Here is a 57,671-nt window from a genome sequence, read left to right as displayed (position 1 = left end):
AATATCATCCACAACGATCCTTCCCTGCCGCATGAGCTGGCCTGCCTCCAGGATCCGCTCGGCAACGCGGTCCACACCGTCATGGCCGGAGATATCGTCGGCAAGTCCGTCGCCGTCATCGGCTGCGGCCCGATCGGCCTCATGGCGATCCAGGTCGCCAAAGCCGTCGGCGCGGGCAAGATCATCGCCGTCGACCTGCATGATTACCGGCTCGGCATGGCCGCCAAGCTCGGCGCGGACGCCTGCATCAAGTCGGAGCCCGGCAAGGATGTCGCGGCGGAGCTGCGCGGCCTGACGGACGGCGCTGGCGTCGAGGTCGGCCTCGAGATGTCCGGCAACGGCCACGCGATCAACAGCCTGCTCGAGGCAATGGCGAACGCCGGACGCGTCTCGCTGCTCGGCATTCCGTCCAAGGCGGTGCCGATTGATTTGGCCCGCCACATCATTTTCAAAGGCTTGCAGGTATACGGAATCACGGGCCGAAGAATGTACCAAACCTGGCATCAGATCAAGGGCCTGCTCGACGCCGGCCGGATCGACCTGCGGCCGCTCGTGGACCATACGTTCACGCTGGACCGCTTCGAGGAAGCCTTCGAGCTGATGGGCTCCGGGCAATGCGCCAAGATCGTGTTCAAGCACGAGTAGAGTCATACTAAAGGGCCGACGCGGCCCCGTTCAAAAAGGAGAGATCCGCCAATGGCCGGACTAGACGGATTGAAGGACGAACTGGAGGAGCTGAAGCGGCAGGGGCGCTATCGCCTGCCCGCCGTTTGGGAGAGCGGCTCCGGCCCGTGGATGGAGATGGGCGGCCGCCGCATCCTGCAGATGGCCTCCAACAACTACCTGGGCCTGACCGACCATCCCCGGATGAAGCAGGCCGCGATCGAGGCGATCGAGAAGTACGGCGTCGGCAGCGGCTCCGTCCGCACGATTTCGGGCACGCTCGACATCCATGACCAGCTGGAGCGCGAGCTCGCCGAATTCAAGGGAACGGAGGCCGCGCTGGTGTTCCAGTCCGGTTTCACGACCAACCAGGGCGTGTTCGGCACGCTGCTGCAGCCTGAGGACGTCGTCATCAGCGACGAGCTCAACCATGCCAGCATCATCGACGGCATCCGCCTGACCAAGGCAGCCCGCCGCATCTTCAAGCACAAGGATATGAACCAGCTGGAGGAAATTCTGAAGGAATCCGGTTCGTTCAACCGCCGCTATATCGTCACGGACGGCGTCTTCAGCATGGACGGCGACATCGCCCCGCTGCCGGACATCGTCGAGCTGGCCGAGCGTTACGACGCGATCGTCTGCGTCGACGACGCCCATGCGAGCGGCGTGCTGGGCAAGAACGGCAAGGGCACGACCGACCATTTCGGCCTGAACGGCCGCGTGCATATCCAGATCGGCACGCTGTCCAAAGCCGTCGGCGTTGTCGGCGGCTACGCGGCAGGCAGCCTCGCGCTCAAGGAGTACCTCATCCACAAGGCGCGTCCGTTCCTGTTCAGCACATCGCAGACTCCGGCCGTCGCAGCAAGCTGCCTGGAGGCGATTCGCGTGCTGCGCAGCAGCCCCGAGCTCGGCGAGCGCATGTGGGCGTCGGCGAACTCCTTCCGCTCGCAGCTCCAGGGTGACGGCTTCGACACCGGCGCCAGCGAGACGCCGATCATCCCCATCGTCGTCGGCGAAGCCGCACGCACGATGGAGTTCTCGGCTCGGCTGCTTGAAGAGGGCGTATTCGCTCCGGCCATCGTCTATCCGACCGTCGCCGCCGACAAGGGCCGCGTCCGTTTCATCATCACCGCCTCCCACACGGCGGAGGATCTCGAGTTCGCGCGCCAGGCGCTGCTCAAGGTCGGACGCGAGTTCGGCCTGCTGGGCTGACCGTTTGGATATTGAAAAAGCTGTCCCCCGTCCTTCGACGGCAGGGACAGCTTTTTTGGTTGGCCGGGACGGCCTTTTTGATGTCTGATCCGCCCTATTGTTCCGTGCTTGCTTCGTGCTTGTTCCGTGCTTGTTCCGTGCATGTAATGGCCTTGTTCCGTGCTTGTTTCGTGCCTGTTCTGGGCTTGTAATGGCCTTGTTCCGTGCCTGTTTCGTGCCTGTTCTGGGCTTTGCGACCTCTCGGAGGCTTATCGATCCCTGTTTCAACTACTGGTCAATTCTATCGGACATAGGATCCGCTATTTCCCCATTTTCAGGCATTAAAAAAAATTTAACGGACATCAGATCCGCTATTTGAGACTTTAAGTCACCAAAAAGCCTATTTTGATAAAAATAACGGATCTGATGTCCGATAGAAGGCCCTTTTCCAGCAAAACAGACGAAATAACGGATCTGATGTCCGTAGCAGTCAGGAGCCCAAAGAAAAGTTGGTTGGTGCGGTCCGAAATGATGTTCGATGGTGGATAGCCGATTGAATACGGTCGGGCTGGTTTTTCGCAGTTCATTAAATTGCTCAGCTGCCTCACTTCATCATGGCTGGCTATTTCCGCTTCCGAGATTTTGTTTCTCAAAGCTACGGCTGGCTTTATTTGTTTCGGGCTGTGACCACAGCATTACGCCATGGCCGCTTATGTCTGTTCCTGCCCGTCGCACTAAGAAATGGCTGGTTGGTTCCATGCATATAGGTTTAGCGAAGGCTGGCTCCAGCTCTCTGACGTGAACGCCGATCACTCTTCCTTATCGACTTCACGACGTTAACACACTCATTCTTCCTTATCGACTTCCCGACGTTAACACACTCATTCTTCCTTATCGACTTCACGACGTTAACACACTCATTCTTCCTTATCGACTTCCCGACGTTAACACACTCATTCTTCCTTATCGACTTCCCGACGTTAACACACTCATTCTTCCTTATCGACTTCACGACGATAACACACTCATTCTCCCTTATCGACTTCCCGACGTTAACACACTCATTCTTCCTTATCGACTTCCCGCCGCGGGCCTCCAACTCTTTCCTACCCGCTCTCCGGCGTAAAAACCTCCGACTCATAGACCGGCGAGTAAGCCCCTGCCCGTCCATCCGGCGCATGAGCCTTGACGCGGTACCACGCCTTGGCGGAATGAGCCCGCAGCGGATCGCGCCAAGGCATGTCATAATCGGCCTCCCGGGCAGCGAATACTGTCTGCCATGGCCCATCCGCTCCGCGGCTGGAGCGCTCGAGCGTGTACATCGCCGCCCCGGCTACGCCGCGGAACATGATCTTCTCCTTTGCCGCCGTGATGACAGGGGCTTCCGGAAGCGGGAATTCCGGCACCACCCTGCCGCTCATCCGGAAGGCATGCTCACGCAATCGCAGCACCCGCCTGCCGATCTCTTCGTTGACGCCCGTGCCGGGATAATGAAGCGAGAACCCGTCGTAATGCGGCACGTACCCGCCCCCGTCGCCATGTCCGAAGAGCGACCAGAACAGCGTTCCCGCCACTCTTTCATCCTCCTCGGCATGGCGGACAAAACCTTCCAGATCGCCTTCAGGCCATCCGAACTCTCCGGCGATATACACCTTGCCTGCAGCGGCCGTGTCGGCAGCGTCTGCAGCCAGCTTCACCGCGTCGGCAGGATAATAATGCACGTCGAGAATATCGAGCTCCTCGATGCCCAGCTTGTCCCGATCCAGCTCGAACTGCTTGCCGTGCGAGATCAGGTGGCGGCCGTCCTCGGACTTGATATGACAGGCGATCTCCCGCACCCATTCGGCCGGAGCGCCATTGAGCTCATTTCCCAGTTCCCAGGCCATGATCGTCGGATCATCCTTGTAGGCCGTCTCCGTCAGGCTGTTGACCCTGTTCAGCACAACGCTTATGTACGACTTGAAGTCCTCGATGACGGCCCGATCCGTATAGAACAGACCTGGGTCGTCGAGCCCGCGCCAGGAGGCAAAGGTTTCCCTGCCCCCATGGTAATAAGCCCAATTGCACACAAAAGGAACCAGCAGCCTGAGTTCTCGGCGGCCGGCTTCTGCGATGGCAAAGTCCACTCGGCGAAACGCCTCTTCATTGTACTCCCCGCGCTTTGGCGACAGAGCCTTAGGACAGCCCTGGGACGCGGCCAGCGTATGCGAACGAACGACGGCGGCACCCATCTGAACGGCGGCATCCAGCGCGTCGAGCACCCGGAATTCGGTCGGCCAGTCCACTCCGCCTACATTTTCGTCGAGCCCAAGCCAGTAAATATTGGGGCCTCCGAACCGGAACGGCTTGCCGCCAAGCATCAACCGGCTGCCTTCGCGGCTTATGAATTCCCTGCTCGTCATGGATGCATCCCTGCCTTTTCTTGGATAAATGAGAACGATTTCAAGAAAAAGCATACCACGGCCTTTATTTTCGTTCAACATAAATAAACATTTTATTATGTGTTTAAAATTGTTAAAGATCGAGATTTCTCTCTTCCTTTTTCAATCCTTTCCTTTTGCAATCCAACGATGGATTCCATCCCTATATCTTCTATAATGAAAGTCAATCCAACTATGATAGGGTTGCTACTATGCAGCTGAAAATCGTTCATGCTGATCATTCCCGGCGCGAGACGCTGAGCCGGTTGATCCAGCGGCTAGATCCCCTTTGTCGAAGCTGGCCAGCGGAGCAAGAGCCTTCGAGGTAACGACAAAGAAACCGCCCTTCAGCTCGTAGAAAGACACCACTTCATTAAAAATGGAATGGAGCGGCCTGCCTCTCCTTCCAGGAACAGAAAGGTATTTCTGAATCCCTCAAACTGATTCGTGGTAACCAGCGGATTCCGGACATACTGCGCCTGCAGGCCCGCTCGGCGGATGCCGAAGCTCCAGCTTGATGCAGATCGAGCCGAGATGCCGCCCGTCTGACTCCAGAATCCAGATCCTTTCGCGCGAATCGCTGCGCTCCACGATTCCTCTCACTCTCTCGTCGACGATCTCCCGAAACGACTCGTCATATCCGTGCTCCCGCCCGTATAGCTCGGCATGGGCATCGACTATCGCCCGGGCATCCTCTTCCTTATATGCTCTCAGGTTCACATTTTCGCCTCTCTCCAACTTCAGCTTTCCTTCAAATACATCCCGACCGCGGAAACGATCTCCTGAAGAACATCCAGCGACCGCCCGGCATCCGGCAGCTCCAGTCCATGGTCGCCTCCGTCGATCGTCAGCAGCCGGACCCCATTGCCCGCCGCTGTGCGCTGCATATGCTCCGGGCCGAACACCGGGTCGGCTGTTCCGACTGCAACCAGCCCTCCATTCCGCAGGATAGAGGAAATCGCCGGAGCGATCGGGGTCAGGAAGATCTGGCGGATTTCCTTGCCTCTCGATTGTTCCGCAAGAGACTCCCGAGCAAGGCTGGAGACGACCGTTCCCACGCTCTTGCCGATGTAGGCAAGGCGGTCATATCGCTCCAGCAGCGGCCTGAGGACGGCCGCGCTGTCGGCGCTTGCCGCAGCTGCCGCTTCCTCGAAGGGACCAGGATCCCGGCGCGCCGCCTGATAGCCGTATTCCAGCAGCAGAAGGTCGTAGCCTTCCTGCATCGCCGACTTCCCGGCATAGTGCAGCAGCGGCATTTCGCAGGAATAGCCTTGTCCTGGAAACAAAGCGGCCAAGGAGCGGCTGCCGTCCCTCCGAATCCAGCGGCAGCGGATGTCCGTTCCCCAGGCGGATGGAGATTGAATCCAGCTCATATGCATACCGAAGCCCTCCTTATCCTTCCATATCTTCCTTGTTATTCTAGCATATGTATTCTTAAAAACGCCTCCGCATCTTCGGCAGCAGCAGGCTGCCAGCATCAAAAAAAGACAGGGCTGAATGTACCATCCCTGTCTTTCTGTCTTTCTGTCTTTCTGTCTTTCTGTCTTTCTGTCTTTCTGTCTTTCTGTCTAGCCCGACCCGTCCCGAGCTTCTTCCCATCCGGCCCGCTACGCCTCGGCTGTCTCCGTCTCGCCAGCAGCGGCAACGACCGCTCCGGCCGGCGGAGCTGTCGACTCTCTCTTGATCAGCGACGTCGACAGCATCACGAGCTCCGGCAGCCGCTCGGGCTCTCCGATTCTCCCCAGCACGAGCTGGGCCGCCCTCGCTCCGATCTCTTCCTTGGGCACGCTGACGGTCGTCAGCTTGGGCTGATTCAGCTCGGCGAGCGTGAGATCGTCGAAGCCGACGACGGACAGATCGCGCGGACAGGAAAGCCCCATCTTGCCGATCAGGTTGAGCGCGTCGAAGGCGATGAGATCGTTGGCGCAGAAAAGCGCCGTAAGCCTGCGCTCCGCGTGCAGCTCCGCGCCCAGCTCGGCCGCGAACGCCGGCTGGGTATACATGCCGCTGCCGCTGACGCCCATGCCCTCGATCATGACGGCCTCGGCCTGGTCGGCCGGCTGGCGGCGGTTGTGCACGGCAATTGCTTCCGCAAAGCCCCGCTGGCGCTCCGAAAAGCTCCAGGTCGTAAAGGCGTCTCCGGCAAAGCCAAGCCTGCGGTGGCCTTCCGCCAGCAGCGCCTGCACCGCCTGGTAAGCGCCGAGGTAATTGTTCGCAAGCACCTGGTCCATGTCGGGATGCTGCGCGTCCGGATCGACCAGCACGAACGGAAGCTTGCGCCTGGTCAGCTGATCGGTGTAGGCTTCCGGCAGCTGCCCCAGCACGATGACTCCGTCGACCTTGCGCTCGGTGATGGCGGCTGGCATGCCGTCCTTCACCCGCATCGTCACGTCGATGCTGGAGAGTACCATGCTGTACGTCTGCTTGGCGAGCTCCGCGTCGATGCCCTTGATGATTTTGCCCCAATATTCAGGGTCGTCCAGATAGGCGCGGGGCATGAGCACCGCGAGATTGCCCGTCAGGGAGGAGCTGCCGAGCCGCTTGCTCCCCTTGATCCGGTAGCCCTCCTCCTCGGCCGTTTTCCAGATGATTTCGCGCGTCACCTCGTTGACGGCGCTGTCTCCGGAGAGCGCCTTGGAGACCAAGGCTTTGGAGACGCTCAATTTATCGGCAATCATTTGCAGCGTAACCTTTTTCATGATGCTCACCCCTTAGGTTTACGACCCTTTCCGGTTCGTCTTCATTCCTTCTAAGTGTAAGGGTTCCTTCAACTTTTTTCAAATTATTTCAGCCTTTCTCAGCGCCCTTTATCTTAGGAATGAAAAGTTTGTTTGCAAGAAATGGCAACCATTCCTATTCGGGGGTCGTAAAAAGATGGAAGGCCATGGAAGAATTTCTCGGGAAAGAACAATCGGAACCGCAATCCTTCGTTGCGTTCAGATCAAATGGGGAGGACATCCAATGAAAACGACACGCATCCTGCTAACCCTCGGCCTGATTGCAGCTCTATTGACCGCCTGCTCCGGAGCCGGGTCGGATGAAGCGGAAGCCATATCCGTTCTGGATAAGGCCATTCACATTCAATACGACGTCAAGCATCGCGATATTCCGGAAGATCATTATTCCATGATCAAAGAACGCGGCAGCTTGCTTAAGCCTCTCGTAACCGGAGAGCTGCTCGACAAGCTGGAAGCCAACATGGATACGGCTATGCCTGTCCGGATTGCAGCCTATAACAAAGCCGATCTGGAGGCAACAGTAACAGAGATGAAGATTGAAGCGGTCAAGGATGCAAAAGACTCCTACGACCTTAAATATACCGTTGTTGTAAAGGTGACCGAAGACAGCGGTAAGGTTCAGCCCTACAGCGTCCCCGGAGAAGCGACCGCCGTCCGGACAGCGGAGGGCTGGGTTCTGAGCCGTCTCTGGTCCGATTACCGCTGGATGGCTAAGCTGTATCCTTGACCAACAACCGGAGCAGATGGCTTCACCGTCTGCCGCGCAACGCCGCCCAAGGAGCTTCAGACAAAAAAAGCCCGCCCGGCTGGATGCCGGTGCGGGCTGAAGCCGTTCTATTCGAACTTCACGAGGTAGTAATTCTTCTTGCCGCGGCGCAGCACGACGTAGCGTCCATGCAGGCGCTGCTCGGACGTCAGCATCGTGTCGATGCCGGTCTGCTTGACGCCGTTCACGTAGACGGCGCCGCTCTCGATATCCTGCTTGGCCTGGCGGCGGGAAGGAGCGGCCTTCGCCTCGACGAGCAGGTCGATCAGCCCCGTTTCGGCCGCCTCTCCCATAACCGTCGTCGGCATGTCCTGCAGCGCCTCGACCAGCTCGTCCTCGCTGAGCTGCGTGACGTCGCCGGAGAACAGCGCAGCCGTAATCTTCTCGGCGCTCTCGACGGCATCGGCTCCGTGCACGAGCCTGGTCACCTGGCGGGCGAGCTCGCGCTGGGCCTCGCGCTTCTCCGGCTGCGACGCGACAGCCTGCTCCAGAGCCGCGATCTCCTCGCGGGAGAGGAACGTGAAGTACTTCAGGAAGCGGATGACGTCGCTGTCATCCGTGTTGATCCAGAACTGGTAGAACTGGTACGCGCTCGTCTTGCTCCGGTCCAGCCATACGGCTCCGGATTCGGACTTGCCGAATTTTTTGCCGTCGCTCTTCGTGACGAGCGGCATCGTGATGCCGTAAGCGTCGCTTCCGCCCATTTTGCCGATCAGGTCCAGGCCTGCGGTAATGTTGCCCCACTGGTCGCTGCCGCCCAGCTGCAGATTGACGCCATGGTCGCGGTTCAGCTTGAAGAAGTCGTACGCCTGCAGAATCATGTAGCTGAACTCCGTGAAGGAAATGCCGTTCGCGAGGCGCGAGTCGACGGAGTCCTTGGCCAGCATGTAGTTGACGGTGAAATTTTTGCCGATGTCGCGCAGGAACGTGATGATGTCGAGCGGCGCGAGCCAGTCGTAGTTGCTGACGAGCTTCGCCGGATTGCCCGCCGCCTCGAAGTCGAGGAAGCGCGACAGCTGGTTTTTCAGGCTCTCGGTCCAGTTCGCGACCGTGTCGTCCGTGTTGAGCGAGCGCTCGGTGGAGCGGCCGCTCGGATCGCCGATGAGGCCGGTGCCGCCGCCGACGAGGGCGATGGAGTTGTGGCCCGCCAGTTGGAAGCGGCGCAGCGTCAGGATCGGAAGCAGGCTGCCGATATGCAGGCTGTCTGCCGTCGGGTCGAAGCCGCAGTACAGCGTGACGCGGCCTTCGCTCATCTTTTTGCTCAGTTCCTCGCGGTTCGTCACCTGGTACACCAGGCCCCGGTACTCCAGATCCTCCAGCAATTCCGAATTGACGGCCGCAGCTTGTTCTTGTGCCATGTCTGTTCCCTCCACTTGATTGAATGTTTGTTGCAGCCGAGCCTGTTGATTGAAAGCCGCCTGACTGTATCGCTCCATGTCTAAGGAAAAAAAAAGAAAGACCCCTCCCTGTCCAAAGACAGGGACGAGTCATCGCGGTACCACCCTATGTTGAGCTTCCCGTACAGTACGAGAATGCTCCGCTCTGCCGGGTAACGGCCGGCTGCCGTCCAGGCCCTTCTGCCTCAGGCAGTTGCGGACACGGATGCTCCAGGATGTAATTCGCAGCCCGACCCCGCACCGGCTTGCACCAACCGCCGGCTCTCTAGAGCGATGTCGCTCGGGCGCTACTGATTCCCTTCAACGCACTTTATCGCTATCACTTTAGCGAATCCCGGCGGATCTGTCAACCGCCCTACAGAAGACCGCTGTACACTTCCGTCTCGTAATCGAAGCTGACGGTTCCGTCCTGCTGCGTCTCGTCGAAGATCTGCCGCAGCTCATCCAGCATCTCCTCATGCCCGGGCTGTCCCTCAGCGGGAGCGTACGAGGAAGACAGCAGGCGGCCCTTCACGCCTTCGTAATCGAAGATCTGCCTGTTAGGGAAAGTCTGCCATTCCAACGTTCCCTCGCGGAAGAAAGCCTGCAGCGCTTCCGGAGAGACGTTGCGGTGATTTACGCTCGCATAGTCCGTCCCGTACTTATGCAGCAGCGCCTCGTACCTCTCCAGGAAGGGCGTGCCCGTAAGCACGCGCGAGTTCCAGATCAGGAACGCGCGTCCTTCCGGCTTCAGGATGCGGCGGAACTCCGCCTGCGCGGCAGCCTGGTCGAACCAGTGGAAAGCCTGCGCGCTTACGATCGCGTCGACGGAGGCCTCGGCCATCCCCGTATCCTCCGCAGGCGACAGCATCAGGCCGAACCGCTCGTCGGGGCCGAGCTTGGCCCAGGCCGCCTTGGCCATATCCGGATTCGGCTCCACGGCCATGACCCGGAGCTGCCTCTCCAGCAGCAGCCCGGAGAAGATGCCCGTTCCGGCACCGATATCGGCTACCGGAGAATCCTCCTTGAGCCCGCCGCGGCTGATGATGTAGTCTACCGCTTGCGCCGGGTAGCTCGGCCGGTATTTCTCATAGTTCTCCACACGGCTGGAAAACCGCTCCTTGCTGTCCATCGATCATCCCTCCAGATCTCGTCCATGAGGCCAGGGTTGCCGTTCGAACCAGCCGATGCCGGCGCGCACCCTGGCTTGTCTGCATGCTTAACCGTACCAGACAAGGATCGCTCAGGCAACCGGAGGCTTGCAATAAATGATCTCGGGATCGCCTTCGTCCAGGTTGTCGACGACCCCGCTGCGGACGTAGCCCATCGCTTCGCACAGCTGCTGCATCGGCTTGTTGGATTCGTTGGTCGAGGTGAACAGCTTATGTCCCGGAAGCTCGGCCTCCCAAGCCTCCATAAGACTGCGGCCGACTCCGCTCCTGCGGTCGTCCGGATCGACAATGATCAGCTGCAGGAACCGCTGCCCGAAAAAAGACCGGTCATGCGCGGCGAAGCCCGCGAGGCGGCCCTCTCGAAGAGAAACGAGGCAGCAGCCGCTGCGCACATGCTTCTCGAGCTCGGCAAGCCGCCCGCCATGTCCGACTGCCTTGGCATCCAGAGCGGCTATGGCCGGCAAGTCGGCCATCGATGCCTTGCGGACGTCGCTGGAGCAGGCAATGCCTTTGCCGGACGTTTCCGTTCCTTCAGACACTCCCCCGGAAGTTTCCGCCGCCGATGAGAAGAGAAACAGCTTGCTGCAGCCAAAGTGCTCCAGCTCCAGATCCTCCTCCGTATATCCGTCTTCCCCCGCATGGCGGGCCAGCGACTTCCGCCAGAAGGAGATGGAGCCGCGATTGCGCTCTCCCGGCGTCGTGAACAGCGACCAGCTTCCGGGATGACGCCGGAACAGCTCGCCGGCCGCTGCTTCACCGACGCCTTTGCCTCGGTAGGGTCTGAGGATGAAGAATTCGTTCACCATATAATCGCTGCCGGACTCGGTGTACGGCCCGGAAGCGATGAGCGCGAAGCCGGCCGGAATTCCGTCCGCGAGGATCAGATAGGGGAACAATAGGCCTTCCTTTTCCCACCAGATTTCGAATTCGCCTTGCTGCTCCTGCAGTGTCTGGATTCCGTCATCCTCTTCAAACACACCGCAGCGGTTCGGCAAAACTTCGCGGATTCCGGCCAGATCATGCAGATACAGCGGATACAGATTCATGAGAATAAATTTGCGGTCCAAGCCGCACGGTTCTACGGATATGTTCATGTTTATGGCTCTCTCCCACGTTTTGTCCTGCACTTACTATACTTGCAGGCTGAGGCGGGAGGATATGGAAAGAACGGTTATAGCCGAAGAAACAGGAGGATTCGGTCTGCGGGCTTGATAGGACAACTCTGTTCTTCAGATGTTTCCGCCTCCCTTGACCGCAAGCAGCTCAATTCGCTTCAGTCCATAGTCCGAAGAACCGCCAGGGAATCGCATCCATCCTTTTCAGACCCCGTCCTCTTCATAAAAGGTAATCCGGTTCCCGAACGGGTCCATCACGGTCGCTTCGCAGCCGCCCCAGGGGGGCTTTTCCAATCCCGGCCTGGCATACCGGTAGCCGCTGTCCAGAAGAGCCTTATGATAGTCAGCCAGACCTGCCGTCTCGATCCGAATGTTGGCGCCGGGACTTCCATCGCCGTGATGCTCCGAGAGATGCAGCTCGCAGCCTCCCAGCTTTATGGCCATATAGAGAGGCAGCGCCTCCTCGAATCGATGCTCCCAGAGCAGTTCAGCCCCCAGAAAATCCAGGTAGAATTCCTTTGCCTTGCCGACGTCGAACATGCGCATAATGGGGACGACTCGATTGAATTCAGGCATTCTTATATCCCTCCTATAGATAGGTTTACCGCCATTTCCAAAAACTTCTGCGGCACACTCGACAAACCGCAGCGCCGCCGGAGGAAGACAACCCTCTTTTCTTGTCATCATGCCTATTCGGCAGATGGAGCCCTCATCCTCCAGCGGAATCAAAGTTAGTCCTTCCAGCATTGATTCCGGCAGGATCGAGACACCGAGCCCGGCTGCGGCGGATGCAGCCGCTGTCATGAGAGCCTCGCCCCGCCTGAAAGGATGGCTGCGGCTTGAAATCCAGCCCAAAGCAGTCGTCGATAGCTTCCTCGAGGCTGTGTGTGCCAGATTCCAGCCCATTCGGGAATGTTTGGACATCGTCAACTCTGCTGCCTATGTATTGGCGGTTGGCGGCCATTTCGGAGTTCTTTTGGACATCATCAAACCTGCTGCCCATGGCTCGCGACCATTTCGGAGTTCTATCGGACATCATCAAACCTGCCGCCCATGGCTCGCGACCATTTCGGAGTTCTTTTGCACATCATCAAACCTGCTAACCATGGTTCCCAACCATTTCGGAGTTCTTTTACACATCATCAAACCTGCCGCCCATGGCTCGCGACCATTTCGGAGTTCTTTTGGACATCATCAAACCTGCTGCCCATGGCTCGCGACCATTTCGGAGTTCTATCGGACATCATCAAACCTGCCGCCCATGGCTCGCGACCATTTCGGAGTTCTTTTGGACATCATCAAACCTGCTGCCCATGGCTCGCGACCATTTCGGAGTTCTATCGGACATCAAATCCGTTATTTGGGCATTTCAACCCCATTTTGGACTTTATCGGACATCAGATCCGTTATTTTCTCAAAAACCTGACATCTGAGGCGATTTTCGCATAAATAACGGATCGTATGTCCGCTAAAAAGTGAAATCGTCCCAAACTGGCAAAATAACGGATCGTATGTCCGATAGGTTTGCTGCGCTGTCTTCGCCACGATCCGTTGGGACTGAAATGTACATTCAAACCATGAGGCTGCATTCGTCAGAGAAAGCATGATATCGCTCGGTAAATCAGAATGTTGGGCTCGGTAAAGTAGATTGGACTACACAAAGAAGACCGCTCCCTCATCTCCAGATGAAGGGTAGCGGCCTTTCCTCTATCGTTCTTTATTCAAACAGCTTCAGCATCCGCTGCAGCATAACCGCTGCCTGAGCGCGGGTAGCCTTTCCCTTCGGCGCAAATCCGTCTCCTCCGGCGCCGTTCATGACTCCGAGGGCAGCAAGCTGCGCAACCGACGAGCGGGCATAACCCGCTATTTGGCTGCGGTCCTTGAAGCCCGCGAGCTTCGCATTCACGTCTGTGGACTTGAGACTGCCGAGATAGTTAAGAACATTTGCGGCCATGACCGCCATTTCCTCACGTGTAATCACTCGGTTCGGCTCGAAGTTGCCGGCACCGGTGCCGCCTGTTATGCCCAGCCTGGCAGCAGCCGCCACCGCCTCGGCATACCAAGAATCGGGTTTCACGTCGCTGAAGGCTCTCATCGGTTTCACATCGCTGAGTCCTCCCACCGTTTCGGCGGCATCCAACCGGAACGCCCGGAACAAGGCTGTAATGAATTCGGCGCGCGTAAGAGGTTTGTTCGGAGCGAACTTGTCGCCCCCTACTCCCAACATGATTCCTTTGGCCGCCATCTCTTCGATGGCGGAACGCGCCCAATCGGTCCCGTCCAAATCGCCAAAGGAAGGAACGGGATTCGAGCTTGGCGGCGGCTTCAGACTTGGCGCTGGCGTGGCGCTGGGCGAAGGTGCGGCGCCAGGCGAAGGAGCCTCGCTAGGCGCTGGTGTCCAAGCTCCCCCAGGCGTCGGCGTTGCTCCTCCTCCAGGCGTCGGTGTCGCCCCTCCTCCAGGCGTCGGCGTCGCCCCTCCTCCAGGCGTCGGCGTTGCCCCTCCTCCAGGCGTCGGCGTTGCCCCTCCTCCAGGCGTCGGCGTTGCCCCTCCTCCAGGCGTCGGCGTTGCCTCTCCTCCAGGCGTCGGCGTTGCCCCTCCCCCAGGCGTCGGCGTCGCCCCTCCTCCAGGCGTCGGTGTCGCTCCTCCCCCGGGCGTCGGCGTCGCTCCTCCCCCAGGCGTCGGCGTCGCTCCTCCCCCAGGCGTCGGCGTCGCTCCTCCCCCAGGCGTCGGCGTCGGCTCTCCGCCCGGCAGGTCCGCCGTTTTGATCAGCGACACGTCGTCCACCTTGATCCAGTTGCCCCCGCTGTCCTTGGAATGGAAGCCGACGGTGAGCTTGCCTTCCCGAACCTCAAGCCCGGACAGCTTCACCGATGCCCATGAGCTCTCTCCTTGCGGAATCGCCGCCTTCCGTACGGCTCCCTGATCGCCCGTCGCCGTCAATTCGGCGGCAATCTGGCCGCCCTTGGACTTCGTCCAGGCTCTCAGCTCGTAGATGCCGGGCTCGAGGCCGTCGACTTCCTGCGAAGTCGTGGCTTCATAGGCTTTGTCGTTCCAATGGACGAGCGCATACTGATCCGTACGCGCCCCGCCCTCCAGCTTGACAATGCCGTCCGTAACCTCGGCGCCGGAGGCGTCCTTGCTGGACCAGTGCTTCGGCAGCACAGGCCATGCGCCCGCATCGACGGCTTCCTCGAAGCCCGGATTGAGCAGCCGGTTGTTCGCCGCAGGCGCCGTGCCGTCATCATAAGGGTTGCCCGGCACGTTCACGTTCAATGCCGCCATGCTGCTGTGAAGGACGGTCCCGTCAAACAGCTCGATGGCAGCCGTCGCCTCCTTCATGCCGTTGGCGATTTTGGAAGTGGTGTACGACCAGGTTCCGTCCGGCTTCACCGGGGCATGGAACGTCTGCTTGCCGACCTGGATGCGGACGAATTCCGCTCCGACGGCCGTGCCGCTGAAGGTGTAAGGCAGCGTTCCGATGACGGCTCCGCTATCCCGGATGGCTACGGACGCCGCGTTCAGCCTGTCGGTAAAGTCCGCTCCCTGGATGTCGTCGACATACAGCGTCCCGGAAGAGGACAGCGAATCCGGCGATCCGCCGAGATAAAGGGAGAACGTCTTGATCTGCCGGGTCGGATCCGGACGGTCGCCGGGATCGCCGCCATACCAGCTCGGATAGCGGAAGGAACTGAACGGCACGTACATCAAGCGCGGATCGCTGCCGCGGAAGACCGCCTTCGTCTCCCAGAACTTCCCGGCGTCGTCGGAAAACTGGATCGCCAGCTCATTGTTCGACCCGTCCGGCTGCAGCCAGAAGCTAAAGCCGTCATAGCCGTCCAGCTTCAGGTAATCGGGGCTGAAGCTGCCGCCCGCATATCCCGGACCGCTGAAGTCGTAGTCCATCCGCAAGCCGTAATCGCCTTCGGATTTGCGGGAGCCGTCCAGCGATACATCAAGAGCTCCGCCGCCGGTGTTGCGCGCGAATGCTTTTTGCACCAGGGCGTTGTAGCCGCCGTACCCTTCAAAATTGTCCAGCTTGGAGGCATTGGCCATCCGCACGTCGTCCACGACGATGCTGCCCGCTGCGGCGGATGTCCCCTCCGTTTTGCCCACATACAGGCCGAATCGAGTCACGTCGGACAGATCGATCGGCCCCCGGCCCGCATCCCCCGCCGCAAGCGCAAAATCCGCAAGCTTGACCTCCAGCGTGCGCGCTGCCGTGCCGCTCAGCGAAGCGGCTGCTTCCCATATCCGTCCGTCTCCCGTGGAGAGCCTGAAGCCGAGCTTATTGCCGCTGCCGTCCGGCTTCACCCAAGCATGCAGGGCATCAAAGGAAGACAGGTCGGCATGGCCGATCGGCCTGTTCAGTCCCGCAAACGAAGCGGAGCCGAATTCGTAGCTGATTTTCGCTCCGTAGCTGCCCCGGTTCTTCGAGCCGCCGTCCAAGGCGATCGAGGCATGGCCCCCATCCTCGTCCCGCTCATAACGGGCAGCGATGCTCTCATCCTTGCCGTAATCGTATTCGCCATCCTCGAGGACGTTGGCGGGCGGAGCTTCCGTGAGCGGAATCAGCGCCGACCCGAAGCCGATATCGGCTTTGGCGAGAGCCGGAGATTCCGGGTTTCCGCCTGCCGGGTAATCCGCTTTGATGTAACGGGTGCCCGCCGGCAGCTCGAATCCGGCATACACCTTGCGGCTCCATCCGCCGGCTGTCTCCTTGCTGGTCACGGCCGGCTGCAGCGGCTGGTAATTCAGGCCGTCGATAGAACCCGACAGCTGCAGCTCCTCTCCGCCGTTCGCATACGAGGTGAACCGGTAGGAATTCATGTCGCCTGCGGCTGCGTACACAAGCTCCGCATGCTCTCCGTCCAGGCGGCTGAGGACCGGCAGCCCTTCCGTGCCGGCGGAAGCGCCGCGAACGGCCAGATTGCCCGATGCCGAGTCCGGCTGTCCGTCGAAGCTGCGGTCTACGATCAGCCCGCTGCGCACCGGCGCCGGAACAGGCCGATAGCCTTGACCGGAATAGGCGTATTCCAGCTCGACACGGTCGATCAGAACGGAGCTGCCGCCGTCGATGACCAGCTTCACGTATCGTGTATCCGCCGGAAGCGCGTCCGCCGTCCAAAGCCCGTCCTTGAGCTGCGGCTGGATTTCCGCATACTTGCCGTTGACCGAGGAGACGAACAGCCGCATCTTTCCGCCGCCCTCGCTCTTTATCCGCACCGCCTCCAGCGGAACAGGCGCCGCATAGGTAAGCGTGCCCGGCAACGCGCCGGCGGCATAGGCTTTGAAGCCTTGGCCGAGCTCATTCCAGTTGTCCGCCTTGTTCAAGACATTGGAGGACTGGTCGTAGGCATAGGTCCGGCGATTCTCCTTCGGACTCTGCATAAGGCTCATTTCATCCGTGATGAGATGTCTCGCCGTCGTACTCACGACGTTGGACCACGCCGATGCGCCGGACTCGTTGACTCCGCGCACCCTGTACTGGTACGACGCGCCGGTGATGGCCTGCTCGTCGTGGAAAGCCTTCGTTCCGGCGCGTCCGCCGTCGGAGACGCCGGTCCCGACCGTCTCCCAGTTCATTCCGTCTGCGGAGCGCTGCACCTCGTAGCCGGATGCTCCGACAACGCCCTGCCACTTGATGTCCGCGACCGAATCGATCGGGAACAGGCTCGGAGCGCCTTCCGGCGCCTCGATCGCGGGAACCGCGGACGTCTTGCCTTTATCCAGCGCATTCATGTAATGGGCGTAGTTGTATACCGTCCGGATAATATCCGTCTCGCCGTAGTAATCGCCCGAGGCGAAGCCCGGCCAGTGATACGAGGCCCAGTTGCCCGGATCCTCGTCATGCCAGTAGAATCCGCCGTCCTCCTTATGCGGTCTCAGCGACCAGATCATGATGCCGGAGGTGCCGTTTTGCAGCGCGGCGTTGTACAGGGCCTCCACCGGCTCCTTGGTCGTATAAAGGCCGAACTCGCCCAGTATATAAGGCTTCTTGCCTGCAGCCATAGCCGCATCGGCATTGATCTTGTCGATAAAATTGCCGGTATAGAAATGATTGCCGACGATGTCGATATGATCGTCCGTCAGCGAAGCGGCGTTGATCGAGAAGCGCCCGTCGAGCAGCAGCTGCTTGGGCTGCTCCTCCTCCTTGATGTAGCGGGCTATTTCCGCCGTCCATGACTGCGGGAACTTGTCCTGGTTGTAGCCGCCCAGCTCGTTGCCCGTCTCCCAGGCCAGAATCGCCTTATCGTCCTTGTATTTCACTCCCGTAATCGTGTTGGTGCGGTTCATCATGTAATGGACGACCTGCTTGAACAGGCCGATGACCTGAGGGTCGGTGTAGAACTTCCAGCCGTCCGGATCCGTCGCCGCATCACCCGTTATCGTACCGGGATAGACGAAGTTGACATAGCTTTCAATGCCGCCGACCCACTGCCATTGATCGACGAACGGGATGATGATCCGGACGCCGGTCTCATTGGCAAGCGCGAGCATGCGGTCCATCTTGGCGAAGCCTTCCTCGCTGAACTGCATCCTGCCGCTGGAATCCGGTCCGAGGATAAAGGCCGAGCCTTTGTTGGATCCGTCGTAACGGAGAACGGACGGCACATAGGAGCGGGTCACTTTCCCGCCCATCGCCTTGATCGTGCGCAGGGCGTCGTCCTGGGAAAATGCCGAGTCCCCCAGCGCACCGGGATAGTTGAGGCTGGCAAAGCGATATTCCCTGCCGTCCTCCATCAGCTTGTCTCCTTCTGCCGTAATGTAAGAGGAGAACATGGTATTTTCTCCGTATACCTGATCCGGAACGCCGCCGTATACGGATTCCGGCACGCTCCCTTTTTCCGACGCCCCCGCTGGAGAAGCTCCGGCCGCCGGCCCAAAGGCAGGCGTCATCAGACCGAATGCTAGCACCCACGATAAAAGCGCTTTCAATATAGGTTGTCTCGAACTTCCAGAACTGGACAATTCCATTCCTCCCGTCATGAACATGATTGACGCTTCCTTGCCGCCCTGAGCCCTCTCTTCCTCTCCCCGATTTGCAGTCCTGCTTCAGCCTCCCTTCCTGTTTTGTTTGGTAAAACAAGGTACGAAGACATAATTTCAACGAAATTATAGGTATCACATAAATTTATGTCAACTATTTTCAAATTATTTATACCTTCTTATTCTTGAATTCAAAAAAAAAGACCCTTCAGCTAACGGCTGAAAAGTCTTATCTCGCGTTGCGGAACCGGATGATGGAAAACCGGCGCAGCGACGATCCCAGAATGACATCCCTGGCGGGAAAGAGGCTTGGCGTCACGCGGAGCTCGGCGCCGCTTCGCTCGATTTCTCCCAGAAGATCAGTCATGCGCTCGACCGATCGCGGGACGACCGTCTCCTTCGAAACATAGTATCCCGCGTTTGCGTCCTCCACCCGGAATGCGGCGGCAGGCATCTCATACCGGTACAAAACCGCGGCCCGAATGCGCTCCAGCCATCGGCTCTCGACCATAACGATCCGAGCGGCGCCGGACATCCCGAACAACAGCTGCTCCTCCCGCTCATCAAGCCCGGGCTGGCGATCGTAGATGATCCGCGGGCATTCCCGCGGGAAGAAATAATTCACGCTGTGCTCTTCGTCGACAGCCCATACCGCGGCAGGCAGACCGTCACGTCCCGGCCTTGGCCGGGGGACAAAGCGGCTGATGAAGGACTCCTCGCTGAAGTGGTAAAGAAGAGGCTCCAAGGCGTCGTTCTCCTTTCGGCTGCTGCATAAGATAGCTGGGAAGACAGAATACAAAGCGGAAGAAGGCATCCCATGACTTGCGCATCCTCCGCCGGCCGTTCCGGCGGGAACGACGGCATCATCCGATTCACCGGCTGCAGGCGATGTTCGGCCGATGCGCCGCAGCCCGGGCTCGCGTTCAGCAAAAGCTGCCCGGCCCGGCATCCAGCCGTCTCTCTGAGCTCATCCGGCGCCATCCGGATCAAGGCCGGCGGAATCTACCTGGCCGGCATCGCCATAACAGGCGGCAGCTCCATTCTTCCCGCGCTTGCGGTCAACGGAACTCCCCTGACAGGCGCCCTGCACGGTCCGAACGGCAAAGAAGCGCGAACCGCTTATCAGCTGGTCGCGCTCCAGCGCAGCGACCTGCTCGAGCTGCTGGATCTGTCCGCTCCGCTGAACAGGCTTCTCCGGCCGCCCGGCGATCATGCCGGACCGGATGACGCCGCTTGGACTTTGACGCTCCGCCGTCTTGAGGATCAGGAAGACGCCGGATTCGGCGCCATCGGCAAATGAATCTCGCAAATCGTCCCCTGATTCGGCTTGCTGCGGTAATACGTCCGGCCGCCCATCGCCTTGATCAGGTTCGTCACGACCATGAGTCCGAGTCCGGTTCCCTTGTCCTTGGTCGTATAGAACGGCATCCCGATGCGCTTTAGCTGCTGCTCGTTCATCCCCACTCCCGTATCCCGGATGAAGATCAGAGCCTTGTCGTTCTCCTGCCTCGTGCTGACGGTAAGGACGCCGCCTTCCGGCATCGACTCGATCCCGTTTTTTATGATATTCAGCAGGCATTGCTGGAATTTCTTCGAGTCCCCGACAATGATGAGCGGCTCTTCCGTCGAATGACTCGTCACGAACTCGATGCCAGACATGACGCATAGAGGCTTGACCCACTGCTCGACGCTGCTGAGCTCCTGCCGGATATCGAGCGGCTTCGGCTCTTCGACGGAGGGCTTGGAATAATTGAGATAATCGGTAATGATGGCATTGGCTCCGTCGATGCCTTCAAGGGCATGGTTGCGGTATCGATCCATCGCCTGCTGGTCCAGTCCCGGCTTGCCCATCAGCTGGAGGAAGCCTCTGGCCGTCGTCAGCGGGTTGCGCACCTCATGCGAGATGGAGGCGGTCAGCTGCCCGATGAGATGGTATTTCTCCGCGTTGAACAGCTCCTCGGTCATCCTCTCCTGATGCTTCACCAAATAATAGGTGTAGGATACAAGCGGAGCGGAGAGAAGGGAGCCCACTGTAATCAACAGCACTTCCGTCTGGCTGAAAGTGATCCCCTGTTCGGCCATGAAGCCGTAACTGATTCCGATATGAACGCTCGTCAAGAGAATATGCAGCAGAATCATGAGCCTGATCGACTCCGACAGCTTGATCCGGTAATGGAAGATGATGCCCAGCACGGTCACGACGGCGCAGGCGATGGTAGGCGGAAGCCAGTCGTTGCCCGCAATGAAGACATTGCCCCATACGAATGCCGCCGCGGTCGCCGTCCCTGGAATCCACCCCTCGAACAAGGCGACCATGGCGACGCACACCGGCGTCAGATGGAGCGCGTAGACCAAGGGATCGATTTCTTCGTAGGCCAGATAGAAGTAGCTCTGGACGATGAGGATGAGAACGAACAGGATTTTGCGGCCATGGCGTATGAACGATACTCTGGGCGTAATGATCAAGAAGAGCAGACACGCGGTCAGATAATACATCAGCCCTTGGAATTCGCGTGCAATTATATTTTCAATCACGGCAGGAAATCCTTCCTATCCACTCTAGCCGACAATTCTGCCGTTCCAGGGCAGCCCGTTTTCCCACCGGGATTTGTCCCTGCTCCGGTTCAAGATCAGCCAATCGTATTGGTACATATCCCATATCTTGCATTTGTCGGCCTTGAGATCATAATGATCGATGATGGCGTTGACGGCTCTGCGTGCGGCCTCGTTCGCGCCCTCCATCGTGGCGAGATCCGTATTGGTGCGCACGTAATCGGAAGCCAGGAACAGATTCGGCACGGCCGTATAGGCGTTGGGCCGCAAGTCCCATGTATGCACCCTGTTGACGAGCAGAGGCTCCATGTTGGTCACGGAATTCGGATTGGGGAACTGGATGTCCTCGTCCAGGAACCAATGCTCCAGCTGCTCGTCGCGCAGCAGCTCCGCCTCATGGTTGAAGCTTTTCTTGAGCTGCGCCCACACCTCGTTCTTGATCTCCTCGGCCGAGCATTGCATGGCGGGACGGCCGTAAAGAATGCCTTTCTCCTGCCAATCCGAGATATCGACCGAAATGACTCCCCTTACCCGCCCGTTGCCGTATTGGGTCAGATCGATGCCGGGCCAGAACTGCTTCTGCGAGACGAGCGTCAGCGCCCAAGGGCTGTCCATGCAGATGATGTGGCCGTGGATCAGCTCGACGTCCTCATTGAGATAGAACTGGATGCCGTTCATCCACTCGACGGATTCGCTGAGCGTCCTGAGCTTGCCGAGGAGAGGATCGGCACTGGCAAGCTCAGGCGTGACGAGTTCCGCCATGACCTCTACGGGCAATGCAGATATGTAGGCATCCGCCACAACCGTCACCTCCTCGCCGCCGACGATGACGGCAACGCCGGTCACGGCGCCGTTCTCGCAGGCAATCGACTTGACCGGGGCATTGCGATGGAACTCGACCCCGAGCGAGAGAAGATAGTCCTGCCACGGCTTCAGCCAGGCTTCGTTGGTCGGGGCGTTCAGCAGCCGGTCGGCGCTGCCTCCCGGGGTGATCATATCCATCATCAGGGTCGCTCCCACCGTGCCGATCGTGCAGGCGTTCGCCTCCTTGGCCTTGGCGGCGACAAGAATGCGGGACAGCCCTGCGAGAATGCGCTGGAACTGCTGGGATTGCTTGTCCGCTTCGATGAAATCCCACCAGGAGACACGCTGGTATTCCAGGTATCGGCGGAGGTCGCTGCTGGAGGCGAGCTGGTAGAGCTTGCCGGCATAGTGCTCGGCTTCCGCCCGGGTCAGGCCCAGATCGTTGCCGAAAATGGATTCCAGCAGCACTTTCCAGTCGGAGGCGTTCGCCGGGAACTCCGTGACGAACGGCTGCATCGGCCGATCGTCGAAGGCGACGCCGAGCCGGGAGCCCTCCACCAGATTATCGAAGACGCCGCGCTTGTTGCCCGGGAAGGGAATCCGCTTCATCGTGTCGGGAAGATGCTTGTAGAACTTAGGGAAGAAGCGGAAGCCGTGCTCTCCGGGGAGATCCTTTCTTCCCTCGGTGCCGCTTCCCTTCACATCCATGCTCCGGGCTTTGCCTCCAGGTATGGACCTTGCCTCGTAGACGGAAACGTTGAAGCCCCGCTCCGCGAGCTCATGGGCCGCGCTCATTCCCGCCACGCCCCCGCCCAAAATGACAATTTTCGGCATGACCTTATTCAAATCGCCATCTCCTTCTCTAGCATCCATTATTTGTTAGCGAACACCAATAGGCTGAAATACACATAAACTCTTTCCACATAGTACCATCGAACTAATGTCTATTACTGTCGAATTATATCAATAAATGAAATAAATTTTTGCAGCAGGCGTCCATCCCTTCCATTTAGGAGCGAACCTGCATTCGCTCTTCCGGACAGCAAACGCTTCCAGCAGCGAATGAGGATCAAAAGAGAATAATAAAAGGCGTCCCCTGGCGGAGACGCCTTCTGCCCCTAGCAACCCCTAGCGATTCGGGTCCGATCGTCCGGCTCCGTCGCGCTTGCTTCCCATTGATCAATACAAGGTTCTCCATAGATAAAAAGTCGCATAGGCCTCCCAGCCCTTCCATGGCCGGGCCAGCTCCCTGGCTTCATCCGCCGTCGGCCTGCGTTCCATGCCGCCGGCCGCCTTGATCGCGTTCAGCAGCCCGACGTCGGCGGCCGGCAGCGCCTCCGGCATGCGCAGGCAGCGCATCATGACATAATGGGCCGTCCACAAGCCGATGCCGCGAATAGCGACCAGCTTGCTTTCCGCGCCTTCCCAGCCCGCCTCGAGCAGCGACGGCTTGTCCAGCGTACCGTCCGCGACCAGACGGGCGGCTCCAATCAGGTATTCGGACTTGCGGCCGGTCATCTGCAGCGCCATAATGTCGGCCGGCTCCAGCGAAGCGACGACGGCCGGCTCCGGGAAAGCCCAATATTCGCGCCCGTTCCAGCTTACGGAGCGGCCGAACGTCTCGGTGAACCTTTTTTTGAGCGTGTAAGCGAACGCCAGATTGATCTGCTGCCCGATGATCGCCCAGCAGACCGCCTCGAACAGATCCGGGATGCCGATCATCCGCAGTCCCCGGAACGTCCGGCCGGCCTCGCGCAGCAGATCGCTGCTCTCCGTGAGGACATAAAACGGCTCCAGATCCCGGTCCAGATCGAACCATTCCAGCATATAAGCTCCAATATGCTCCCTCATGACTGGAGAAGGGGCGTCTCCCATCGGAAACGTGGCGACGAGACGGGGGACAGCTGCCGTACCGCTGCCATCCTCCGCGTAATCCACCCGGACCAGAATCTCTTCCCCGCCCCGCGCGAACAGCTTGACCAGCGAATTCCCCTCCACGGCATAGAGCGCTTCATCGCTGGAGCGGCTCAAATAAGCCAGGGCGGCAGCGTAATTGAAAGGTTCGGGCACCGGTACGACAATGGGCCCGGCGCCCGCATGAGGCGTAATTCGGTTCATCGACAGTCCTCCCTCGTTGGGCGGGGGCTTCCCGCCCTCTAAGGGCTATTTTAGCACAACCGCTATGAAATCCGGCCGGATTGTACGATCCGCACGCCTTTTCCCGGCACGGAGACACGGCCGCCGACGGTCGCTCCGGTCAGCAGATCGACGCCACCGCCTGCCGGAAGCGCCGCCCATCCCTCCTCCGCCCCATGGTTGAGCAGGAACAGGTACCGTTTTCCGTCTTTGACGCGGACGGCGGCTTCCAGCTCCGCCGACGCCTCCTCCACAAGCGCTTCAATGCCGAGTCTGCTGCACAGGCTTCCGAGGAAGTCCCGGAGGAAAGCCGGCTCTGGGCTGGAGGCGACGTACCACGCTTCCCCCTCGCCGAACCTGTTGACGGTCAGAGCCGGCATGCCGCTGTAAAAGTCGTCGCCGTAGACCGCCTTCACCTCCGCTCCTTCGCTATGGATCAAGTCGCAGAGCAAGCCGCATTCATACTCGGAACGCATGCCGGCGAAAGCGCGCGGGCCTCCGTCTTGAGCGTCCGGCCCGCCCGCAAGCTCTCCGGATTCCGTCATGACGATCCGGTTGCGCTGCTCCGGCAGAAGCGCGTCGATCTCCTCGGACCAGATGCCGAGCAGCTTGCGCAGCTCGCCTGGATAACCGCCGGTCCGGACGAGGTCGTTCTGGTCGACGATGCCGCTGAAAAACGTCGTGATGAACGCTCCGCCGGCGGCAGCGAAGGCTTCCGCCTTCTCCGCGAAGCCTGGCTTCACCATGTACATCACGGGAGCGATGACGAGATCGTAGCGGGAAAAATCCTCCTCGACGCCGATGATATCCGCCTGGATATGCCGGCTGTACAGCGCGTCGTAATACTTGTGGACTTCCTGCGCGTAGTTCAGCGCCACCGTCGGACCGCTGCTCAGCTCCGTCGCCCACCGGTTCTCCCAGTCGTATATGATGCCGACCTTGGAATCCGCCCTTGCGTCCAGCAGCGTATCGCCGAGCTGCTCAAGCTCCCGCCCGAGCTCCGCAACCTCGCGGAATACCCGCGTATGCTCATGGCCGGAATGCTCGATCACGGCCCCGTGGTATTTCTCGCAGGCTCCGACCGACCGCCGAAGCTGGAAGAACATGACCGTGTCCGCGCCCCGGGCAACCGCCTGCCAGCTCCACAGCCGCATGACGCCGGGGCGCTTCAGCGAGTTGTACGCCTGCCAGTTCTGCTGGCTTGGCGTCTGCTCCATCAGCATGAACGGCTGGCCGCCGCGCAGCCCCCGCATGAGATCATGCGCCATCGCCGTGAAGCTTGGCGGCGTGTCGATGGACGGATAGTTGTCCCACGAGACGATATCCATCTCCTTGCCCCATTTGAAATAGTCCAGCTCCGGATACAAGCCCATCAGATTCGTCGTCACCTGAATGTCGGGCGTCAGCGCCTTGACGGCATCGCGCTCCAGCTTGAAGCAGTCCAGCAGGCTGTCCGACTGGAAGCGCCGGTAATCCAGCGAGATGCCCTGGAAGTTGGTGCGGCTGCCGCCCCATTCCTCGCTGAGCGCGTTCGGCGGAACGATTTCCTCCCAGTCATAGAAGGTGTGGCCCCAGAAGCGGGTATTCCAGACGCGGTTCAGCTCCTGCAGCGAGCCGTACCGCTGCCGCAGCCAGCCGCGGAAGGCCGCCGCGCAGTTGTCGCAGTAGCAGTACCCGCCGTACTCGTTGCTGATGTGCCAGATGAGCAGAGCCGGGTGCCGGCCGTAGCGCTCCGCCAGCTTGCCGGCCAGCGCCGTGGAATAGCGGCGGTAGACCGGACTGTTCGGGCAGGAATTGTGGCGTCCGCCGAAGCGGCGCTTGCGGCCCTCCCAATCCACCCGCAGCACCTCGGGATGGCGCTTCGCCATCCAGGCCGGATGGGCTCCCGTGCCGGTCGCCAGACAGATTCCGATGCCTTGCCCGTGAAGCAGCTCGAACTGCTCGTCAAGCCAGGCGAAGTCGTACGTATGTTCGTCCGGCTGATCGAGAGCCCAGGAGAACACGTTGATCGTGGCGACATCGATCCCGGCCAGCTTGAACATCCGGTGGTCCTCCGCCCAGGTGTCCCCGTCCCACTGCTCGGGATTGTAATCGCCTCCATACCAAATCTTGGGCAGTTTCGAATTTATCATGATCAGGCACCTCTTCCAGGTGTAATATAAGGATATCTTCATTTTAAAAAAGGAATGATCTCCTTAAAATCCAATCTTATGGCCGACATATATAAGAATATGGAACTACGTTGAGCTTAGGAGGCGCATAACGATGAACATCGCCGGACATCGCCGGGTCGTTCCCGTCCAGCTGCAGGACAGGCCTCTGCCGGTCCAGCTGGAGAGCATCGGCTTCAACCCGGACCAGGAGCCGTTCCATCGCGGAGACGGCTACCCGGTCTACCACTGGCTGCAGACGCTCGCCGGCGAAGGACGCGTCTCCTGGAACGGCCATGCGGAGACGCTGCCGCCCGGCAGCGGACTGCTCCTGCCGCCGCGAGAAGCCCATAGCTACCGCAGCGGCGGCGGCGTCTGGCAGACGGCCTACCTGACCTTTGCCGGACCCGAGCTGCCAGGCCTCATGGCGTCGCTGGCGCTGTCCAGTCCGGCGCTCTACCGCTGGGAGCCCGGATCTCCTCTGGACAGCCTGCTGCTGAACAGCCTGGAGCTGCTGGAAGGCCAAGCCGATCCGCTCGGGCTGGAATCGTCCCAGCAGGCGTACCGGTTCCTGCTGGCGCTGCGCACTTACTCCAGCACCGACGAAGCCGCCGGCGTGTCGCAGCGGCTGCGCCAGCTCGAGCCTCTGCTGTCCTGGCTGGAGGCCAATCTTCACCAGCCGGCGATCGGGCTCGGGGACCTGGCCGCAGCCGCAGGCCTCTCCGGCCGCCGGCTCAATACGCTGTTCCGCAGCCTGTTCGGCCTGTCTCCCTACGCCTACCTCGTGCGGCTGCGCATCCGCCGAGCCCGCGAGCTGCTGCTCAGCCGTCCGGGCGAGCCGCTGCGAGTCATTGCCGGCCAGACCGGCTTCCGCGACGTCAGCCACTTCATCGCGACCTTTCGCCGCCTGACCGGCGATACGCCGGACCGATTCCGAAGCGGGCGGGCATGAAGCGGGCAGGAGTCGGGGCCGACTTTTGCTTGGAATGGGACAATTCACCGTGCGAATAGGATGGTCCATACATGTTTCCCTTTGCAAGGAGGCCAGGCTATGACCGTCCCCATCCCGTTTGTCCGCAAGAGCCAGTTCATTTTCATCCTGCCCAAGCATGCCTTCCACCAGATGGTATGGCTCGACTTCGCCGCCGGATCCGCCACCGCCTGGCTGATGGAGGAGGGGCATCTGGCCAAAGTCCTCATCTTTGCCGGCAGCGGCTTCGTCCCCTATGTGCTGAAGAAAAGCGTGAATTCCAGCCTCAGTCCGCTTCAGCCGCGTCTGGTCCGGTACCATTGCTCCCTTTGGTCGAAGAGAGCAAAAAGCAGCCCGATCTGGACCCGGAACTGATCCGATCAAAATCCAACTTCCATTCAACCCCTTTTATTCCGTGACATGGATATTTTCTTTGGATAGGATAGAAGAGATCCTGCTTTGGAAGGGAGTTCTCCATGAAACTCGGCACCTATTCGAATTTAATCGCCAGCGTTGTCCTTGGCGCCTCCTTTATCGGCGGCTGCCTGATTGTAGCCTCAAGCAAGGAAGACGCTTCCCCAGCCATCGTCCAGCCCGCCGTCTCCAGCCCGGCCGGCTATGAATCTCCTTGGGACAAACCGCTGCTTACGATCGATGCGGCAGCAGGGTACCTCGGCATTCCCCAGGGCCAGCTGGAAAAAATCCTCAGCGCGGAGAGGGCACTAAGAATGAACTCCGGCGTAACGAACGCATTGCCGTACATCGTCGTGGAAGGAAGGATTTACATCAGCAAAGCGGCTCTAGACAATTGGGTGCTTGAGGCTTCGATGGCAGGGCGTACATACGTCAACGGGAAAATCGTGAACTAAACCTTCCCATCACTGACCGCAGCTGTCAGTGAGGGTCCGTTATGCTTGTTCCGTAACGGAATCGGCGGCTGAGCCGCCCAGTGGAGGGATGCTTGATGTTTACGTCTATCGAGGATTTTGAAAAGGAATGGAAAGCGGAAGCGGAGCTGACCGCAAGCGTACTGGATGCTCTCACCGATGAATCGCTCGCCCGGCCGGTGGCGGAGAAGCGCCGCACGCTCGGAATGATTGCGTGGCATTTGGCGGAGTCGATCGGTTACATGGCCTCCATGGGGCTGGACTTCACCCCCGCGGATGCCGGGCAGCGTAATTCCGCAGAGGGAATCACATCGGAATACAGGCGCGTCAGCCGTGATATTGCGGATGCCGTCCGCTCCGGGTGGAGCGACGAGACGCTGCTTCAGAAGCAGGAAATCGGCGGCGAGCTGTGGGCGAACGGCGCTTCGCTCCGATTCACCGCCATGCATCAGGCCCATCACCGGGGGCAGATGACGGTGCTGATGCGGCAGGCGGGCTTGCGCGTTCCGGATGTATACGGCCCGAGTTATGAAACCTGGGTGGAGAAGGGAATGGCTCCCCTGCCCTGACTCCGTTAAAATGGACGAAACGGCACCCATGATCTCCATCAGGCGCAAACGGCGCTGAATTCCATTCTCAAGCTGTCAGCGGCAAAACCGCCTGCTTATGACGGACATCTGCGAAGGGACTGAGTCCATTGGCCAAAGCCGACAATATGCTCTCGATTCTCTGGCTGCTCCGCTCCGGCCGCAAGATGACCGCCAGACAGCTGGCGGAGTCGCTGGAGGTGCACGTGCGCACGATCTACCGCTGCATCGATTCCCTTTGCGCCAGCGGCGTTCCGATCCTGGCCGATTCCGGCCCGAACGGCGGCTACCGAATTCTGGATTCGTTCAGCGAGTCCCCGCTGTTCTTCGATCCGGATGAGCAGCGCGCTCTCGTCCAGGCTTCCGTTTTTGCCCGGGAAGCAGGCTATCCTTACAGCACCGACCTCGTCCATGCGCTGGACAAGCTCATGCGATACGCGACGGACGAACAACGGAGCCGGCTGGCCAGGCATACGGACGGACTGGAGGTCGTCCATTCCCCGACAGGCCCGCTGGAGCAAGAAGCTCTCCGGGTGCTGGAAAAGGCCGCCGCCTCGGGCGAGACGGTCATCATGGATTACGACAAGGGCCACGTAGAATCCGGTTCCATCACTGGTTCAAGCACTGGTTCAAGCCGCCGGGAATTCGATCCGTACGGAATCGTCCATTGGAAAGGGGCTTGGTATACGGTGGGCTTCTGCAGACTTCGGGGAGAGCTGCGGAGCTTCCGTGCCGACCGCATCCGAAGCGTCGAGAGCGGCAGCCTCCGGTTCGAAAAGCCGGAGGGCTTCTCCGCCAAGGAGTATTTGCTGAGCAGCCTGATGCCGGGCGCGCTGGAGAAGGAGCCGCTCGTCGACGTCGTCCTGGAAGGAGCGCCGCTTGCGCTCGGGGAGCTGTGCCGACACTGGCTGTTCGGGCATTCCGTCGCAGAGCGGCTTCCGGAACGGCTGCATCTTCGGCTCGGCGGCGATTCCCTCCAGACCTTCGTTCCTTACTTCCTCCTTCCCTACGGCCGCTCTCTGACGATTATCGAGCCGGCCAGCCTCATCGAGCGGATGGTGCAGGTGAGCTCGGAAGCGGCCGCCCATTATACGGATATGCTGAAACGACATTCAATATCAACGAAAGGCAGGTTGAAACCATGAGCAAATATGCAATGTTCGGTAAAATGAAAGCCCATCCGGGAAAGCGCGCCGAGCTGCTCGACCTTCTGCTCGGAGCCGCCAAGACCCTCGACGAAATGGAGGGCTGCGAGCACTACATCATCCATGAAGCGGCCGATGACGAAGACACGATCTGGATTACCGAGCTGTGGCTGAACGAGGAAGCTCATGCCGCTTCCCTGCGCAACGAGCAGGTGCTTGCCGTCATCGGCCAGGCACGCCCGCTCATCGCCGCAATCGAGCCGATCCGCGTCAGGCCGGTCGGCGGCGTCGGGCTATAGGCGGCAAACAGGACAAAAAGCTTGCCTCCGCAGGCGCAAATGCGCCTGGACGGGGACAAGCTTATGTTGGATAGTCGCGAACAGGCCGACTGACTGCTGCCCTGCCCTTGACCTTTATGTTTAATCGCCATGCCTTCGGTGCACTCAACAGGATGAAATGTTTCCGGGGCTTGGTCAGGATTGAAGCCTGCACCGATAAGGATTGCTCCGCTCAGCCTTGCAGCATCCCCTAATCATTCAATCCCTTGCCATCGAGAATCTGCTGCGTATATTTCTCCACCCTCGACTCTCGAGTTTTGGATTGCTTGGGGGCCGAAAATAAAGAAGGTAAGCTCTCTGCCTTCCAGGGGTCAAGGCTTCAAAAGCAGCCTTCAAGGCAGGCATCTCATCGAGTTTCGTTTGAAATTCTTCCGAAATGGCATATTCGGTATTCTTTTTAAATTCCACTTTCAAACCGGCTTTTTCAACTTCAATGGCTTCATTGATATAGGCTTTCAAGATCGTTTCCTTATCAACGATTTCCTGGAGATTGGCGAACCGGATCTGGCGCGCCGCCTGTACATTTTCCGTTTGTCGAATCAGAATCCCGTTGGCATCCTTCAACAAGGCGCCTTTATGGAACAGGAGCGCGCAATAATCTTTGAATCCGTGGATGATCACGATGTTTTTGTTCTCGAACGTATAACAAGGATGCATCCACTTGAAGTCTTCGGTCAGCCCGCAGTCAAGAACGATCGCTCTCAGCTTCTCATATTCGGCCTTCCACTTTTTCGATTTCCGAATAAATCCATCTACCTTTGGATTCGTTGACATGGTTGAGGAACACTCCGTTTTCATACGAGAGGAGGGACGCGTATTTTCGGTTCCAACTGCTCGTTTATCCTGGTTTGGCTGTCCGGTTTGCCTTTGGTGCTGATATCATCTTATCACACCTGAAGCGCAGCCGCTTCCGATGGCCAATCAACAGTAAGGACTTGTCAGGCCCGATCATGCTGGACGAATGTCCTCTTCAGAAACTCTCTCGTGCGCTCCTGCTTCGGCCGGCTGAACATTTGCTCCGGTGTCCCTTCTTCGGCGATAACGCCTTTATCCATGAACACCACCCGATCCGACACTTCCCTTGCAAAATCCATTTCATGCGTGACGATGAGCATCGTCAGCCCGGAATGGGCCAGCTCCTTCATCACCTTGAGCACCTCGCCTACCATCTCGGGATCGAGAGCAGATGTAGGCTCATCGAACAACAGGACATCAGGCTCCATGGACAACGCTCTGGCAATCGCCACGCGCTGCTTCTGGCCGCCCGACAATTGCTTGGGCTTGGCGTTGATATAAGCCTCCATGCCCACTACCTTCAAATATTTCCTTGCCGTCTCTTCCGCTTCCGCCTTGGAGCGCTTCAACACCTTGATCTGGCCGACCATGCAATTGTTCAGCACATTATGATTTTCAAACAGATTGAATTGCTGGAACACCATCCCCAGCTTTTTGCGATAGGAGGGAATATGGTGGCTGCCATCCAGAATATTCCGGCCCCGATAATGGATTTCTCCGCCGCTGGGAATCTCCAAAAGGTTGATGCAGCGAAGCAGCGTCGACTTCCCCGAGCCTGAGGAGCCGATAATGGTGACCACTTCGCCATGATGGACGGAAAATCCGATATTTTTCAGCACTTCATTCATGCCGTAGCTTTTATTGAGCTGTTGGATTTCAATGACTTTTTCCATAGGTTTCTGTCTCCTCTTGCTTATCGGGCGGGTTCCATCTCGTAGCTTTTGGAACCATCCAGCCTTTTTTCGAAGTAGCGCAAAATTCTCGTGACGGTAAAGGTCATGACAAAGTAAATTACGCATGCGACAAAGAAGGATTCAAAATACCGGAAGTTGTTGCCCGCAACCGACTTCGTCAGGAAATAAAGCTCCGAAACGGAAATCACGTTAAGAACCGAGGTATCTTTGATATTGATGACGAATTGGTTGCCTGTTGCCGGCAAAATATTGCGGATGACCTGAGGTAAAACAATGTTGGCCATCATCTGCATGTGAGTCATGCCGATCGCATGAGCCGCTTCGAACTGTCCCTTATCGACCGACAGAATTCCGCCCCGGACAATTTCCGCCATATAAGCACCCGTATTGACGGACACGACAATGAAAGCTGCGGTGAGCACATTCATGTTGAAGTCGAAGGCCATTGCCGAGCCGTAATAAATGACTACAGCTTGCACGATCATAGGTGTGCCGCGGAACACTTCAATATATACCGTCAAAAGAAGGTTCGCGCTCTTGAGCATGATCCGCTGCGCGGCACGCCCAGGCGTCGGTATCGTCCTTATCACGCCAGCCAACAAGCCGATGACGGCGCCGATGACGGTTCCCACCAAAGAGATCAAAAGCGTCATCCCTGCCCCGCGCAGGAACATCTGCCAGTTCTCTTCGACAATTTTTACAATCCATTCCAAACTCATGCCGATGCCTCCCATTCATTCATTACAAAACCGACTGTATGGCATACAGCCGGTTCTCCGTTGGCATTATTTGGCTGCAGGCTGATTTTTTATCGCTGCATCCATGATGCTTGTGCGCTGCTCTTCCGAAATTCCTTTTAGAATATCGTTGATTTTCGCCGTATACTCGCTGCCCTTCTTGAGGCCGACTGCAATCGCCGTGTCATCCTCGGAGGTTTGGAAGCCGTCCTTGAATTCAACCATGACGAGGTTGCCGTTGGCCGCGGAAGCGCTCACCGCCTCCGGGCGCTCCGACACATAACCGTCGATCATTCCGGACTCGAGCGCTACTCTCATGACCGGGAAGTTGTCCATCGCCGTTTGCTTGGATACGCCTGTAATCTGGTCAATGACCGAATAGTGGAAAGTGTTTAGTTGAGCCGTCACTTTAGCCCCGTTGAAATCCTGGATGGAAGTGGCGCCTTCGTATTTCCCGCCTTTTTTCACGACCATCACCAAGTTGGACTTGTAGTAGTTGTAGGAGAAATCAATCGTCTCCTTGCGCTCTGCGGTAGGGGACATCCCGGCAATGATCGCGTCGATTTTTCCCGAAGTCAAGGCTGGAACAAGCCCATCCCACTCCGTCTTCACAATCTCAAGCTTTTTGCCCAAGCCGTCTGCGATCTTCTTCGCGACTTCCACATCGTAGCCGCCTGCGAATTCAGAAGTTCCGGCGATGCTGACGCCGCCATTGGAATCATCTTTTTGAGTCCAGTTGAACGGCGCGTAACCCGCTTCCAGTCCAACCTTGAACGTATCTTCATTTTCTGCCGTTGATCCGGCATTTCCCTTTGAACCGCAGCCCGTTATCATAAGCATGGCGGAGAGCAGCAAGATCGAAAATACCTTTGTCTTCATCTTCATTTTTTTATCCTCCCGGAATCTCTTTTTTCAAAACAAAAAAGCGGCCTGAGATCAGCTCAGGCCGCACGATGCCATAATACCTTATATGCCTCTGCTTCCCTGGGAAGATAGCTCAACTCAATGAACGGGGAGGTTCATTGAGACAGTCCTGCAGCTCTTAACTGCAGACCCAGCAAGCAATACGGAGCGTATTACCCACTTCGGCGGCATTTCCTTCTTCATAGCCTCATCGCCTTCTCGAGCTCCGCTACAAACTGTTAAACGCCGCGCCTCTACCTCACCGATAGTGTGAGGCAATATTCAGTTATCATAACTATGCTATAGGAAGCGGAAGATTGTCAATGTATATACACGGATCAATTGGCGGAAACATACCATTTCTAACGGCGGAATGTTTCTTTCATTTCTAAAATATCGTGTACATTATTTAACATGTATATTGTTGATACCTCTCGTACAACTAGCGTCGTGTTTCCCTTGGGCTTATTAGAATCGAGTTCTAATATTATCATCACTTGTCGTACCGTTCTCCGTGCTGCCTGTAACGGCAAGTTTAAGGCCATCCTTTTGCAGGATGGCCTTCTGCTGAAGCATGCGCCAGTCCCCCGCTGTTACCGATGCCGCATATGTTTTGACCAGTATTTCATTGCCCTTGGGCGTAGATTTCCCTACTCCTTCAGATGAAGAACACCGGGCGACCGTATTTGGATTACCGTTCTAGTGTTTGCTCAAATGGACTGCAGATTCATTAAAACCTTTCGTGATGAGCCATACCGCCAGGATCATTTCATTGGCGAATATTGGAAGCGCCAAGACCGCCCCCCAAGCAGAAACTTGATCAATGACCCCGAACATTTCTAAAAAGGCAGCTAGAAGAATCAGTGCAGACCCTGTCATGCCTAACAAGGGGATGAACCTGGGTACAAGTTTGGACTTATAAAAGATATAACTATACATCATCGTATTTATTCCTAGAAATAAATTAGGTCCAAGCAAAAATGTATAGTCATGCACTGCTTTTAGCAATGTACCCGAAACCTGATAAGACGCGATATCCGGGGCCCCCGCTGCTACATAGTTTTGACTTAAGGCCAGCAGGGACAGGACGCTGATCACCCCTACCGTAATAACAACAGCCTCCAAAAACCGGAAACAAACATGCCAAAGAGCAATCGTTTCATTGAATTTCCGTAAAAAAGGAAACATGGTTGTTGCAGTGCCTACCGCCGCAATGACAAGCATCAATTCCATAACCGCCCCAAGCACCACCTCGTTGGCATGCGCGGAACCTTGAACCAGGTAATCGGGATCATTTAGGACCGGTTTGTATAAGATAAGCCCTCCTATAATTGATGTAACGGCTGCAAGGATAAACAGAACACCTACGATTCTTGATGCTGTCTTCGTTGAAAAATCCATATTCCTCATCCCTCCTCTGAGTTTTCTCCGTAAAAAAATACCTCTTCCAACGGCAAGTTAAAGGCTAGAGCAATACGAAATGCCAGCTCCAGAGACGGGGAGTAGTTTCCCTTTTCAAGAGCCACGATCGTTTGTCTGGTTACACCAACCTTGTCGGCCAGCTGCTGCTGGGTCATTTCATTACGGTTGAATCGTAATTTTCGGATGTGATTGCCAACAAGAGCTTTACCCATCTTAGACTCCTCTCCTGTAGTGATACAGTCTCGATAAAGAACCGGTTACGTCCGAAAGAAAACCAGAGACAATTAGGACGATGAACATCACCTTCAAGGGTCGGTCGATAACCAAGGATCCCATAGCCAGAAGAAAACCGACGACAAATACAGCAAAAGAATTCCGGAAGGCCAACAAATCAATCCGCTTATCCAGCTCATCCGCAAATGCAGGCTCCTTTTCACCTGTCGTCATTCGGAAGACGATGTTGAAAATAATGCTGATCACGATGTGCGCTGCGATGGAAACCAAAGTCAAAACGAGTACAAAGGATCCCCAGTAATGAACCATTTCCTTTGAATCCAGTGCCCCTTCTGGATACTGCGGGTACCTGTACAAGCAATAAGCCGCAAAAATGAGTAGGGAACTGATTAACGATACGATGCTTTTCTTTTCTTGATAGGTCATGTACGACACCCACCTTAATCAAAGTAAAACCAACTGAACATAATGTATACCAAACTATACATATAGTCAACTTTAATATACAAAAAAGCCGATCAACACCTGAATAGAAGTGTTTCGGCTTGGGTGATAACACCTTTCCCTTACTTATGGCTAAAATTCGCTTCAGCTCAAAAGTGATCAATTAATCCCAATTCTGCAACCCTTTATTTCCTCTGCAGCGCTTTTATCGTTGAGGCGATACCCTCCTGGAAAGGCGTTGCAAGAACCGGACCGATGAGTCGTTCGTACTTGTCTCGGCTTAGCGTCAGCGGTTCTTCGGTCAGGTAAAGCATCTCCACGACTTCCTTCATGACGGGCAAGCCGATTCCGAGCAGGGACAAGCCCAGCTTCTTCAACGGAATGACCGGTTTGACGCTGCCGCTCGCCGATTGCGCGATCTTCGCGATTTCTCGTCCGGCGATCAATCCGGCCCCCGGGATATTCCAATTCTGCCCGTAGGCGAAGTCTTTGCCGGCCAACTCGACAATCATGGCCGCCGCGTCCGGCAGATAAATGAACTCGCGGGGAGTATGCATATTGCCGATGTAGAACGCCATCTTGCCGGCCGCGATTGCTTCCAGCGTCGAGCCCAAATAAGAAGCCTCGTTGGCCGTAGGTCCGTAATAATCGGGCAGACGGGCGATCAGAACCTTGGCCCGGCTCCACCGCTTGCTGAATAACATCCGTTCATATTCCAAGCGGACTTTGCCTTTTCGAGTATGCGGTTGCTTGGGATGCTCCTCAGTCACCGGGTTAGCCTGTCTCCTGCCGTAAGGGTAAATACCGTCAATCGCGACGACTCGGACAGCCATGCGCTCGGCCGCCTCCATCACCGACACGCCCAGCGGAATCAACTTGCTCGCCATCTCATGGTAAGGAACATTCGCGCAATGGAACCATACGTCCGCGCCGCCTGCTTGAGAAGCAATATCGTCGGGTCGCATCGCGTCCCCTACGGCAAGCGTCAAGTGCGCAGGGTTGCCTAGCCGACCCGCGAACTGTTCTAATTTCTGGCGTGAACGCCCGAATGCAATCGTGTCGATCCCTCGTCTCACAAGTTCTTCCGTAATTGCGGCTCCCGTTCCGCCCGTCGCACCAATCACCATTGCTTTTGTCATCGCCATTTCTTCACGGCTCCTTCGTCATAGGATATGAAATAATTTCCAACTATGCTTTCGTTATAGATCGGGCAGATTGCCTGACTTGGTTCCTACCCGGTATGACGTTGTAATGCCTTCGTAATTCAGCATCATGCTCATGCCCATCGAGGCGTGTTTGAGGTTGTGGCAGTGGATCATCCAGAGGCCCGGATTGTCCGCTTCCAGATACAGCTCGTAGGTCTCGCCCTTCTTCGTCAGAAGCGTATCGAGATACACCGGGCTGCCTTGCAAGGCAGAGCCGTTCTTGCTCACGAAGCCTCGATCTCAATGGACAGGTAGACGATGACCTGAGCGTTCCGGTCAATATCGATTTGCTCCCCCCCGTTCAAACAATCCTTCCGCGTTCTCCGATCCCGACACGCCGGCTGCAACATTCGTTTTTTTCATTTTCAACGACCTCATTTCGCTGGATTTGGAATGGAATGATTATCCTTCTCCACCATGCGTTTTACCGTTGATGCTATCCCCTCTTGATAAGGAGCTGGCGATAAGCCGCCATACTCAGTGCCATATGTTCCAAGATCGTGGAAGCGCCCCTCGTAGCGATCCAGCATTTGCTTCACCTTCGGCTCATACCACTGAAGCAGTCGCCGCTGCCACCCTCCGATTGACTCGAAATGCGGCACCGCTTGAACGACTGAACCCGCGAGGTCAAGAAGCTCCGTTTGTGTAATTGGACCTTTGCCACGCAGATGCCAATCGCCCCCGTAGGAGGACTCCATCGACGCCAATTCCACGACATACCTCGCGGCATCGTCCACGTAGAGGTAGTCTCTTTTGACGGATGGATCGATCAGGAGCTTAACGGGCTTCCCTTGAACGACTTTGCGAAGCGCGTAGTGGATGAGCGTGTTGGAGACGGCCTCGCCGTACAACTCCGGGCTGAAGATTCGCATGGAAGTCGCGCCGGGAAGGTTCGGGTGCATCGGTTCCTCCTCATCGGCGGGAAGATAGACCCCTTCGAGGGTAACCGTTCTCGCTCCGGTCGCCGCGGCGGCGCTTCGAACGGCTTCTAGCATCCGCCGCACCTTCTCCGGTTTATCGTCGTAGGTCAAGTATACCCCGCAGAAAATCACGTCAACGCCTTCCGCGGCAGCCAGCAGCTTGCTCCGATTGCCGGCCTCTCCTCTCGCCGTTCGCAGAAGCGATGTGGATGAGAAGGCCTCCTCCAGCGCATCCAGCTTCCTTTGCGATCCCGAATAGGCAACGACTTCGACATTAGCCCCGATTAATTGCTTAACTAGCGCCTTTCCCCACCCGCTGCCTGCTCTCACTACCATTGCTTTAAGCATTCTGATCACTCCTAAGTTAAGGTATTTAGAGATTCTGAAGATTGCTGATTAGGTTCCTAACCGATACGGCTTTGCCATTAGCCTTATAATTGATTAGCCACTTACTTTGGAAGACGAGGTTTCCGCACAACCGCAAGGACCACTATCGCTCCGATAATCGAGAACGCGGCAGCTCCAAGGAACACCCAGGAGAATCCTCCGGTCAACGCTTGCGCTTCGGCTACGCCGCGGCCCATCAAGCGATCGATTCGAGCCGATGCCGCCGTTGTCAGCACCGCAAGTCCAATGGCTCCGCCAATCTGTTGGCTCGTATTGACCAAGCCGCTGGCAAGCCCCGCTTCCCCATCCGCCACGCCGTGAACGGCAAGCTCCGTTCCGGAGATGAAGGCGCCTCCCAGTCCGACCCCGATCAAAATAGATGGCCCCAGCAGATTGGCTGCGAATGTAGCGTCGCTAGGCGAAAAGGATAGCCCTATTAGCCCTGCGGCTAGCAGAATCAGCGATGCCGCCAGAGTCTTGCCCGTACCGATTGCCTTGATCGCTGCAGGAACGACTCCGGCGATGGCGACCAGCGCTCCGGCGAGGGGGAGCTGGGTGAGGCCTGCTTTTAACGCGTCATAATGAAGCACTTGCTGCATGTAAACCGAGAGCGCGAAGAACAATCCCGTCGTCGCTCCTCCGATGAGGAACATGGCTAGATTGCCGCCCGTAACCGACTTGTTGCGGAAGATGCCGAGCGGCATAAGCGGGTTCGAAGCACGCTTCTCGAGGAAGACAAACAATCCGAGCAGCACCGCCGCCAAGGCTGCGAGAATCAGCGTCTGCGGAGCCGTCCAGCCGACCCGCTCTGTCCCGGAAAGCGCAGCTACGAGCGCTACGATGCCGGCAGTTACAGCAGCCGAGCCCGACATATCCAGGCTGAGGCGTTCGCCAACCGAATCCTTGGCGATGAGGAAGGGAACAGCCGCCAGAATCAATGCGGCTACAGGAACATTCACATAGAACACCGCGGACCAGCCAAGCGAAGCCGTCAGCACGCCTCCCAACAGGACGCCCGCCGCGCTGCCGATACCCGCAACCGCGCCCCAGATGCCGAGCGCCTTCGCTCGATCCTTCGGATTCGCGAACAGCTTCGTGACGAGAGCAAGCGCGGCCGGGGCCAGCAGAGCGGCCGATGCGCCTTGAATCGCTCTCGCCGTGAGCAGCCAGGCTCCCGAGGTTGCCATTCCGGCTGCGGCCGAAGCAAGCGCGAATCCGGCCACTCCGGTCATGAACAACCTTCGATGTCCGAACCGATCCGACAGCCTTCCTCCGAGAAGCAACAAGCCCCCGAAGGGCAATACATAAGCCGTAATGACCCCGCTCAGAGTAGTTGTGCTGAGATTAAGTTCTGATCCGAGAGAGGGAAGAGCGATATTGACGATGGATGCATCAAGCACGACCAGGAATTGCGCGAACGCCAGCGCGATCAGCGCCCACCACCGCAGTGAAACAGCGCGGGAGTTCGCGATTGCCGATTGAACGATGGAACTCATCCGAATTTCCTCCTATTATTGATTAATCACTTACATTTGTTCAAAAAAATATTCGACCTGCCAAACCGCTTATCCGTCTTTATTAGAGTCCCTTTCCCCCCTGCCGCTCGACTCGTGACCAACAGGTGGATCGTGCTTGATCCCTCGCTTTCTCCGATAGTGATTGATCAATTACTAACTTGATGGTTTCACTATATCAGAGTGTTAGTGATTGGTCAATAACGATTTTGGGAAAATTCCACCCCCTCATCCTTTCATCAATTCAGGCAAATTAATCGCGACGGCAACGTTGCACAGCATTCCGCGCGCGAGGAACAGCATCGTCCGCTCTTCGGGCTTTCCGATACCGGCTTCACGGAAAGCGGTCAGCACCATATCGCGAACTCCCTTAAGCCCGTTGCGCATCGTCTCCTGGATGGCGTCCTCCCGAATGGTCTGTGCTTGCATCTGCAAAAACATTTCGTTCTGGTACATCGCCTGAATGTTCTCGTACTCTTGAATAAGCTTCGCTTCCAGCAATTCCGGCGAAGTCGTCTCCATCACCTGGCGGAACGATTCGATCACCCGAGACCAGGACACCTCCAACGCGGCCAGCAGCAACTTCTCCTTAGTCGCGAAAAATCGGAATACGTAGGGCTGCGAGATGTTCGCCCGTTCCGCCACCTGCGCCGTCGTAGCCCGGTAATACCCGGCTTCCGCGAACACTTCAATCGCCGCGGATATAAGGTCCGATCTGCGGTTGACTGACGTTGCTTCGGATTTAGCCATCTTTTAATTCCTCCTGTCGATAGTGATTGATCAATAATGAATTCAGTATACAATGGCCGAAGGAGCGATGCAAATCGTTCTGCAACAGCCCCGTGAGTGCAGATCGGGATCATCCGTACAAATATGAAATCCTTGAAAGAATCCTTGAAAGAAAGCATACTAAACCATGAATACAGGAACTCACAAAATGCAGGCTAAATAAAGGGATCCTTTAGGGGTACAATGAGGCGTTATTGATTGAAGCCGCCTGAAGGGCGTAGGACAAAATGTCGGTTCTTCTTAGAGCCTTTCCTACAATAATATAAGCAGTCGAAAGCTCAGGTGATCTTAGCACCGCTGATAATCCTGGTAAATACATCTCCATCTGCGACTTGTATAACAGTAGCTTCCTGAAATAGGAATCCTCAAAAACAAATTTCGCCCCACTTGTGGTTCACCGCGCTGTCAGTACGGCATGTATTTAGATAAGTCATGATCTATCTTTTACTGTAGGAATTCTGAGCCCGATACCATTCGACTGTAGCGGCCAGAGACTCTTCCGGCGTTGTCGCCTGCAGCCCGAACCGATTCGTAAATTTGGCTGCTTACAACAAAATCCTTCTCAAACTGATAGGACATCTCGATACTTCCCCTCGCTGCCGGGATGAATAACCCACCAACGCGGAGCATGCGTTCGGACAATACCTTCAACTCAATTAAGATGCGCTCCTCAGCAAGCCTCTCATTTAGAATTTTCAGACTATCCAACCGGCCGATTCGGTTCTCTATAGATTCAGCGGTTATTTGAAGACGACACATTTCCTTCAGCGTTTCATCCCTTTTCTCCTTCAGGGTTGAGCTTAATCCTTCTACACCTCTCTGTTTCAGGATGCTGCCGACCTCTTCTAATGCAGAATTTATAATCAACTATCAAAACTCATTCTAAATTCCGTTACATCGACGACTGTTTTGTTTTTAAGATTCTCCGTGCTGTCTATAACGGCAAGTTTAAGTCCATTCTTATGGTATGACCTTTTCTTTGCAAGCCCGAAATGCGAAAGAGTTGTAACCCCGGCTCCAACCGTCAATAGGGTTATTATCGAGCCGTACGGCATATCCCATAAATGAGAAAAAGGAGTCCCACCCATTGCAAGCATATGTGGAAGTTATTTTTCGAACGATCGCCGCTTTTGTCCTCCTCATGATCACATCGAGAATTCTCGGCAAGCAGACGATATCCAATATGACCTTCCATGACTTCGTGAGCGGCATCACGCTGGGTGCCATTGCGGCGAATTTGGCGTTTAACCATAAGCTCAACCATTGGCTCATCATCGCATCGCTGCTGATGTTCTTCGGCATCTCTTTCCTCGTGTCCAAGATCGCGCTCAAAAACCGGGCGTGGAACCGGTTGGTATCCGGCACTCCGACCGTCGTCATCGAGAACGGCAAAATTCTCGAGGACAACATGCGAAAAATCCGTTACACGTTGGACTCCCTGGCCCAATCATTGCGAGAAAAAGATATTTTCAATATGGAGGAGGTCGAGTACGCTTGCTTGGAGGATCACGGGAAGCTGTCCGTCAAGAAAAAAAGCGAGTATGAGTGGGTGACGCGCAAAGATCTGAAGCTACACGCCGCGGCCGTCCAGTCGTTCCCTGTCGAGCTGATTATGGACGGCACAATCATGGAAGACAATCTCGTCCACAACGGGCTGACCGTCCAGTGGCTGGAGCAGGTGCTGCGGCAGCGGAACAAGTCCGTTTCCGACGTGTTCTATGCCGTGAGAGGTACGCAAAATCAGTTGTATTTTGACTACTATCGGGACCACATTGACAAACCTATCGATTAGCCCCGACCTCACTGCGCTCTCCCCTCGCTTGCCGAGTGCTCCTCCCCCCCATCAGGGAGGCAACCTCTTGTAGCACCTTCCTCCATTACTCCTACAGATCTCTAACACCCTTCTTGCCACCAAATTTTCGCCGTCACTTATAATAAGGCTCACCCTATCACAAGTGATGAAAATAGATTGGACTCATTGCGAATCTCCAATCGGCATGATCGGCTCAGTGGAAGAGGGATGCCGTCTACAAACAAGGCTGCTTCGAGTTAGACTCGCAGCAGCCTTGCTTAGCTTCCTTTACTTGTTATTCGGCGCCAGAATGTTCAACGACACCGTTTCCGCCTCTGCTCTTGCCGCTTTGCCTCCAGAAATAAATTCGTTGGCGCCTTTGCCTTTGATTATGCCCAGCTTTTTCATTTCCGCCACTGCGCCTTTCGCCCAGCCCGGAATGTCCTGATCATCTGCAAAGCCAGATGCCCCAGCCGCTCCGTCCGTCTGACCCAAAGCCTTTGCGATCATCGCGGCCATTTCTGCACGATTGATTTCGCCATTCAGGCGGAAGGAGCCGTCTTCGCAGCCATTGACAACACCCGCTTGCACGGCCTGCGCGATAGATCTTTGCGCCCAGGCGCCGCTCTTCGCCTTGTCGGCGAATGCCAATGCCGCTCCGTCTCCTTGCCGTTTGAGTGACTGCAAATTCCGCGCGCGTCACGGTGCGATCCGGCTTGAACCTACCGCATTATCGGAAAGAAAAGGTCCCAAGGAGTTCATCTCCAAGGGACCGCAGGCATTGCCTTTATATTGCAACGGCAATTGCAATCGATCTCTTACTGAATGCCCTTTTCGTCATAGTACTTGTTGGCTTGTTCCTTCACGTAATCCATCACTTGATCGACACCGGCAGCCTTCAGCTGCTTGCGGTACGTTTCAAGCGCTTTGTCCACATTCGGCACCAGACCCATCATGAGCGGCATGCCGTACTGCTGAATGACTTGGTTCACCGCCGCCTGCTGGGATTTCACCGGCTTGTAGTCCATGACGATCGGAGAGAAGATGTTCGGCTTGCTTTCGGCCTTGAATTCCTCGAGCAGCGTCGGGAACTGCTTCCATCCCCCGGCTTGCTCTTCTTTGATCAGGCTCTCGACACGCCAGCCCCAGCTCGTAATGCCGTAGTTCTTGAAGGTTTTGTCGTTTTCCTTGCCCTTTGGAGGCGTAATGACCAGCTTTCCGTCTTCGCTGAGATTGTAGTCCAGGTCCTTGATGCCATAGGTGAGCAGGTCGAAGTATCTCTCATCCGTCCGAATTTTTTCCAGCGCCATCAGCGAGCGCTCCGGATTTTTCGAGCTTTTCGGTATCGCCATCGCGTTGTTGACCGACAGCGTCGGCATCGCATAGTTATGGAAGCGCGTGAACGGGAAATACCCGTACTGGGCCGCTCCTTTGTTCGCCTTCTCGGCATCGACGATGAAGCCGCCCGCGCCGGGAGCGTTGCGCCAGTAAGCCCCGCCCGTGCCCGCCTTGAGGGCATCTCCGGCTTCCTTCTGCGAGGAGAGCGTATCCGAGGTCCAGAAGCCTTTTTCCGACCAGGTCTTCATGCGCTTGACGAATTGCTCGAACTCCGGCGTTTCGGCATAGTTGATAATATCCCGCGGCGTATCATAGGATTTGGCGACGATGACGCCGCTGTCTCCGCCGATCTGCTCGTAGCCTTCATAGGCCTTGAAAAGCGTGAAGACTTCGTTCCAGGCTTTGCCGTTGATCGGCGTGACCTTTTTCTGCGTTTTGACGGCTTCCAGGTAGGCCTCGATCGAATCGAGATCCTTGATCTCCGGCACGTTCAGCTCCTTGCGCCAGTCCTCGCGGTACACGAGCCCGTCAGGCGTGTACTCCGGATATGTGCTCGGTACGGCGAAGATTTTTCCTTGAACCGTCGCTTCCGTCCAATCCTGCTTCGGCACGGTTTTCCACGTTTCCGGCATATAGGTCGGGATCAGGTCCGTCAGATCCTTGAACGCGCCTTGGTCCGCGAATTTGTAGTAGTCGGCCCAGGTGGAGGCGAACACCATATCCACCTTCTCTCCGGACGTCAGCAGCAGGTTGTATTTCGTCTGCCAGTCGTTCCAGGTCGTGAAGTTCAGCTTGATCGTGGCGTTGATGTCCTTCTCCAGCATTTTGTTGATTTCTTCCTGCACCTGCGGGCTGTCCTTGTGGCTGTCGCCGAGGACGTACCAGACAAGTTCCACCTTCTTGGACGTGTCGATCTTCCCCGGGTCTGCCGATGGAGCGGCTCCGTTGTTCGCTGCAGCCGCGCCATTGGTCGCGGCTCCCTTATTTTCGGCGCTTCCGCTGTTGCCGCTGTTTCCATTGTTTCCGTTTCCGCTGCATGCCGTCAGCACACCGGCCAGCAGCACCGTCGTCATCGCCAGACCGACTGTTTTCTTTTTGTTCATGATAGACTCCTCCTAGTAAGGTTTTGCAAAATGGCAACCCCGTTCCGTTCTCTTTCTCGTTCCTTGCTCTCTCGTTCTTTGCACTCTCGTTCCTTGCTCTCTCGTTCTTGCTCTTTGCTCTCGTTCTTGTTCTCTCGTTCTTTGCACTCTCGTTCCTTGCTCTCTCGTTCTTGCTCTCTCGTTCTTGCTCTCTCGTTCTTGCTCTTTGCTCTCGTTCTTGCCTGTCTCTTTTATCATCGCGTCTGCTTGCCGGACACAGAAAGAGCCATTCGGCTTGCAGAAGCGACCGCTGACGCTTCTCCATGATCTAGCTCACGTCGCAAGCGCTTTCCAGCTTGCTTTTCAGCTTGCTTTTCAGCCGTTCCATGACGGTCGGTTGCGCCCGTTTCTTCCTCTAGGCGCGGGAGCAGAGCGAGCAGCGCCTTCCTTCTCCGCAACTCAGGAGCGAAGCGAGTTCGATCTTCTCTCCCCCCTTGGTGCGGGAGCGGAGCGAGCAGCGCTTCCCTGCACCTTCAGCGCAAGGGTGGAGCGAGTTGCGCTTCCCTTCTCCAAGCGTGAGAGCGGAGCGAGTTCACGCAATCGGAGGAGGGGGGATTCATTCGCGAGGGGATGGAGCGGGCGGAATAGCTCTGGAAAAGCGTCAGCGGTCGCCTTTGAAGCCGGATTTCCACAGCCGAATGGCTTAGTGGATCGAAGAAATCCGGGTTCAACAGCGATTGGAAGGGCTATCCGCCTGCGGAATCCCTGAGCGTGCTTCGGAGCATGCCTGCGGAGTCCCTGAGCATGCTTCGGAGCATGCCTGCGGAGTCCCTGAGCGTGCTTCGGAGCATGCCTGCGGAATCCCTGAGCGTGCTTCGGAGCATGCCCGCGGAATTCCTGAGCGTGCTTCGGAGCATGCCTTCGGAATCCCTGAGCGTGCTTCGGAGCATGCCTGCGGAATCCCTGAGCGTGCTTCGAAGCATCCCTTCGCAATCCTTAAGCGAGCCACATCTGCGGAAAAGGCGAGCCATCACCCCTTCACCGCCCCGATCGTCAGCCCCTTCACAAAGAAACGCTGCACGAACGGATACAAGAAAATAATCGGGCCCGTCACAATGACAGCGGCTGCCATCTTGAGCGTCTCGGCCGGCGGCTTGAAGTCCGGCGACAGATTGCCCGCAATGCTCGTCTTGAGGACGGCTGCGCTGGCGAGAATCTTGTAGAGCAGGAACTGGAGCGGATACTTCGACTCCGTCGTGATGAACAGATTGGCCGTGAACCAATCATTCCAGTAGGCCAGCGCCATGAACAATCCGATCGTCGCCAGGCCCGGAGCCGACAGCGGCAGGATCAGCTTCCGGTAGATGGTGAAGTCCCCGGCCCCGTCGATCTTGGCCGATTCGGAGATCGACTCGGGAATCGACTTCATGAAGTTCTTCATGAGAATGATGTTCCAGGCGCTGAGCAGGCCCGGAAGCAGCAGCGCCAAGTAGCTGTCCTTGAGCTGCAGATGGTTGACGATGAGGATGTACCAGGGGATCAGGCCGCCGCTGAACAGCGTCGTGAAGTAGATGAAGAACGCCAGATTGCCCCGGTATTTGAAATCCTGGCGGGACAGGACGTATCCCGCCATCGAGGTGAGGAACAGCCCCAGCACCGTCCCGCATACCGTCAGCAGGATGGATACCCGGTAGGCGTTGAAGATCTGCGTCGGATCGCTGAAGACGGCGCGGTAGGCATCCACGGAAAATTGATCCGGGACGAGCTTGAAGCCCTCGGTGATGATCTCGTTCTCCGAGGAGAACGATCCCGATACGATGAGCAGAAACGGCAGCAGGCAGAGCAGGGCGAAAAGCGTCATCAAGACGTAACCGATCGCGTTGAACAGATGGGTCGATTTCTCCGTGCGGATTTTCATGAGCGGCTCCTCCTAGAACAACGCGTAGTCTTTATGCGTTTTGCGAATGATGTAGTTCACCGTAACGACCAGCACCAGTCCGAAGAAGCTCTGGTACAGTCCTGCGGCCGTGCCCATGCCGATATCGAAGTTGACGGCAAGCGAGCGGTAGACGTAGGTGTCGATGATGTCCGTCGAGTTGTAGAGGACGCCGTTGCTGCCGATGATCTGGTAGAACAGATCGAACTGTCCTTTCAAAATGCCTCCCAGGCTGAGGAGAATCAGCAGGATGAAGGTCGGCACGAGCATCGGAAGCGTGATGTAGCGGATCCGCTTGAATATGTTCGCTCCGTCGATTTTCGCGGCTTCATGATACTCGTCGCTGATGCTCATGATCGCGGCCAGATAGATGATCGTGCCGTAGCCGAGCCCTTTCCAGATGTTGAAGAAGATGATGATGTACTTCCACGGCGCGGTGTGCAGGTAGAAATCATACGGCTGCAGGCCCAGCTGGACCAGCACCGTGTTGATGACGCCGTTGCTGGAATTGAACAGGTTGAAGACGAAGGCTCCGACCAGAACGAACGAGACGAAGAAGGGCAGGAACATGATGGATTGCGTCAGCTTGCGGAACCACTTGCCCGGCAGCTCGCTGAGGAAGATCGCGCAGATCAGCTGGAGCGCGTTGCCGAGCAGGATGAAGGCCAGATTGTAGAGGACGGTGTTTTTGGTCAGGTTCCACAGCACGCCCGAATCGTAGAGAAACTTGAAGTTCTGCATGCCGACGAACTCGCTGCCGAACAGCCCGCCCTCGAAGTCGAAGTTCGTGAAGGCATAATAGACGCCTACCATGGGGATATACGAGAAGACAACGAAAAAGATCAGGGCAGGCAATATCATGAGAAACATGATTCGGTTGCGGGACAGCTCTTGGAGAAAGCCTTTCATTGGATTACCTCCGGCCTAATCGGATGATGGTTGCTGTAATCGATTTCTTTTTACCTCGAAAAGAGAGGATTGCCGGACAAGCAGCTTCGATCCGACCTGGAACGATCTCCTGTCCGCATACTGGTTGCCGCCAAGCTGATCGATCAGCTTCTCGGCGAGCAGGGCGCCCATGCTGTACTTGGGCTGGTCCACCGTGCTCAGCGTCGGCGTGATGTACTTGCTGACCCGGTTGTTGTCGACGCCGATGACCGCCATGTCCTCCGGAATCGACAGGCCTCTCTCGGAGCAGGCCCGATAGATGCCAAGCGCCATCTCGTCATTGGCTGCAAACACCGCGGTGAACGGATGGCCTTTGTCCATGAGGCGGTGGAACGCATCATAGCCGCCATTCTCGCTGAAGCCGCCGTTCTCGATCAGCTCCGGCACGAACGGCAGTCCCGCCAGCCGAAGCGCTTTCATATACCCCTCCAGCCGCTCGTAGCTGTCGGTCGCATCCGCGAATCCGCTCAGGAATGCCAGCCGCTCATGCCCCTGGATCGTCAGGTGGCTGACCGCCTCCTGGGCTGCTCCTACATTGTCCGTGTACACGCAAGGAATGAGCGGATGGTCGATCGATCTGCCGATCAGCCCGATCGCATACCCTTTCTCCGCATAGGCTGCCAGCTCGGCATCCGTAAGCTTGGGCGTAATGAGAATGATGCCGTCCACCGTCCGGTTCATGACGAGCGTCATGTAGTCGGATTCCTTCTCTTTTTGGTTCTGAGCGTCGCAAATGATGATTTTGTAGTGCAGCGCATTGGCCGTATTCTCGATCCCTTTGATGATTTCCGCGTAATAAGAGACCAGAATGTCCGAGACGATGACCCCGATCGTCATCGTGCGCAGCGCCCGCAGGCTTTTGGCGGAAGCGTTCGGCATGAAGCTCAGCTCCCGGATCGCCTCCTCGACGCGCAATCTCGTCTTGGCGCTTACCGCCCCGCTCCCGTTGAGCACCCGGGACACCGTAGCGACCGATACGCGGGCCGCCTTGGCCACGTCGCTGATCGTGCTGTCTGCTTTGATGTCTTTCAATTCATTCACATTCTCTCTTGCTCCAACTTGGCTCGTAATGTTATCGATTACATTTTGGATGAAAAAAAATGGCTCCGCCCTAAAGAGTGACAATCTCCCTTGCTTTTCCATGCCAATTCTGTCCAGCGGTTACATTTCGGAGTATAGCAAGGACGGAAAACGATTACAAGAACTTTTTTAGGTTGTGTCTCCCGGGTTGGATCGTCTAAAATGAAAGCAATGCTGAAAACGATTACAGTTCCCTTTGCTTCTTGCTTCCAACGATCGGAACTAGTCCTATTATAAAGGTTGATGTCTATCATGGATGTGAAGATTGTCGATGTCGCCCATCGGGCCGGCGTCTCTACCGCCACCGTGTCCAGGGTGCTGAACGACAGCTCCGGCGTCACGGCCAAAACCAAAGAGAAAGTGCTTCAGGCGATCAAGGAGATGGGGTATTACCCCAACGCCGTCGCCAAAAACCTGCGCGTGCAGAAGACGAAGACCATCGCGGTCATCGTGCAGGATATCAACGTGTCCTATTTCACGGAGATCATCAAGGGAATGGAGAACATGGCATACGTGAAGCATTACAAGGTGCTGATCTGCGATGCCGAGAACCAGCCGTCCAAGGAGCTGGAATACCTTACGCTCCTGATGAACCGCACCGTGGACGCCGCGATCCTGGTCGCTCCAGCGATCCCCGATTCCGACATCCTCGACATAGCCGGCAGAGGCTACGCCATCGGCATCGTCGGCCGCCACATCGAGCATGAAGGCGTGCCCTGCATCTATACCGACAACGTCAAATTCTCCACCGAGGTCGTGACCCATCTGGTCGGAATGGGCCACACGAGCATCGCCTTTCTCAGCGGTTATGCGGAATCGATCGACAGCTACGAGCGGCTGGAAGGATACATGAAGGCGCTCAAGGAGCATCGCCTTCCGTTCCGTCCCGAGCTGATCGAGAACGGGAACTTCAGCGAGGCAGGCGGCTACGAGGCGATGGAGCGGCTGCTGTCGCGGTCCGCCGATTTCACCGCCGTGTATGCCGCCAACGACGAGATGGCTTTAGGCATCTACAAGATCTGCAGGGAACGCGGCATTCGCATACCCGAGGACCTCGCTGTCGTCGGCGTCGACAACAACCGCATCAGCAAGTACATCACGCCGACGCTCAGCACCGTCAACCAGCCGAAGTACACGATGGGAGCCCTTATCGTCGAGAAGCTGATCGACTCCATGAACGAAGACCAGTTCAGGGACAGGCGCGTGTTCAAGGTCGATTCCGAGCTGCTGGTGCGCAGCTCGTCCTCCTTCCAGCGGAATTCCTCGTGAAGGCTGCGAACCCGAAATTTTCGGCCTTGATTTTTGGATAACGATCCCTTACGATATTTTCACCCGGTAAACGCTTCCAAAAAAGCGGGAATCCGGGTTTTGTGCCCGTTGTTTTGTAATCGATTACAGGGTGGGAGGTGTCCGTTGGTATCTCCGCTGGAATCTGGCTTTCATTTTTTCCTAGCGGCTCTGCGAAGGCATAAGCAACCTTGAATCCCTTATCCCCGAAAGGAGAATGATTGATGACGGCATGGAAAAAGAAAACCGCCTCTGTCGTGCTGGCCGCGGCGCTTGTCGCCGCAGGAGGCTCCTACGCCCCTCAGCCGGCCAAAGCTGCAGGCGAGCAGGTCGAAGTCTGGATCTCCACCTCCGACCCGAACTCCGAGCCGGCTGTAGGCCTCAGTCCGAGCGCCCGCCTGACGCGGATCGGCGACAAGAACTTCAGCGGCAGCGCGGGCAGCGCCGATTATACGATCACGGTGAACGAAGGCACGACCTACCAGCAGATGGACGGCTTCGGCGTATCCCTCACCGATTCCTCCGCCTGGCTGCTGAACTACAAGCTTGACGCGAACAAGCGGGCCGAGGTCATGGAGAAGCTGTTCGGCAATACAGGCATCGGGCTCAGCGTCCTGCGGCAGCCGATGGGCAGCTCGGACTTCACCTGGAGCGCCTATACGTATGCGGACACGGCAGGCGATACGGCACTCAACAATTTCAGCATCAGCCGCGACCAATCCTACATCATTCCGATGATCAAGGCCGCCCAGGCCAAAAATCCCGGCATCAAAGTATTCGCTTCCCCTTGGAGCGCCCCGGCCTGGATGAAATATTCCGGGACGCTGAACGGCGGCAAGCTCAAGGCCGAATACTACGGCACCTACGCCGAGTATTTCAAGAAATACATTCAAGCCTATCAGGGCCAAGGAATTCCGATCTACGCGGTCACCGTGCAGAACGAGCCGCTGTATGAGCCGACCCACTACCCATCCATGGGCATGAACACCCAGGATGAGATCGGCTTCATCGGCGACTATCTCGGACCGACGCTGAAAAACGCCGGCATCAACACGAAAATCATCGCCTTCGACCACAACTATCTGGACTGGGGCTTCCCGAACACCGTCATCACCAGCCTCAAAAACGCGGGCAAAGGCAGCTATGTATCCGGCAGCGCCTTCCACCACTACGACAGCGGCGACGGCTCGCAGATGACCTCGATGCACAATGCCCATCCCGACAAGGATGTCTGGTTCACCGAGGGCGGCTTCGGCAACTGGAACGATCCGCAGAACGGCACGTCGCAGGGCTTCGATACGATGATGAACGAGTTCATCAACATCACGCGCAACTGGTCCAAGTCCATCATCCTGTGGAATGCGGCGCTCGACCAGAAGGACGGCCCTTCGCTGCTCGGCGACAACAACAGCAACAAAGGCATGATCACGATCCAGAACTCCGACAACAACAACGCCAGGCCGGAAAATACGGTTACGTACAAAAAGCAGTACTACCTGCTCGGACACTTCAGCAAATTCGTCGTTCCCGGCGCTTACCGGATCTCGACGAACACCGGCAGCGAGATCAAGGACGTCGCCTTCAAAAACCCGGACGGCTCCAAAGTCGTCGTCGCCTACAACTCCTCCACCTCTGCCCGCAACGTGAAAATCCAGTGGGGCAGCCAGAGCTTCAACGTGACGATTCCGGCCAAATCCGCCATGACGTACAAATGGTACGGCACGGCTTCCTGACGGATTCCGCCCTTGTCCCTCAGCTTCCTGCATAGCGGTCAAAACAGACGAACAAGCAGCCTTCCCGGCTGCTTGTTCGTCTGTTTTTGGTTTTGCTCTGATTGCGTCCGCCCTTATCCCGGTCATGGATTTTCCAGATACAGATTGAACATTCCGTTCTCGCCGTTGCCCTCCCCGCAGGAACCCAGAAGATATTCCGTCCCGTTGTCCTTCTTGTTCTCCTTGATCGATCTGCAGAAGTCAAAGCTTGTGCGGGGCGTTCCATAAGCATCGTGGGTCGTGTCGTGCTTGTGCATGATCGTCTTCCCGTCAAACGACAGATTGTCGAAGATAGGGTCGCCTTCAATGGTGTACTGAACGACCTGAAGCTCGGCGGGAATGCCGGCCTCCACATTCGACTTGAATGTTTCCCATTTGTCCCGGTTGCTCACAATCCCGTGGGCGTTCACCAAATCCCCGTTGGCCGCCGCTTGATCCGCCCCGTATTTCAGCCCCCAGATCAGATCGCACAATCGGCGGGTCGATGTCTCCGTCAGCGTGTAGCCCGTCCCTGTGTCGGATACATACGTATACATGCCTTGCTTCGAATCGGGACGAAGCCAGAGATGAATTTCCGTCCGCTTGCCGTCTTCCGTGATGACGACGTCGTAATCCGGCTGGGCCACATCGAGAATGCCTTCGATTTTCGTAGCGGAACGGATCGCCTTGTCGAACGCTCCGAGCTGCCCTTTCTCCGAAAAGCTGCCGTAAGGAGCCTCATTGACTTGGCCAAAGCGGAGCGATCGGCTCACCGCGACTCCGTCGGCAAGCTTTCCTGAATCCCCCTGCTCCGCTGTCGATATGGAGCGAATGCCCGGCGAGGAGGACACGGAGTGCTGTCCTTCCCCGCAGCCGGACGTTATGCCAAGCGTGGCCGCTGCCAGCAAGATGATCGTTTTTCGCAAAAATACCCTCCTCCGTTCTTTACTTCCCTAACGGTTCGGATCGGGAAATGGTTGTTCATCCCATCATTTTATTTTTTTTGCTCCTCCTGCCGGCGTGCCTACATTCGCAGGGGCATTCAATTGCTTTGAGACTTGGGCGCAGAGGCATAGACTCCTGCCCCGGTTGCGTTTGCCTGGAATCCTATGGTACACTCAAACCACTTTGAATTTGAACGGAGGGTTACGTGTGATTAACTACATCCGAGTTCGCACGGTGCGTCGCTAATTGAATAGCGCCCATGTTCTGCCTTGTGCAGGGAACTCAGATGTGGTCTGTCCACGTACATAGCTCTAGCTGCCTCCATTTCGGCCTATCCGCTCCCAGGGTGCGGGAAGGCCGCCGTGGCGGCTCTATATGAGGCTATGCCTGGATAAGGAGGGATCGACGGCAGTCATTGCCGCCTCCTTCCTGCCGCCGCCATATCCAGCACACCTACGAGGACACGGGCTTTTTATGCCCGTGTCCTTTTTGCTGCTTCCCGAATCAGGGTATCCTATTTCTAAACCAGGCGGCTGCAAGTCCACTCGCACACCGAAAGGAAGATCAACCTTATGACCATAGCCCCAAAAGAAAAAGCCATCCTCGTGGGCGTCCACGAGCAGAACAACCACCAATTCGCCTACTCCATGGAGGAGCTGCGCAATCTGGCGGAAGCCTGCAACGTCGAGCCCGTCACGGAGCTGACGCAGAAGGCGGAGCGCATCCATAAGACCCATTATCTCGGGTCCGGCAAAATCGAGGAGCTCGCCGCGCTGGTGGAGCAGTTCGACCAGCCGACCGTCATCTGCAACAACGAGCTGTCCCCTTCCCAGATCCGCAACCTGGAAGCGGAGCTCAAAACCAAGGTCATCGACCGCACGATACTGATTCTCGACATCTTTGCCGAGCGGGCCCAGACGCGAGAAGCGCAGCTGCAGGTCGAAGTCGCCCGGCTGAGCTACATGCTGCCCCGTCTGGTCGGCCTCCGGGAATCGCTGGGCCGCCAAGGCGGCGGGGGCGGATCGGGCCTCGCCAACCGCGGCGCCGGAGAGACCAAGCTCGAGCTGGACCGCAGGCGGATCGAGGAGCGCATCCATGGGCTTGAGACCGAGCTGGAGAAGCTGGTCGCCCAGCGCCAGATCCAGCGGCAGCGCCGCAAGAAGAACGAAATTCCCGTCGTCTGCCTCGTCGGCTACACGAACGCAGGCAAGTCGACGCTGCTCAACGCCATGGTCGATACCTTCCATCCCGACTCGGGCAAAGGCGTACTCGCGAAGGATATGCTGTTCGCCACGCTGGAGACGTCCGTGCGCAGCATCGAGCTGCCGGACCGCAAGTCGTTCCTGCTGACCGATACCGTCGGATTCGTCAGCGGACTTCCCCATCATCTCATCAAGGCATTCCGCTCCACGCTGGAGGAAGTATCCGAAGCCGACCTGCTCGTGCATGTCGTCGATACGTCCAATCCCGAGTACGAACAGCAGATCCGGGTGACGGAAGAGACGCTGAAGGAGCTTCGCGCCGATCATATTCCGATGCTGTATGCCTATAACAAGTCGGATCTGGCGGAAGTTTCCTATCCGCGCGTGGAGGACAGCCGCATCTATCTGTCCGCTTATCGCCGGGAAGGCATCGACGAATTGGTCGAGTCGATCCGCAAGAGCATTTTCACCGACTATGTCCAGACCGAGATTGTCGTGCCTTACGACAAGGGCAGCTGGGTCGCCTTCTTCAACGACAACGCCCATATTCTCGAAACCGAATACGAGGAAGGCGGAACAAGGCTCAAGCTGGAATGCCGCGAGGCGGACTTGAACCGGTTCAAGAGCGAGGTCGGCGATACCGTCAGCGAATCCTGAGCCTATAAATACCGGGAATCAAACGGGAATGCCCATCGCGGCGAAGGAGCAGTCGATCGCTGCGCCCGCCGATATCCAGCGCCGGAAAACTGGTTTCATCACGAAAAAAAGCCTCTTTCCCTTCGGGGAAAGAGGCTTTTCGTATGGTTGTTATTTCTTCGCCAGGATTTCCGTCAGAACCGGAACGACCTGCGATTTGCGGGACACGATGCCCTTCAGCGTCGCCTTGTTGGCGTCCAGCTTCACGCCGAACGCTTCCTCGAAGGCAGCCGTGTGCTTGCCGAGAGCGATCGCGACGGAGTCGTTGTTGATGATGTCCGTCGTAACGAACACGAACAGATCCAATCCTTTGGAAGCGATGATTGCGTTCAGCGCCGCTTCGACTTCCGCCTGGCGGGAGAGCACATCATTCAGGTCAACGGCGTTGACTTGAGCGATCTCGACCTTGGCCGCGCCCATGGAGAATTCCTTGGAGTCGAGGCTGATCAGGTCGGCGACCGTCTTGTCGCTGAGGTCTGCTCCGGCCTTCAGCATGCTCAGGCCGTAGCTGGCGGCATCGACGCCGGCGATTTCAGCGAGCTCGCGCGCCGCTGCCACATCCTGCTCCGTGCAGGTCGGGGACTTGAACAGCAGGGAGTCGGAGATGATGGCGGACAGCATGAGGCCGGCGATTTCCTTGCGCGGCGACAGGCCGTTCTCCTTGAAGATCTTCAGCAGGATCGTAGCCGTGCATCCGACCGGCTCGGCGCGGTAGTACAGCGGCGCCTTCGTCTCGAAGTTGGCGATGCGGTGATGGTCGATGACCTCGATGACCGTTACTTCATCGATATCGGAAGCGCTCTGCTGGCGCTCGTTATGGTCGACAAGGATAACCTGCTTCGCCTCGGCGGCGACAGCCTCGACAAGGCGCGGCGCGCCGACTCCAAAGTGATCGAGAGCGTATTGAGTCTCGCCGCTCACCGTTCCGAGGCGGATCGCCTCGGCGTTCCAGCCGAGCTGGTTTTTCAGGTCCGCGTAGGCGATCGCGGAGCAAATCGTATCCGTATCGGGGTTCTTATGGCCAAAAACAAGTACTTTTTCCATCATCGTACTCCTTCGTCAATGAATTCATAAGCTCGTCCCCGATTATACCGTAAATCTCCGGGTCTCACCATACCTGCGCAGCGAAAAACCGACCATTCCGATCATCATTGATTTCACACCTTTTGAAGAGAGCGGCCCAATCCGCTGCGTACGAGCTTTCATATGCTGAAATCAAGGGTAAATTTATTATGCGGAACCATACTTGGACTATCCAGCCGTCCATCCATGAACAGAAGCGAGGCGAAGCTCCCATGTACGCCATCGGACAAAAATACCGCCATCTCCTGACCCAGGAGGTCGTGCAAATTTATTTCATTTATCGGCACTCGCAAACAAATCAGGAAATGATCTTCGATCTCGTCAGCGCCGTCGCCGACAGCGACTGCTCCTCCGCAGCCGAGCTGAGCGACGCGCTGCGCAGGACAGACCGGCGCAAGCTCCGCTTCTGGCATGTGATGGAGGATACGTTCAAGCACTATTACGACCGGGCTTGAGCCGCATCCTCACGCGAGGAAGCCCGGTACAGCCCGATTCCGAACAGCAGGCCGGCAAGGGACAGGCCGGATATCGTCAGGTACAGCACTTGGCCGCCAAGGCGGTCATACAGCCACCCTCCTCCGTACGAAGCGACGATGCCCGACACGCCGAAGAAGAGCAGAGCAAGCACCGTCTGCCCCGTCGCGCGCCATTCCTCCGGCACGATCCGGTACAGGTACTGGATCGCGGCCGAGTAGAACACCGGGAAGGTGACGATCTGAAGCAGCTGGATCGCAACGAGGCCGTATGGCTCCGTGATCCACGCAGACAGAAAGAAACGGATGAAATAGAAGAAGCCGGCGATCGAGATGAGCAGCATCTCCTTGCCGCGGCGGAGCCACCAGAAGCTCAGCGCGAAGACAACAATCTCGCTGCCGGCGGCCAGGAACCAGGCCTGGCCGACCAGCTCGGGCTTGCCGCCCAGCTCCCGGATGTAGACGCCGAGAAAGGTATCGTTGATCCGCTGCGGCACGGCGCTGATGAAGATGAGCAGCAGGAACAGCTGCGTCCTCCGATTGGAGAGGAACACCCGCAGGCTGGCGATCGTGACGGGCTTGCCCGACACTGCGGCATCGGGCAGCAGAAGCGCGACCAGCAGGCTGACGATGCCCGCGCCCGCGAACAGCCAGGACAAGCTGCCAGCTCCGAGATAGGACATGACGTAGCCGACCGCCAGCGACATGACGGCATAACCGAGCGCTCCGTAGGTGCGGATGGAGCCGTAGCTCGTCCCCAGCCGCTCCGCCGTCCGGAAGTTCAGGCTCTCGATGAGCGGATCGACCGGCATCAGGAAGAAGTACATGAGCATGGCGAACAGCAGCAGCATGCCGAAGCTCGAGGAATCGTACAGGAAGTAGCCGATGGCGGATGAACAGGCCACGAGCAGGAGCAGCACCTTCTGCACGGTGCGCATCCGGTCGCTGATCATGCCCCAGAGCGGCTGGGCGACGATCGTGATGAAGCCGCCCGTGCCCGTGATGAGGCCGATGCGGGCCGGATTCAGTCCTTGATCGCTCAGGTAGACCGGCATGAACGAAACGAACATGGCCAGCAGGGCAAAAAAGAGAAAATTAAATGCTTTAATCGGAGCCGTTCCACGCATAGGGTATACCTCTTTCTTCCGTTTCCTTTTATTTCAACTAGAGCAGGGCCAAGCTTGCTTTCTCTGAAATCCAAACCTGCTGCCCCGGAATACAACCTTGCTTTTCCTGAAATCGAACCTTGCTTTCCCCGAAATCAAACCTTGCTTTCCCCGAAATCGAAACTTGCTTTCCCCGAAATTGAACCTTGCTTATCCTGGAGCCCAAAAGACATTACGCCAGTGTAGCACAAAAAAGGCCGCTCCGCATCCTGAAAATCAGGATGGGAAGCGGCCTTCGGCCCGAACGTATGAAGCTCCGTATTCAGCGTTCAGCTTGCCGGATCAATGCATCGCGGCCGCATGCTCCTGCTCCTGGCGGGCGACCTCCTGGGGATCCATTCTGCCGCTGCCCATGAAGAAGGAGAACACAAGAGCGATGGCCGCGGGGAGGATCGCCCAAGCGAAGGTATGCACGATGGAGGAGCTGAGCGCCGAGGTGATGGAGTCGAGAATCTCCTGCGGGATATGCTTGCGGGCTTCGGGATCCAGCAGCTGGCGCGGATCGCTGAAGTTCAGGCCCTCCGGAAGGCCGGCTCCGCCGGCTGCTCCAGCTACGGCTCCGCCCGCCGTGCCGCCCGCTCCAGCGGCATCGGCGCCGGCAGCGGCTCCCCGAGCGGCTGGCCCCCCCC

The 57,671-nt window shown here is 57.3% G+C and carries 50 protein-coding genes, 3 pseudogenes, 1 riboswitch and 1 other annotated feature (1 of these 55 running past the window's edge); of the genes and pseudogenes, 15 read left to right on the top strand and 38 right to left on the bottom strand.

Annotated features, from left to right (window positions below):
* Together tdh and VE23_RS21135 are read left to right on the top strand one after the other, a co-directional pair.
* Positions 1 to 645: the 3' portion of an L-threonine 3-dehydrogenase gene (tdh, locus tag VE23_RS21140; protein ID WP_049869033.1), read on the top strand. 402 nt of this gene lie to the left of the window's left edge; only the last 645 of its 1,047 coding nucleotides appear in the window; the start codon falls outside the window, past its left edge; the stop codon is at positions 643 to 645.
* A gap of 51 nt (positions 646 to 696) precedes the next feature.
* Positions 697 to 1,875, top strand: coding sequence for a glycine C-acetyltransferase (locus VE23_RS21135; protein WP_049869032.1), 1,179 nt, complete (start codon positions 697 to 699; stop codon positions 1,873 to 1,875).
* Between the two features lie 1,085 nt (positions 1,876 to 2,960).
* Here VE23_RS21135 and VE23_RS21125 read toward each other — a convergent pair.
* The 4 genes from VE23_RS21125 to VE23_RS21110 all read right to left on the bottom strand — a co-directional run bounded on the left by VE23_RS21125 (position 2,961) and on the right by VE23_RS21110 (position 6,973).
* The gene (locus VE23_RS21125) at positions 2,961 to 4,256 is read right to left on the bottom strand and encodes a hypothetical protein (protein ID WP_048745037.1); all 1,296 of its coding nucleotides are present in this window, start codon (positions 4,254 to 4,256) and stop codon (positions 2,961 to 2,963) included.
* A 453-nt stretch (positions 4,257 to 4,709) separates the two neighbouring features.
* Positions 4,710 to 4,994, bottom strand: a complete 285-nt coding sequence (locus VE23_RS21120; protein ID WP_127509414.1) for a hypothetical protein — start codon at positions 4,992 to 4,994, stop codon at positions 4,710 to 4,712.
* A 20-nt stretch (positions 4,995 to 5,014) separates the two neighbouring features.
* Positions 5,015 to 5,653, bottom strand: coding sequence for an alpha/beta fold hydrolase (locus VE23_RS21115; RefSeq protein ID WP_049869029.1), 639 nt, complete (start codon positions 5,651 to 5,653; stop codon positions 5,015 to 5,017).
* A gap of 228 nt (positions 5,654 to 5,881) precedes the next feature.
* Positions 5,882 to 6,973, bottom strand: a complete 1,092-nt coding sequence (locus tag VE23_RS21110; RefSeq protein WP_069202504.1) for a LacI family DNA-binding transcriptional regulator — start codon at positions 6,971 to 6,973, stop codon at positions 5,882 to 5,884.
* A gap of 262 nt (positions 6,974 to 7,235) precedes the next feature.
* Here VE23_RS21110 and VE23_RS21105 point away from each other — a divergent pair, with 262 nt between their 5' ends.
* A complete protein-coding gene (locus VE23_RS21105; RefSeq protein ID WP_049869028.1) occupies positions 7,236 to 7,739 on the top strand; it encodes a hypothetical protein in 504 nt (167 codons plus the stop codon).
* A gap of 107 nt (positions 7,740 to 7,846) precedes the next feature.
* Here VE23_RS21105 and tyrS read toward each other — a convergent pair whose 3' ends face one another.
* The 7 genes and pseudogenes from tyrS to VE23_RS21070 all read right to left on the bottom strand — a co-directional run bounded on the left by tyrS (position 7,847) and on the right by VE23_RS21070 (position 19,174).
* Positions 7,847 to 9,136: a tyrosine--tRNA ligase gene (gene tyrS, locus VE23_RS21100; RefSeq protein ID WP_049869027.1), complete on the bottom strand. Its 1,290-nt coding sequence runs from the start codon at positions 9,134 to 9,136 to the stop codon at positions 7,847 to 7,849.
* 117 nt (positions 9,137 to 9,253) lie between these two features.
* Positions 9,254 to 9,488, bottom strand: a binding site (T-box leader).
* 42 nt (positions 9,489 to 9,530) lie between these two features.
* Positions 9,531 to 10,286 carry a class I SAM-dependent methyltransferase gene (locus VE23_RS21095; protein WP_049869026.1) on the bottom strand — a complete coding sequence of 252 codons (756 nt, stop codon included), beginning with the start codon at positions 10,284 to 10,286 and terminating at the stop codon, positions 9,531 to 9,533.
* A 111-nt stretch (positions 10,287 to 10,397) separates the two neighbouring features.
* Positions 10,398 to 11,420: a GNAT family N-acetyltransferase gene (locus tag VE23_RS21090; RefSeq protein WP_049869025.1), complete on the bottom strand. Its 1,023-nt coding sequence runs from the start codon at positions 11,418 to 11,420 to the stop codon at positions 10,398 to 10,400.
* A 225-nt stretch (positions 11,421 to 11,645) separates the two neighbouring features.
* Positions 11,646 to 12,017, bottom strand: a complete 372-nt coding sequence (locus VE23_RS27495) for a glyoxalase superfamily protein (RefSeq protein WP_049869024.1) — start codon at positions 12,015 to 12,017, stop codon at positions 11,646 to 11,648.
* A gap of 51 nt (positions 12,018 to 12,068) precedes the next feature.
* Positions 12,069 to 12,245 (bottom strand): annotated as a pseudogene (locus VE23_RS27875) (LysR substrate-binding domain-containing protein); the annotation flags it as partial.
* A gap of 913 nt (positions 12,246 to 13,158) precedes the next feature.
* Positions 13,159 to 18,276 carry an S-layer homology domain-containing protein gene (locus tag VE23_RS21075; RefSeq protein ID WP_049869023.1) on the bottom strand — a complete coding sequence of 1,706 codons (5,118 nt, stop codon included), beginning with the start codon at positions 18,274 to 18,276 and terminating at the stop codon, positions 13,159 to 13,161.
* Positions 18,277 to 18,658: 382 nt separating this feature from the next.
* On the bottom strand, positions 18,659 to 19,174 hold the full coding sequence (locus VE23_RS21070; protein ID WP_049869022.1) for a DUF6886 family protein: 516 nt from the start codon (positions 19,172 to 19,174) through the stop codon (positions 18,659 to 18,661).
* Between the two features lie 72 nt (positions 19,175 to 19,246).
* Here VE23_RS21070 and VE23_RS21065 point away from each other — a divergent pair, with 72 nt between their 5' ends.
* Positions 19,247 to 19,729, top strand: a complete 483-nt coding sequence (locus VE23_RS21065; RefSeq protein WP_049869021.1) for a hypothetical protein — start codon at positions 19,247 to 19,249, stop codon at positions 19,727 to 19,729.
* Here VE23_RS21065 and VE23_RS21060 read toward each other — a convergent pair.
* The 4 genes from VE23_RS21060 to VE23_RS21045 all read right to left on the bottom strand — a co-directional run bounded on the left by VE23_RS21060 (position 19,693) and on the right by VE23_RS21045 (position 26,054).
* Complete coding sequence (locus tag VE23_RS21060; protein ID WP_049869020.1) at positions 19,693 to 20,964, bottom strand: ATP-binding protein; 1,272 nt, start codon at positions 20,962 to 20,964, stop codon at positions 19,693 to 19,695. The genes VE23_RS21065 and VE23_RS21060 overlap by 37 nt on opposite strands.
* Before the next feature lie 24 nt (positions 20,965 to 20,988).
* Positions 20,989 to 22,632 (bottom strand): hydroxysqualene dehydroxylase, encoded by a 1,644-nt coding sequence (locus tag VE23_RS21055; protein ID WP_232312941.1) that lies wholly within the window; start codon positions 22,630 to 22,632, stop codon positions 20,989 to 20,991.
* A gap of 333 nt (positions 22,633 to 22,965) precedes the next feature.
* Positions 22,966 to 23,904 carry a DNA-3-methyladenine glycosylase 2 gene (locus VE23_RS21050; RefSeq protein ID WP_049869019.1) on the bottom strand — a complete coding sequence of 313 codons (939 nt, stop codon included), beginning with the start codon at positions 23,902 to 23,904 and terminating at the stop codon, positions 22,966 to 22,968.
* Between the two features lie 62 nt (positions 23,905 to 23,966).
* On the bottom strand, positions 23,967 to 26,054 hold the full coding sequence (locus VE23_RS21045; RefSeq protein WP_049869018.1) for a beta-galactosidase: 2,088 nt from the start codon (positions 26,052 to 26,054) through the stop codon (positions 23,967 to 23,969).
* A gap of 133 nt (positions 26,055 to 26,187) precedes the next feature.
* On the opposite strand from VE23_RS21045, the gene VE23_RS21040 reads away from it, so the two are divergent.
* The 6 genes from VE23_RS21040 (at position 26,188) to VE23_RS21015 (ending at position 29,960) form a co-directional block, all read left to right on the top strand.
* The gene (locus VE23_RS21040) at positions 26,188 to 27,024 is read left to right on the top strand and encodes an AraC family transcriptional regulator (RefSeq protein ID WP_048745749.1); all 837 of its coding nucleotides are present in this window, start codon (positions 26,188 to 26,190) and stop codon (positions 27,022 to 27,024) included.
* A 99-nt stretch (positions 27,025 to 27,123) separates the two neighbouring features.
* On the top strand, positions 27,124 to 27,417 hold the full coding sequence (locus tag VE23_RS21035; protein WP_048745748.1) for a hypothetical protein: 294 nt from the start codon (positions 27,124 to 27,126) through the stop codon (positions 27,415 to 27,417).
* A gap of 101 nt (positions 27,418 to 27,518) precedes the next feature.
* On the top strand, positions 27,519 to 27,911 hold the full coding sequence (locus VE23_RS21030; protein WP_021878725.1) for a hypothetical protein: 393 nt from the start codon (positions 27,519 to 27,521) through the stop codon (positions 27,909 to 27,911).
* Positions 27,912 to 28,006: 95 nt separating this feature from the next.
* The gene (locus tag VE23_RS21025) at positions 28,007 to 28,498 is read left to right on the top strand and encodes a DinB family protein (RefSeq protein ID WP_049869017.1); all 492 of its coding nucleotides are present in this window, start codon (positions 28,007 to 28,009) and stop codon (positions 28,496 to 28,498) included.
* A 128-nt stretch (positions 28,499 to 28,626) separates the two neighbouring features.
* Entirely contained in the window at positions 28,627 to 29,661 is a 1,035-nt protein-coding gene (locus VE23_RS21020; RefSeq protein WP_049869016.1) for a helix-turn-helix transcriptional regulator, read from the top strand.
* Positions 29,658 to 29,960: a putative quinol monooxygenase gene (locus VE23_RS21015; protein WP_049869015.1), complete on the top strand. Its 303-nt coding sequence runs from the start codon at positions 29,658 to 29,660 to the stop codon at positions 29,958 to 29,960. Before VE23_RS21020 ends, VE23_RS21015 begins: the two co-directional genes overlap by 4 nt.
* Positions 29,961 to 30,189: 229 nt before the next feature.
* Here the strand turns inward: VE23_RS21015 and VE23_RS21010 are convergent.
* The 13 genes and pseudogenes from VE23_RS21010 to VE23_RS20950 form a co-directional block, all read right to left on the bottom strand.
* Positions 30,190 to 30,797 (bottom strand): annotated as a pseudogene (locus tag VE23_RS21010) (YdeI/OmpD-associated family protein).
* Positions 30,798 to 30,937: 140 nt separating this feature from the next.
* The gene (locus tag VE23_RS21005) at positions 30,938 to 31,687 is read right to left on the bottom strand and encodes an amino acid ABC transporter ATP-binding protein (RefSeq protein ID WP_048745745.1); all 750 of its coding nucleotides are present in this window, start codon (positions 31,685 to 31,687) and stop codon (positions 30,938 to 30,940) included.
* Positions 31,688 to 31,707: 20 nt separating this feature from the next.
* Positions 31,708 to 32,427 carry an amino acid ABC transporter permease gene (locus VE23_RS21000; protein WP_049869013.1) on the bottom strand — a complete coding sequence of 240 codons (720 nt, stop codon included), beginning with the start codon at positions 32,425 to 32,427 and terminating at the stop codon, positions 31,708 to 31,710.
* Between the two features lie 66 nt (positions 32,428 to 32,493).
* On the bottom strand, positions 32,494 to 33,330 hold the full coding sequence (locus VE23_RS20995; protein WP_049869011.1) for a transporter substrate-binding domain-containing protein: 837 nt from the start codon (positions 33,328 to 33,330) through the stop codon (positions 32,494 to 32,496).
* Between the two features lie 100 nt (positions 33,331 to 33,430).
* Positions 33,431 to 33,613, bottom strand: a riboswitch (Lysine riboswitch).
* Between the two features lie 434 nt (positions 33,614 to 34,047).
* Positions 34,048 to 34,749, bottom strand: a complete 702-nt coding sequence (locus tag VE23_RS20990) for a DUF4386 domain-containing protein (RefSeq protein WP_049869010.1) — start codon at positions 34,747 to 34,749, stop codon at positions 34,048 to 34,050.
* 5 nt (positions 34,750 to 34,754) lie between these two features.
* On the bottom strand, positions 34,755 to 34,982 hold the full coding sequence (locus tag VE23_RS20985) for a helix-turn-helix transcriptional regulator (protein WP_048747276.1): 228 nt from the start codon (positions 34,980 to 34,982) through the stop codon (positions 34,755 to 34,757).
* A gap of 1 nt (position 34,983) precedes the next feature.
* Positions 34,984 to 35,430 (bottom strand): hypothetical protein, encoded by a 447-nt coding sequence (locus VE23_RS20980; protein WP_021878734.1) that lies wholly within the window; start codon positions 35,428 to 35,430, stop codon positions 34,984 to 34,986.
* 203 nt (positions 35,431 to 35,633) lie between these two features.
* Complete coding sequence (locus VE23_RS20975) at positions 35,634 to 36,587, bottom strand: NAD-dependent epimerase/dehydratase family protein (RefSeq protein WP_174806387.1); 954 nt, start codon at positions 36,585 to 36,587, stop codon at positions 35,634 to 35,636.
* A gap of 60 nt (positions 36,588 to 36,647) precedes the next feature.
* Positions 36,648 to 36,881, bottom strand: a complete 234-nt coding sequence (locus VE23_RS20970) for a multicopper oxidase domain-containing protein (RefSeq protein ID WP_049869008.1) — start codon at positions 36,879 to 36,881, stop codon at positions 36,648 to 36,650.
* A 146-nt stretch (positions 36,882 to 37,027) separates the two neighbouring features.
* Positions 37,028 to 37,921, bottom strand: coding sequence for an NAD-dependent epimerase/dehydratase family protein (locus VE23_RS20965; RefSeq protein ID WP_049869007.1), 894 nt, complete (start codon positions 37,919 to 37,921; stop codon positions 37,028 to 37,030).
* 101 nt (positions 37,922 to 38,022) lie between these two features.
* The gene (locus tag VE23_RS20960) at positions 38,023 to 39,456 is read right to left on the bottom strand and encodes an MFS transporter (RefSeq protein WP_049869005.1); all 1,434 of its coding nucleotides are present in this window, start codon (positions 39,454 to 39,456) and stop codon (positions 38,023 to 38,025) included.
* Between the two features lie 246 nt (positions 39,457 to 39,702).
* Positions 39,703 to 40,224, bottom strand: coding sequence for a TetR/AcrR family transcriptional regulator (locus VE23_RS20955; RefSeq protein WP_049869004.1), 522 nt, complete (start codon positions 40,222 to 40,224; stop codon positions 39,703 to 39,705).
* A gap of 483 nt (positions 40,225 to 40,707) precedes the next feature.
* Positions 40,708 to 41,130, bottom strand: coding sequence for a hypothetical protein (locus tag VE23_RS20950; RefSeq protein ID WP_049869003.1), 423 nt, complete (start codon positions 41,128 to 41,130; stop codon positions 40,708 to 40,710).
* Between the two features lie 220 nt (positions 41,131 to 41,350).
* Here VE23_RS20950 and VE23_RS20945 point away from each other — a divergent pair, with 220 nt between their 5' ends.
* Positions 41,351 to 42,055 carry a DUF421 domain-containing protein gene (locus tag VE23_RS20945; protein ID WP_127509462.1) on the top strand — a complete coding sequence of 235 codons (705 nt, stop codon included), beginning with the start codon at positions 41,351 to 41,353 and terminating at the stop codon, positions 42,053 to 42,055.
* A gap of 288 nt (positions 42,056 to 42,343) precedes the next feature.
* On the opposite strand, the gene VE23_RS20940 is transcribed toward VE23_RS20945, so the two are convergent.
* The 6 genes from VE23_RS20940 to VE23_RS20915 form a co-directional block, all read right to left on the bottom strand.
* A complete protein-coding gene (locus VE23_RS20940) occupies positions 42,344 to 42,706 on the bottom strand; it encodes an S-layer homology domain-containing protein (protein ID WP_049869001.1) in 363 nt (120 codons plus the stop codon).
* A gap of 167 nt (positions 42,707 to 42,873) precedes the next feature.
* On the bottom strand, positions 42,874 to 44,496 hold the full coding sequence (locus VE23_RS20935) for an extracellular solute-binding protein (RefSeq protein WP_048747262.1): 1,623 nt from the start codon (positions 44,494 to 44,496) through the stop codon (positions 42,874 to 42,876).
* Positions 44,497 to 45,221: 725 nt separating this feature from the next.
* Positions 45,222 to 45,458, bottom strand: coding sequence for a hypothetical protein (locus VE23_RS20930; RefSeq protein ID WP_049869000.1), 237 nt, complete (start codon positions 45,456 to 45,458; stop codon positions 45,222 to 45,224).
* 47 nt (positions 45,459 to 45,505) lie between these two features.
* The gene (locus tag VE23_RS20925) at positions 45,506 to 46,393 is read right to left on the bottom strand and encodes a carbohydrate ABC transporter permease (RefSeq protein ID WP_021881351.1); all 888 of its coding nucleotides are present in this window, start codon (positions 46,391 to 46,393) and stop codon (positions 45,506 to 45,508) included.
* Positions 46,394 to 46,405: 12 nt separating this feature from the next.
* On the bottom strand, positions 46,406 to 47,320 hold the full coding sequence (locus VE23_RS20920) for an ABC transporter permease (RefSeq protein WP_021881352.1): 915 nt from the start codon (positions 47,318 to 47,320) through the stop codon (positions 46,406 to 46,408).
* Positions 47,321 to 47,335: 15 nt separating this feature from the next.
* Positions 47,336 to 48,400 carry a LacI family DNA-binding transcriptional regulator gene (locus VE23_RS20915; RefSeq protein ID WP_232313105.1) on the bottom strand — a complete coding sequence of 355 codons (1,065 nt, stop codon included), beginning with the start codon at positions 48,398 to 48,400 and terminating at the stop codon, positions 47,336 to 47,338.
* Positions 48,401 to 48,691: 291 nt separating this feature from the next.
* On the opposite strand from VE23_RS20915, the gene VE23_RS20910 reads away from it, so the two are divergent.
* Together VE23_RS20910 and VE23_RS20905 are read left to right on the top strand one after the other, a co-directional pair.
* Positions 48,692 to 49,708, top strand: a complete 1,017-nt coding sequence (locus VE23_RS20910; protein ID WP_049868999.1) for a LacI family DNA-binding transcriptional regulator — start codon at positions 48,692 to 48,694, stop codon at positions 49,706 to 49,708.
* Between the two features lie 242 nt (positions 49,709 to 49,950).
* Positions 49,951 to 51,459, top strand: a complete 1,509-nt coding sequence (locus VE23_RS20905; protein ID WP_048747055.1) for a glycoside hydrolase family 30 protein — start codon at positions 49,951 to 49,953, stop codon at positions 51,457 to 51,459.
* 122 nt (positions 51,460 to 51,581) lie between these two features.
* Here VE23_RS20905 and VE23_RS20900 read toward each other — a convergent pair whose 3' ends face one another.
* A complete protein-coding gene (locus tag VE23_RS20900; protein ID WP_049868997.1) occupies positions 51,582 to 52,403 on the bottom strand; it encodes a DUF4362 domain-containing protein in 822 nt (273 codons plus the stop codon).
* A 591-nt stretch (positions 52,404 to 52,994) separates the two neighbouring features.
* Between VE23_RS20900 and hflX the strand changes: the two genes are divergently transcribed.
* Positions 52,995 to 54,281, top strand: a complete 1,287-nt coding sequence (hflX, locus tag VE23_RS20895) for a GTPase HflX (RefSeq protein ID WP_049868996.1) — start codon at positions 52,995 to 52,997, stop codon at positions 54,279 to 54,281.
* Positions 54,282 to 54,431: 150 nt separating this feature from the next.
* On the opposite strand, the gene VE23_RS20890 is transcribed toward hflX, so the two are convergent.
* Positions 54,432 to 55,364 carry a manganese-dependent inorganic pyrophosphatase gene (locus VE23_RS20890; RefSeq protein ID WP_049868995.1) on the bottom strand — a complete coding sequence of 311 codons (933 nt, stop codon included), beginning with the start codon at positions 55,362 to 55,364 and terminating at the stop codon, positions 54,432 to 54,434.
* A gap of 188 nt (positions 55,365 to 55,552) precedes the next feature.
* On the opposite strand from VE23_RS20890, the gene VE23_RS20885 reads away from it, so the two are divergent.
* On the top strand, positions 55,553 to 55,858 hold the full coding sequence (locus tag VE23_RS20885; RefSeq protein WP_157054014.1) for a hypothetical protein: 306 nt from the start codon (positions 55,553 to 55,555) through the stop codon (positions 55,856 to 55,858).
* On the opposite strand, the gene VE23_RS20880 is transcribed toward VE23_RS20885, so the two are convergent.
* Entirely contained in the window at positions 55,843 to 57,003 is a 1,161-nt protein-coding gene (locus VE23_RS20880; RefSeq protein WP_049868993.1) for an MFS transporter, read from the bottom strand. The two genes, VE23_RS20885 and VE23_RS20880, sit on opposite strands and share 16 nt — an antisense overlap.
* 321 nt (positions 57,004 to 57,324) lie before the next feature.
* Positions 57,325 to 57,671, bottom strand: a pseudogene (locus tag VE23_RS27490) (hypothetical protein); the annotation flags it as partial.

The sequence above is a fragment of the Paenibacillus sp. D9 genome (assembly GCF_001188365.1).
GTDB classification, from domain to species: domain Bacteria; phylum Bacillota; class Bacilli; order Paenibacillales; family Paenibacillaceae; genus Paenibacillus_O; species Paenibacillus_O humicus.
This window is presented reverse-complemented; position numbering and strand designations above follow the sequence as displayed.

Coding starts and splice junctions, on each gene's coding strand:
- VE23_RS21135 (WP_049869032.1), top strand. CDS start 697: ATGGCCGGACTAGACGGATTGAAGGACGAACTGGAGGAGCTGAAGCGG.
- VE23_RS21125 (WP_048745037.1), bottom strand. CDS start 4,256: ATGACGAGCAGGGAATTCATAAGCCGCGAAGGCAGCCGGTTGATGCTT.
- VE23_RS21115 (WP_049869029.1), bottom strand. CDS start 5,653: ATGCATATGAGCTGGATTCAATCTCCATCCGCCTGGGGAACGGACATC.
- VE23_RS21110 (WP_069202504.1), bottom strand. CDS start 6,973: ATGAAAAAGGTTACGCTGCAAATGATTGCCGATAAATTGAGCGTCTCC.
- VE23_RS21105 (WP_049869028.1), top strand. CDS start 7,236: ATGAAAACGACACGCATCCTGCTAACCCTCGGCCTGATTGCAGCTCTA.
- tyrS (WP_049869027.1), bottom strand. CDS start 9,136: ATGGCACAAGAACAAGCTGCGGCCGTCAATTCGGAATTGCTGGAGGAT.
- VE23_RS21095 (WP_049869026.1), bottom strand. CDS start 10,286: ATGGACAGCAAGGAGCGGTTTTCCAGCCGTGTGGAGAACTATGAGAAA.
- VE23_RS21090 (WP_049869025.1), bottom strand. CDS start 11,420: ATGAACATATCCGTAGAACCGTGCGGCTTGGACCGCAAATTTATTCTC.
- VE23_RS27495 (WP_049869024.1), bottom strand. CDS start 12,017: ATGCCTGAATTCAATCGAGTCGTCCCCATTATGCGCATGTTCGACGTC.
- VE23_RS21065 (WP_049869021.1), top strand. CDS start 19,247: ATGACTTGCGCATCCTCCGCCGGCCGTTCCGGCGGGAACGACGGCATC.
- VE23_RS21050 (WP_049869019.1), bottom strand. CDS start 23,904: ATGAACCGAATTACGCCTCATGCGGGCGCCGGGCCCATTGTCGTACCG.
- VE23_RS21045 (WP_049869018.1), bottom strand. CDS start 26,054: ATGATAAATTCGAAACTGCCCAAGATTTGGTATGGAGGCGATTACAAT.
- VE23_RS21040 (WP_048745749.1), top strand. CDS start 26,188: ATGAACATCGCCGGACATCGCCGGGTCGTTCCCGTCCAGCTGCAGGAC.
- VE23_RS21035 (WP_048745748.1), top strand. CDS start 27,124: ATGACCGTCCCCATCCCGTTTGTCCGCAAGAGCCAGTTCATTTTCATC.
- VE23_RS21030 (WP_021878725.1), top strand. CDS start 27,519: ATGAAACTCGGCACCTATTCGAATTTAATCGCCAGCGTTGTCCTTGGC.
- VE23_RS21025 (WP_049869017.1), top strand. CDS start 28,007: ATGTTTACGTCTATCGAGGATTTTGAAAAGGAATGGAAAGCGGAAGCG.
- VE23_RS21015 (WP_049869015.1), top strand. CDS start 29,658: ATGAGCAAATATGCAATGTTCGGTAAAATGAAAGCCCATCCGGGAAAG.
- VE23_RS21005 (WP_048745745.1), bottom strand. CDS start 31,687: ATGGAAAAAGTCATTGAAATCCAACAGCTCAATAAAAGCTACGGCATG.
- VE23_RS21000 (WP_049869013.1), bottom strand. CDS start 32,427: ATGAGTTTGGAATGGATTGTAAAAATTGTCGAAGAGAACTGGCAGATG.
- VE23_RS20995 (WP_049869011.1), bottom strand. CDS start 33,330: ATGAAGATGAAGACAAAGGTATTTTCGATCTTGCTGCTCTCCGCCATG.
- VE23_RS20990 (WP_049869010.1), bottom strand. CDS start 34,749: ATGGATTTTTCAACGAAGACAGCATCAAGAATCGTAGGTGTTCTGTTT.
- VE23_RS20985 (WP_048747276.1), bottom strand. CDS start 34,982: ATGGGTAAAGCTCTTGTTGGCAATCACATCCGAAAATTACGATTCAAC.
- VE23_RS20980 (WP_021878734.1), bottom strand. CDS start 35,430: ATGACCTATCAAGAAAAGAAAAGCATCGTATCGTTAATCAGTTCCCTA.
- VE23_RS20975 (WP_174806387.1), bottom strand. CDS start 36,587: ATGACAAAAGCAATGGTGATTGGTGCGACGGGCGGAACGGGAGCCGCA.
- VE23_RS20965 (WP_049869007.1), bottom strand. CDS start 37,921: ATGCTTAAAGCAATGGTAGTGAGAGCAGGCAGCGGGTGGGGAAAGGCG.
- VE23_RS20960 (WP_049869005.1), bottom strand. CDS start 39,456: ATGAGTTCCATCGTTCAATCGGCAATCGCGAACTCCCGCGCTGTTTCA.
- VE23_RS20955 (WP_049869004.1), bottom strand. CDS start 40,224: ATGGCTAAATCCGAAGCAACGTCAGTCAACCGCAGATCGGACCTTATA.
- VE23_RS20935 (WP_048747262.1), bottom strand. CDS start 44,496: ATGAACAAAAAGAAAACAGTCGGTCTGGCGATGACGACGGTGCTGCTG.
- VE23_RS20930 (WP_049869000.1), bottom strand. CDS start 45,458: ATGCTTCGAAGCACGCTCAGGGATTCCGCAGGCATGCTCCGAAGCACG.
- VE23_RS20925 (WP_021881351.1), bottom strand. CDS start 46,393: ATGAAAATCCGCACGGAGAAATCGACCCATCTGTTCAACGCGATCGGT.
- VE23_RS20920 (WP_021881352.1), bottom strand. CDS start 47,320: ATGAAAGGCTTTCTCCAAGAGCTGTCCCGCAACCGAATCATGTTTCTC.
- VE23_RS20910 (WP_049868999.1), top strand. CDS start 48,692: ATGGATGTGAAGATTGTCGATGTCGCCCATCGGGCCGGCGTCTCTACC.
- VE23_RS20905 (WP_048747055.1), top strand. CDS start 49,951: ATGACGGCATGGAAAAAGAAAACCGCCTCTGTCGTGCTGGCCGCGGCG.
- hflX (WP_049868996.1), top strand. CDS start 52,995: ATGACCATAGCCCCAAAAGAAAAAGCCATCCTCGTGGGCGTCCACGAG.
- VE23_RS20890 (WP_049868995.1), bottom strand. CDS start 55,364: ATGGAAAAAGTACTTGTTTTTGGCCATAAGAACCCCGATACGGATACG.
- VE23_RS20885 (WP_157054014.1), top strand. CDS start 55,553: ATGCGGAACCATACTTGGACTATCCAGCCGTCCATCCATGAACAGAAG.
- VE23_RS20880 (WP_049868993.1), bottom strand. CDS start 57,003: ATGCGTGGAACGGCTCCGATTAAAGCATTTAATTTTCTCTTTTTTGCC.